Source organism: Streptomyces sp. NPDC002602, from assembly GCF_042889445.1.
Classification (GTDB): Bacteria; Actinomycetota; Actinomycetes; order Streptomycetales; family Streptomycetaceae; genus Streptomyces.
The window spans coordinates 687,106-743,683 of the sequence record NZ_JBIAQX010000001.1 but is presented as its reverse complement, the minus strand read 5'-3'; the positions used below and the strand labels follow the sequence as shown (position 1 = coordinate 743,683).

General features: G+C 72.1%; 49 protein-coding genes (2 of these 49 running past the window's edge). 18 read left to right on the top strand and 31 right to left on the bottom strand.

The annotated features are described in order from the left end of the window. The 13 genes from ACFYW3_RS02955 to ACFYW3_RS02895 all read right to left on the bottom strand — a co-directional run. Nucleotides 1-48, bottom strand: partial view of a 1-hydroxy-2-methyl-2-butenyl 4-diphosphate reductase gene (locus tag ACFYW3_RS02955; RefSeq protein ID WP_389385341.1) — the start only. The gene continues 618 nt to the left of window position 1, outside the view; only the first 48 of its 666 coding nucleotides appear in the window; its start codon is at nt 46-48; its stop codon lies off the left edge, out of view. Then, nucleotides 45-1,952 carry a squalene--hopene cyclase gene (gene shc, locus ACFYW3_RS02950; RefSeq protein ID WP_389385340.1) on the bottom strand — a complete coding sequence of 636 codons (1,908 nt, stop codon included), beginning with the start codon at nt 1,950-1,952 and terminating at the stop codon, nt 45-47. The genes ACFYW3_RS02955 and shc overlap by 4 nt, the downstream gene beginning before the upstream one ends. 409 nt (nt 1,953-2,361) lie before the next feature. Further along, the gene (locus ACFYW3_RS02945; RefSeq protein WP_389385339.1) at nt 2,362-3,456 is read right to left on the bottom strand and encodes a polyprenyl synthetase family protein; all 1,095 of its coding nucleotides are present in this window, start codon (nt 3,454-3,456) and stop codon (nt 2,362-2,364) included. A 65-nt stretch (nt 3,457-3,521) separates the two neighbouring features. Further along, nucleotides 3,522-4,895: a hydroxysqualene dehydroxylase HpnE gene (gene hpnE, locus ACFYW3_RS02940; RefSeq protein WP_389385338.1), complete on the bottom strand. Its 1,374-nt coding sequence runs from the start codon at nt 4,893-4,895 to the stop codon at nt 3,522-3,524. 127 nt (nt 4,896-5,022) lie between these two features. Next, nucleotides 5,023-5,982, bottom strand: coding sequence for a presqualene diphosphate synthase HpnD (gene hpnD, locus ACFYW3_RS02935; RefSeq protein ID WP_389385337.1), 960 nt, complete (start codon nt 5,980-5,982; stop codon nt 5,023-5,025). Further along, the gene (hpnC, locus tag ACFYW3_RS02930) at nt 5,979-6,908 is read right to left on the bottom strand and encodes a squalene synthase HpnC (protein WP_351751460.1); all 930 of its coding nucleotides are present in this window, start codon (nt 6,906-6,908) and stop codon (nt 5,979-5,981) included. The genes hpnD and hpnC overlap by 4 nt, the downstream gene beginning before the upstream one ends. A 371-nt stretch (nt 6,909-7,279) precedes the next feature. Continuing rightward, nucleotides 7,280-8,062, bottom strand: a complete 783-nt coding sequence (locus ACFYW3_RS02925; RefSeq protein WP_351751340.1) for an ABC transporter ATP-binding protein — start codon at nt 8,060-8,062, stop codon at nt 7,280-7,282. After that, a complete protein-coding gene (locus ACFYW3_RS02920; protein ID WP_351751342.1) occupies nt 8,055-8,984 on the bottom strand; it encodes an ABC transporter permease in 930 nt (309 codons plus the stop codon). Before ACFYW3_RS02920 ends, ACFYW3_RS02925 begins: the two co-directional genes overlap by 8 nt. A 98-nt stretch (nt 8,985-9,082) precedes the next feature. Next, nucleotides 9,083-9,955, bottom strand: a complete 873-nt coding sequence (locus tag ACFYW3_RS02915) for a glycosyltransferase family 2 protein (protein ID WP_389385616.1) — start codon at nt 9,953-9,955, stop codon at nt 9,083-9,085. An 8-nt stretch (nt 9,956-9,963) separates the two neighbouring features. Next, the gene (locus tag ACFYW3_RS02910) at nt 9,964-10,743 is read right to left on the bottom strand and encodes a CDP-alcohol phosphatidyltransferase family protein (protein WP_267800279.1); all 780 of its coding nucleotides are present in this window, start codon (nt 10,741-10,743) and stop codon (nt 9,964-9,966) included. Continuing rightward, nucleotides 10,721-11,782: an iron-containing alcohol dehydrogenase family protein gene (locus ACFYW3_RS02905; RefSeq protein WP_053677248.1), complete on the bottom strand. Its 1,062-nt coding sequence runs from the start codon at nt 11,780-11,782 to the stop codon at nt 10,721-10,723. The genes ACFYW3_RS02910 and ACFYW3_RS02905 overlap by 23 nt, the downstream gene beginning before the upstream one ends. Beyond that, the gene (locus tag ACFYW3_RS02900; protein ID WP_053677250.1) at nt 11,770-12,522 is read right to left on the bottom strand and encodes a sugar phosphate nucleotidyltransferase; all 753 of its coding nucleotides are present in this window, start codon (nt 12,520-12,522) and stop codon (nt 11,770-11,772) included. The genes ACFYW3_RS02905 and ACFYW3_RS02900 overlap by 13 nt, the downstream gene beginning before the upstream one ends. Beyond that, entirely contained in the window at nt 12,519-14,300 is a 1,782-nt protein-coding gene (locus tag ACFYW3_RS02895; protein ID WP_351751463.1) for a DUF5941 domain-containing protein, read from the bottom strand. Before ACFYW3_RS02895 ends, ACFYW3_RS02900 begins: the two co-directional genes overlap by 4 nt. A 517-nt stretch (nt 14,301-14,817) precedes the next feature. Between ACFYW3_RS02895 and ACFYW3_RS02890 the strand changes: the two genes are divergently transcribed. Together ACFYW3_RS02890 and idi are read left to right on the top strand one after the other, a co-directional pair. Further along, nucleotides 14,818-16,044, top strand: a complete 1,227-nt coding sequence (locus tag ACFYW3_RS02890; protein WP_389385615.1) for a GNAT family N-acetyltransferase — start codon at nt 14,818-14,820, stop codon at nt 16,042-16,044. Nucleotides 16,045-16,207: 163 nt separating this feature from the next. Continuing rightward, nucleotides 16,208-16,807, top strand: coding sequence for an isopentenyl-diphosphate Delta-isomerase (gene idi, locus ACFYW3_RS02885; protein ID WP_351751346.1), 600 nt, complete (start codon nt 16,208-16,210; stop codon nt 16,805-16,807). Between the two features lie 39 nt (nt 16,808-16,846). Here the strand turns inward: idi and ACFYW3_RS02880 are convergent, their stop codons facing one another. Next, entirely contained in the window at nt 16,847-17,395 is a 549-nt protein-coding gene (locus ACFYW3_RS02880; protein WP_389385336.1) for an ATP-binding protein, read from the bottom strand. A gap of 288 nt (nt 17,396-17,683) precedes the next feature. Between ACFYW3_RS02880 and ACFYW3_RS02875 the strand changes: the two genes are divergently transcribed. Beyond that, nucleotides 17,684-18,433, top strand: coding sequence for an enoyl-CoA hydratase-related protein (locus ACFYW3_RS02875; RefSeq protein WP_351751349.1), 750 nt, complete (start codon nt 17,684-17,686; stop codon nt 18,431-18,433). Here ACFYW3_RS02875 and ACFYW3_RS02870 read toward each other — a convergent pair. Continuing rightward, entirely contained in the window at nt 18,408-19,046 is a 639-nt protein-coding gene (locus tag ACFYW3_RS02870; protein WP_351751351.1) for a DJ-1/PfpI family protein, read from the bottom strand. The genes ACFYW3_RS02875 and ACFYW3_RS02870 overlap by 26 nt on opposite strands. A gap of 161 nt (nt 19,047-19,207) precedes the next feature. Further along, nucleotides 19,208-20,173, bottom strand: coding sequence for a GlxA family transcriptional regulator (locus ACFYW3_RS02865; protein ID WP_351751353.1), 966 nt, complete (start codon nt 20,171-20,173; stop codon nt 19,208-19,210). 208 nt (nt 20,174-20,381) lie between these two features. Here ACFYW3_RS02865 and ACFYW3_RS02860 point away from each other — a divergent pair, with 208 nt between their 5' ends. Beyond that, nucleotides 20,382-21,644 (top strand): ArsB/NhaD family transporter, encoded by a 1,263-nt coding sequence (locus ACFYW3_RS02860; RefSeq protein WP_351751466.1) that lies wholly within the window; start codon nt 20,382-20,384, stop codon nt 21,642-21,644. 57 nt (nt 21,645-21,701) lie between these two features. Further along, entirely contained in the window at nt 21,702-23,339 is a 1,638-nt protein-coding gene (locus ACFYW3_RS02855) for an ABC-F family ATP-binding cassette domain-containing protein (protein ID WP_389385335.1), read from the top strand. A gap of 66 nt (nt 23,340-23,405) precedes the next feature. On the opposite strand, the gene ACFYW3_RS02850 is transcribed toward ACFYW3_RS02855, so the two are convergent. From ACFYW3_RS02850 to ACFYW3_RS02830, 5 genes are all read right to left on the bottom strand, one after another. Continuing rightward, nucleotides 23,406-24,188 (bottom strand): SDR family NAD(P)-dependent oxidoreductase, encoded by a 783-nt coding sequence (locus tag ACFYW3_RS02850; protein WP_389385334.1) that lies wholly within the window; start codon nt 24,186-24,188, stop codon nt 23,406-23,408. 56 nt (nt 24,189-24,244) lie between these two features. Then, the gene (locus ACFYW3_RS02845) at nt 24,245-25,429 is read right to left on the bottom strand and encodes an MAB_1171c family putative transporter (protein ID WP_389385333.1); all 1,185 of its coding nucleotides are present in this window, start codon (nt 25,427-25,429) and stop codon (nt 24,245-24,247) included. Next, nucleotides 25,419-25,922: a hypothetical protein gene (locus tag ACFYW3_RS02840; RefSeq protein ID WP_351751360.1), complete on the bottom strand. Its 504-nt coding sequence runs from the start codon at nt 25,920-25,922 to the stop codon at nt 25,419-25,421. The genes ACFYW3_RS02845 and ACFYW3_RS02840 overlap by 11 nt, the downstream gene beginning before the upstream one ends. Nucleotides 25,923-26,167: 245 nt before the next feature. Beyond that, a complete protein-coding gene (locus ACFYW3_RS02835; RefSeq protein ID WP_389385614.1) occupies nt 26,168-28,651 on the bottom strand; it encodes a Tex family protein in 2,484 nt (827 codons plus the stop codon). A gap of 118 nt (nt 28,652-28,769) precedes the next feature. Continuing rightward, the gene (locus ACFYW3_RS02830; protein WP_389385332.1) at nt 28,770-29,633 is read right to left on the bottom strand and encodes a hypothetical protein; all 864 of its coding nucleotides are present in this window, start codon (nt 29,631-29,633) and stop codon (nt 28,770-28,772) included. Nucleotides 29,634-30,014: 381 nt separating this feature from the next. Between ACFYW3_RS02830 and ACFYW3_RS02825 the strand changes: the two genes are divergently transcribed. Beyond that, a complete protein-coding gene (locus ACFYW3_RS02825; protein WP_389385331.1) occupies nt 30,015-31,520 on the top strand; it encodes a M1 family metallopeptidase in 1,506 nt (501 codons plus the stop codon). Nucleotides 31,521-31,635: 115 nt separating this feature from the next. Here ACFYW3_RS02825 and ACFYW3_RS02820 read toward each other — a convergent pair whose 3' ends face one another. Continuing rightward, nucleotides 31,636-32,532 carry an oxygenase MpaB family protein gene (locus ACFYW3_RS02820; protein WP_389385330.1) on the bottom strand — a complete coding sequence of 299 codons (897 nt, stop codon included), beginning with the start codon at nt 32,530-32,532 and terminating at the stop codon, nt 31,636-31,638. A 141-nt stretch (nt 32,533-32,673) separates the two neighbouring features. Here ACFYW3_RS02820 and sph point away from each other — a divergent pair, with 141 nt between their 5' ends. The 4 genes from sph to ACFYW3_RS02800 all read left to right on the top strand — a co-directional run bounded on the left by sph (nt 32,674) and on the right by ACFYW3_RS02800 (nt 36,901). Next, nucleotides 32,674-33,663 (top strand): sphingomyelin phosphodiesterase, encoded by a 990-nt coding sequence (gene sph / locus ACFYW3_RS02815; RefSeq protein WP_389385329.1) that lies wholly within the window; start codon nt 32,674-32,676, stop codon nt 33,661-33,663. Between the two features lie 188 nt (nt 33,664-33,851). Next, a complete protein-coding gene (locus tag ACFYW3_RS02810) occupies nt 33,852-35,096 on the top strand; it encodes a helix-turn-helix domain-containing protein (protein WP_389385328.1) in 1,245 nt (414 codons plus the stop codon). Nucleotides 35,097-35,184: 88 nt separating this feature from the next. Then, nucleotides 35,185-35,517: a DUF6415 family natural product biosynthesis protein gene (locus tag ACFYW3_RS02805; protein ID WP_389385327.1), complete on the top strand. Its 333-nt coding sequence runs from the start codon at nt 35,185-35,187 to the stop codon at nt 35,515-35,517. Nucleotides 35,518-35,683: 166 nt separating this feature from the next. Further along, a complete protein-coding gene (locus ACFYW3_RS02800) occupies nt 35,684-36,901 on the top strand; it encodes a protein-L-isoaspartate O-methyltransferase (RefSeq protein ID WP_389385326.1) in 1,218 nt (405 codons plus the stop codon). A 195-nt stretch (nt 36,902-37,096) separates the two neighbouring features. On the opposite strand, the gene ACFYW3_RS02795 is transcribed toward ACFYW3_RS02800, so the two are convergent. After that, entirely contained in the window at nt 37,097-38,929 is a 1,833-nt protein-coding gene (locus ACFYW3_RS02795; RefSeq protein ID WP_351751375.1) for an AMP-dependent synthetase/ligase, read from the bottom strand. A gap of 153 nt (nt 38,930-39,082) precedes the next feature. On the opposite strand from ACFYW3_RS02795, the gene ACFYW3_RS02790 reads away from it, so the two are divergent. After that, complete coding sequence (locus ACFYW3_RS02790) at nt 39,083-39,808, top strand: MerR family transcriptional regulator (protein WP_389385325.1); 726 nt, start codon at nt 39,083-39,085, stop codon at nt 39,806-39,808. Between the two features lie 10 nt (nt 39,809-39,818). Then, nucleotides 39,819-40,520, top strand: a complete 702-nt coding sequence (locus tag ACFYW3_RS02785) for a 1,4-alpha-glucan branching protein (protein ID WP_389385324.1) — start codon at nt 39,819-39,821, stop codon at nt 40,518-40,520. A gap of 113 nt (nt 40,521-40,633) precedes the next feature. Here the strand turns inward: ACFYW3_RS02785 and ACFYW3_RS02780 are convergent, their stop codons facing one another. The 6 genes from ACFYW3_RS02780 to ACFYW3_RS02755 all read right to left on the bottom strand — a co-directional run bounded on the left by ACFYW3_RS02780 (nt 40,634) and on the right by ACFYW3_RS02755 (nt 47,978). Beyond that, a complete protein-coding gene (locus ACFYW3_RS02780; RefSeq protein WP_351751378.1) occupies nt 40,634-42,805 on the bottom strand; it encodes a 3-hydroxyacyl-CoA dehydrogenase NAD-binding domain-containing protein in 2,172 nt (723 codons plus the stop codon). 56 nt (nt 42,806-42,861) lie between these two features. Beyond that, nucleotides 42,862-44,076: an acetyl-CoA C-acetyltransferase gene (locus ACFYW3_RS02775; protein ID WP_389385323.1), complete on the bottom strand. Its 1,215-nt coding sequence runs from the start codon at nt 44,074-44,076 to the stop codon at nt 42,862-42,864. A 59-nt stretch (nt 44,077-44,135) separates the two neighbouring features. After that, a complete protein-coding gene (locus tag ACFYW3_RS02770) occupies nt 44,136-45,278 on the bottom strand; it encodes an acyl-CoA dehydrogenase family protein (RefSeq protein ID WP_351751381.1) in 1,143 nt (380 codons plus the stop codon). A gap of 11 nt (nt 45,279-45,289) precedes the next feature. Then, nucleotides 45,290-46,315, bottom strand: a complete 1,026-nt coding sequence (locus ACFYW3_RS02765; RefSeq protein WP_351751382.1) for an LLM class F420-dependent oxidoreductase — start codon at nt 46,313-46,315, stop codon at nt 45,290-45,292. Next, a complete protein-coding gene (locus ACFYW3_RS02760; protein ID WP_389385322.1) occupies nt 46,315-47,487 on the bottom strand; it encodes a CaiB/BaiF CoA transferase family protein in 1,173 nt (390 codons plus the stop codon). Before ACFYW3_RS02760 ends, ACFYW3_RS02765 begins: the two co-directional genes overlap by 1 nt. Nucleotides 47,488-47,579: 92 nt before the next feature. Then, a complete protein-coding gene (locus ACFYW3_RS02755; protein WP_053677298.1) occupies nt 47,580-47,978 on the bottom strand; it encodes an MmcQ/YjbR family DNA-binding protein in 399 nt (132 codons plus the stop codon). A gap of 116 nt (nt 47,979-48,094) precedes the next feature. On the opposite strand from ACFYW3_RS02755, the gene ACFYW3_RS02750 reads away from it, so the two are divergent. Next, a complete protein-coding gene (locus ACFYW3_RS02750; protein WP_389385321.1) occupies nt 48,095-49,294 on the top strand; it encodes a saccharopine dehydrogenase family protein in 1,200 nt (399 codons plus the stop codon). Nucleotides 49,295-49,450: 156 nt separating this feature from the next. On the opposite strand, the gene ACFYW3_RS02745 is transcribed toward ACFYW3_RS02750, so the two are convergent. Continuing rightward, entirely contained in the window at nt 49,451-50,134 is a 684-nt protein-coding gene (locus ACFYW3_RS02745) for an endonuclease V (RefSeq protein ID WP_351751387.1), read from the bottom strand. A 26-nt stretch (nt 50,135-50,160) separates the two neighbouring features. On the opposite strand from ACFYW3_RS02745, the gene ACFYW3_RS02740 reads away from it, so the two are divergent. Together ACFYW3_RS02740 and ACFYW3_RS02735 are read left to right on the top strand one after the other, a co-directional pair. After that, nucleotides 50,161-50,460, top strand: coding sequence for a YciI family protein (locus ACFYW3_RS02740; protein WP_351751389.1), 300 nt, complete (start codon nt 50,161-50,163; stop codon nt 50,458-50,460). A gap of 361 nt (nt 50,461-50,821) precedes the next feature. Further along, complete coding sequence (locus ACFYW3_RS02735; RefSeq protein ID WP_389385320.1) at nt 50,822-51,484, top strand: O-methyltransferase; 663 nt, start codon at nt 50,822-50,824, stop codon at nt 51,482-51,484. A gap of 142 nt (nt 51,485-51,626) precedes the next feature. Here ACFYW3_RS02735 and ACFYW3_RS02730 read toward each other — a convergent pair whose 3' ends face one another. Then, nucleotides 51,627-52,754 (bottom strand): WD40/YVTN/BNR-like repeat-containing protein, encoded by a 1,128-nt coding sequence (locus ACFYW3_RS02730; RefSeq protein ID WP_389385319.1) that lies wholly within the window; start codon nt 52,752-52,754, stop codon nt 51,627-51,629. A 375-nt stretch (nt 52,755-53,129) separates the two neighbouring features. On the opposite strand from ACFYW3_RS02730, the gene ACFYW3_RS02725 reads away from it, so the two are divergent. From ACFYW3_RS02725 to ACFYW3_RS02715, 3 genes are all read left to right on the top strand, one after another. Beyond that, nucleotides 53,130-53,546, top strand: coding sequence for an SsgA family sporulation/cell division regulator (locus tag ACFYW3_RS02725; protein ID WP_351751393.1), 417 nt, complete (start codon nt 53,130-53,132; stop codon nt 53,544-53,546). Nucleotides 53,547-53,874: 328 nt separating this feature from the next. Further along, nucleotides 53,875-55,521 (top strand): ABC-F family ATP-binding cassette domain-containing protein, encoded by a 1,647-nt coding sequence (locus ACFYW3_RS02720; protein ID WP_389385318.1) that lies wholly within the window; start codon nt 53,875-53,877, stop codon nt 55,519-55,521. A gap of 551 nt (nt 55,522-56,072) precedes the next feature. Next, nucleotides 56,073-56,578 carry the 5' portion of an acyl-ACP desaturase gene (locus tag ACFYW3_RS02715; protein ID WP_351751395.1) on the top strand. Its footprint extends 466 nt past the window's final position, so the window shows 506 of its 972 coding nt (coding positions 1-506); it begins with the start codon at nt 56,073-56,075; its stop codon lies off the right edge, out of view.

The following is a 56,578-nucleotide window of genomic DNA, read 5'->3' as shown; positions in this document are numbered from 1 at the left end:
GGCGACCAGCAGCGCGGGGTCGGCCCCGGGCGGCCGGGCCGCGGTCATCGGGCCTCCCGCGCGCGAGCCCCGGTCGGGCCGCCCGACCGGGCGTGGGGGCCGAAGGGTTCGCCGTACAGGTGGCGTCCGAGTGCGGTGAGCGGGAAGACCTGCCGGTACAGGTGGTAGTTGATGGAGAAGTCCCAGGGGAAGCCGGTGCCGGTGAAGTAGGGCTCGTCCCAGGAGCCGTCCTCCTCCTGGGTCCGGACCAGGTACGCGATGCCCCGCTCGACGGCCGCGCCGTCGCGCTCGCCGGCCGACAGCAGCGCCATGAGCGCCCAGGCGGTCTGCGAGGGGGTGGACGCGCCCTTCCCGGCCCATGACGGGTCGTGGTAGGACCGCTGGTCCTCGCCCCAGCCGCCGTCCTCGTTCTGTACGGTCTCCAGCCAGCCCACCGCCCGCCTGATCGCGGGGTGCGAGAGGGGCATCCCGGCGGCCGTCAGGGCGGGGACCACCGATCCGGTGCCGTACACGTAGTTGGTGCCCCAGCGGCCGAACCAGCCGCCCTCCGGCTCCTGTTCGGCCAGCAACCAGGCGATGCCGCGACGGGTCCGCTGCTCGGCGGACTTCCCCTCGACGGCGAGCATCTCCACGACGTGGGCCGTGACGTCGGCCGACGGGGGGTCGATCACCTCGCCGAAGTCGCAGAAGGGCAACTTGTTCGGGTACGGGCTGGTGTTGTCGGCGTCGAAGGCGCCCCAGGCACCGTTGCGGGACTGCATGCCGAGCGTCCAGGCCACCCCCCGGGCGATGGCGGCCTCGACGCGCGCGGGCTCGGGGTGGCGGACCCGGCGCAGGGCCAGGACCACCTCGGCCGTGTCGTCGATGTCGGGGTAGTTGTCGTTGTGGAACTCGAACGCCCAGCCACCGGGGGCGAGTCCGGGGCGCCGCACGGCCCAGTCACCGGTCCGGGTGATCTCCTCGCCGAGCATCCAGTCGGCCGCCTTGACGAGGGCCGGATGGTCGGGTGCGACGCCCGCGTCGGCCAGCGCGATGGCGGCGAGGCAGGTGTCCCAGACGGGTGACTGGCAGGCCTCGATCATCCGGGCGCCGTCCTCGCGCCACACGGCGAACCGGTCGAGGGACTCCAGCCCGGCCCGCATCACCGGGTGCCGGAGGTCGTGACCGAGCAGGTGCAGGGCGATCACGGAGTACACGGCGGGCGGCTGGATGCCGCCCCAGCAGCCGTCGCTCTCCTGACGGTCGAGGATCCACCGGCCGGCGGCGGCCATCGCCGCCTCGCGCAACCGGCGCGGTGCGAAACGCCGGTAGACGTGCAGGGCCTTGTCCATCCGCTGGAACAGCCCGTCCCAACTCGCCAACGGGGCGAGTTTCACCGCGGGGAAGGGCGCCCGCGCGTCGGCGTGCAGTTCGTCCAGCGCGAACGGCGCCGGACGGACCGGCCGCAGTGCGGAGACCACGGTGAGCGGCACGATGGTCTGCCGGGCCCAGCAGCCGAAGTCGTAGATGTTCAGCGGCATCCAGGACGGGAGGAAGACCAGCTCGGGCGGGAGTTCGGGGAGGTGGTCCCAGCTCCACCAGCCGAAGAGCGCGAGCCAGATCCGGGTGAAGACCCGGGCGGCCGCGATTCCGCCGTGGCCCCGGATCCAGGCGGCTGCGCGGGCCATGTGCGGGGCGTCCGGGTCGTCCCCCGCGAGGCGCAGGGCCACGTACGCCTCGATGGTGGCGGAGAGGTCGGACGGGCCCCCGTGGAAGGTGGCCCAGGTGCCGTCGCTCTCCTGTTCGCCGCGGATGAAAAGGGCCGCGGCCTGGGTGGTGGCCTCGTCCCGGATGCCGAGGAACTGCCGCAGCAGCAGGTCCTCCGCGTCCATGGTGACGTTGGTCTCCAGGTCGCCCTTCCACCAACCGGCCGGGTCCTGGCGGCCCAGCAGGTGGTGGACGGCCCGCGCCACGGCCTCCCGGACGTCCTCGGCCCCAACGGGCTGCGGAGACCCGGCCGTTGGTGCTGGTGCGGTCGGTGTCGCGGGTCCGGTCGTTGGCGCGGGTCCGGTCGTTGGCGCGGGTCCGGTCGGTGTCGGGCCGGGGTGTGTCCCGGGGCCCGGCCGGTCCCGGACCCCGGCCGCGGCAGGGCCAGGCGGCCCCGTGGTGGCGGCCGCCGTGTGCGTCGCGGTGCCGTGGTCCGGTTCGGTGCCGCGGGAACCCGCACCACCGTCGGTCGTCGCTGTCATGGCTTCCCCTTACGTTGCAGTGTCCTCTGCTGTGCCGGGGTCTGCCGTCGGCCGGTGCGCGCCCGGACGGGATGCCCGTCAGGTGGCGGCGCCGGCCGGCGACTCGCGATTCATATCCACGTACGGGTGGCGATCACCTCTTGCGCACGACGACGAAGTCGGCGAGGGCGACGAGCTGTTCGCGCACCCGCTGCGGCATGTCGACGTCATCGAGGGCGCGGATGGCGATCGTGTGCTGGCGGCGCGCTTCCTCGGCGGTCCACTCACGGCCCCCGGCGGCGTCGATCAGGGCGGCGCGGGCCGCGAACTCCGCCTCCGAGAAGTTCTCGAAGTCGTTGCTCTTGGCGTCGGCTGCGAGCAGTTCGCCGAGTTCCTCGGCCGCCGGACCACCGGCCGCGAGGGCGGCGACGACCGGCAGGGACTTCTTGCGCTGACGCAGGTCGCTCCACGTCTGCTTGCCGGTGGTCTCCGGGTCGCCCCAGATGCCGAGCAGGTCGTCGACGGCCTGGAAGGCGAGGCCGAGGTGGTAGCCGTACTCCTCCAGCTTGTCGGCGGTGCGGTCGTCCGCGCCTCCGAGCACCGCGCCGATCGAGACCGCGCAGGCGAGCAGGGCGCCGGTCTTGTTGCCCTCCATCTCCAGGCACTCCTCGACGCTGACGCGCTCGCGGTGCTCGTACGAGATGTCCTGGGCCTGGCCGTCGATGAGCTTGCGGCTGGCGGTGGTCAACCGGCGGGTGGCGCGTCCGGCCTCGACGGTGCCCAATTCCAGCAGGACCTCGTTGGCGAGGGCGAAGAGGGCGTCGCCGACCAGGATCGCGAGAGCCGGGCCGTGCACCTTCCACACGGTGTCGCGGTGGCGGCGCTGCTCGTCGCCGTCCATCAGGTCGTCGTGCAGCAGCGAGAAGTTGTGGACGAGTTCGACGGCCACGGCGCCCGGGATGCCGACCTCGGGCGCGGCGCCCGCGGCCTCCGCGGAGAGCAGGGCGAGGGCGGGGCGGATCGCCTTGCCCCCGTCGCCGTCCGCCGGGTTGCCGTGGGCGTCGATCCAGCCGAAGTGGTAGGCGGCGACGGTGTCCATGGGCGATGCGAGCCGTTCCACGGCGGCGCGGAGCACGGGCGTGGACAGTGCGCGGCCACGCTCCAGCAGGGCGACGGTGTCCGCCTTCTCCCCACCGGCCGTGCCCACACTGGCATCCGCGTTCTCGACAGCCGGATTCCCCGGGTTCACTGGCTCTCCTCTGGTTCCTGTACGTGTACGTGCTGCGCGCGCCGCGGCGGTGGTGTCGATGCTCGTCATACCGCCTCCCGCAGCGGGTGTTCGCGCCGACGGTCGAGACCGGCGAGCGCGGCGTGTGCCGCGGCCTGTCCGCTTCGGACGGCGCTCTCCATGGTCGCGGGCCAACCGGTGGCGGTCCACGCACCGGCGAGAAAGAGTCCCGGCGTGTCGGTTCGGGCACCGGGCCGCAGCCGGCCGACTCCGGGGGTGGGGGCGAAGGTGGCGGTCCGCTCCCGGGTGACGAAGAAGTCCCGTACCTTCGCGCCGCGTGCGGCGGGCAGCAGTCGCTCCAACTCGGGCAGGTACTTGGCCCGCAGGACCGAGACGGGTTCGTCGATGTCGTCCTGGGCCACCGACTGGGACAGGGCCAGGTACTGGCCGCCGTCGGTGAGCCCGGAGGCGTCGGTGCGGTCGAAGACCCATTGGACCGGGGTGCCGAGCGCGGCGAAGAAGGGCTGCCTGAGGACCTTGCGGTCGTAAACGACGTGGACGTTGAGGATCGGGGCCGTGGCGATGTCGAGGAGCTTGTCCGGATCGGCGAGGGCCCCGGGCGGCAACAACGCGTGCGCCTCGCGCTGGGGAACGGCCAGGACCACGGTGTCCGCGTCGAGCGATTCGCTCTCGGTGTCGACCCGCCAACTTCCGGACTCCAGCCGCGACAGGCAGGTGACGCGGGTCCGCAACTCGGTGCGCACGCCGGCCGCGTCGAGCGCCTTGCGGGCGAGGCCGTCGTGGAGGTCGCCGAGCGGGACGCGGGCCCAGCCGATGTCGGCGGCGCCGTTCTCGGACAGCAGGCCGGTCTTGAAGACCTTGGCGGCCAGCCCCAACGAGGACTGGTCGGCGGTGGCGTTGAGGGTGGCGATGCCGACGAGGTCCCACAGCGCCTCGATGGTGCGCGGGGATTGGCCGTGGCGGCCCAGCCAGGTCGCGAAGTCCACGCCGTCGAGCGCCGGGTCGGCGGGGTCGAGGCGGCGCAGCGCGAGGGCGGCGCGTCCGACGCTCGCCCGTTCGGCGAGGGTGAGGTGCGGGTAGCGGGCCAGGGAGGAGGCCAGGTGCAGCGGCACGGGCAGGGCGCTGCGGCGCAGTCGGCCCAGGCGCGGCCCCCGGGGGTGCGCGACGTCCAGCACGGGTACGTCGAGCCGGTCCTGGAGGGGTGCGAGGGCGGCGCCGTCGACACGGTCGAGGAACCACCGGTAGGCAGTGCAGCAACGCAGGTACACGTGCTGGCCGTTGTCCACGGTCAGCTCGCCGCGCTTGAAGGAGAAGGCCAGTCCGCCGAGTCGGGGGCGGCTCTCCAGCAGGGTCACCCGCATGCCGGCGTCGCCGAGTTCCAGGGCGGTGGTGACGCCGGCCAGGCCGCCGCCGACGACCACCGCGTGGTTGGCGGTCATGCGTCCTCCTCGTCGACCTTCGGGTCCCCATTGGTCCGGTCCATTACCTCGACAGACGCCCCCGCGGACACCGGGGTTGCCCCGCGCCGGGCCCGGGCGCGGCCGTCACGGTCGAGGGGGCCCGCCGTCAAGGCCGCCTCCTGGTGCTCTGCCGGGAGATGGTCCGGGCGTCGAGGCCGGAGAGGCCGCGTACGGCGACGTACGCCTTCTCGTGCGTGGGCAGCGAGACGCGTCCGCGCAGCACGGCGTCGGGCTCGCGCTCGATGCGGTCGAGGAGCCGGCGGTAGATGCCGGCCATGGCGGCGACGCAGGCACCGCTGCGCCGGTCGAGCATGGGCAGCAGCCGGTAGCCCTCGACGAACAGGGCGCGGGCGCGCCGGACTTCGTGGTGGACGAGGCCGGCGAAGTCGGCGCCGGCCGACATCCGCTCGCCGCGGAAGCCCTCGGTGCAGCCGAACTTGGCGAGGTCCTCGGCCGGGAGGTAGGTGCGTCCGTTGCCGGCGTCCTCGCGAACGTCCCTGAGGATGTTGGTGAGTTGCAGGGCGAGGCCGAGGGTGTCGGCGTACTCGCCGGCCCGGTCGGCTTCGCGCGCGCCGGGGGCGGTTCCGAACACGCCGAGCGAGAGGCGTCCGATGGCGCCCGCGACGCAGCGGCAGTAGACCTTGAGGTCGTCCCAGGTCTCGTAGCTCTCGCCGCGTACGTCCATCAGGACGCCGTCGATGAGTTCGTCGAGTCCGCCCAGGGGGATCGGGAAGCGGCGCGCGGCGTGGGCGAGGGCCACGGCGACGGGGTCGGTGTCGTCCTCGTCGATCTCCTCGGCGCGGATCCGGCCCAGGAGGGCGCGGGTCTCCTCCAACCGGACCAGCTTGGCGTCGGGCGCCAGCGTGCCGTCGCCGATGTCGTCGACGCGGCGGGAGAACGCGTACAACGCTGACATCGCCTGCCGCTTGTCGTTGGGCAGCAGCCTGATGCCGTACGCGAAGTTGCGGGCCTGCGAGCCGGTGACGGCCTCGCAGTAGCCGTAGGCGGCCTGGACCGGTGCGGACGGTGTGGACGCGTGTGTGGGGCCCTCCACGTTGGGGCTCACCCCTTTCTCGGCGCTGTGCGCAGGACGGCGGCCACCTCGCGGAGCAGGCCGCTCCCGGTGGGCTTGGGCGGGCCGGGAAGTACGTCGAAACCGGCGTCGGTGACGGCTCGCAGGGCGGCGCGCCCACCCCCCACGAACCCCGCGAGCAGCAGTCGGAGCCTGCCGTGGACGCTACCCACGAGGGGGGTGCCTTCATTCAGGAGGTCCCGGGCGCGCACGGTTTCGAATGCGATGAGGGAGCGTACGGACGCTCCCGCGGTCGGGGCCTTGAGGTCGACCTCGGACACGTGGAAGCGGCGCATGTCCTCGGCGGGGAGGTAGATCCGGTCGCGGCCGAGGTCCTCGGCGACGTCCTGGAGGTGCTCGGCGATCTGGAGTGCGGTGCAGACGGCGTCGGAGCGTCGGATCCGCTCGGGGGTCGCCGTCCCGGTGAGGGCGAGCACGAGGCGGCCGACGGGGTTCGCGGACAGTTCGCAGTAGGCGAGCAGGTCCCCGTACGTCTCGTAGCGGGCGACCCGCTGGTCCTGACGGTTGGCCTCGATCAGGCCGAGGAAGGGCTCGGGGGTCAGGTCGTGCGCGCGGACCACGGGCCGCAGGGCCCGCAACAGGGGGTGCCGGGGGGAGCCGTCGCCGCCCCCGAAGACGCGCTTCAGGTCGGCCTCGAAGGCGTCAAGCATGGCGAGCCGGTCGTCCGAGGCCTCGGGGTCGAGGCCGAGCAGGACGGCGTCGTGGCCACCGGGGGCGAGGTCGCCGTCGCCGATGTCGTCGACGAGTCGGGCGTAGCCGTACACCGCCGTCAACCCGTCGCGCCAGGCGCGGGGCAGGAAGGCGGGGGCGACGGGGAAGTTCTCCGTACGGGCCTTGTCGAGGGTGAGGCTCGTGTGGGCGTCGGACGTCGCGGGGACCGGGTGCCGCCGACCGCGGATACCGTGCCCGGGGCTCACCGCCCGCCGCCCGGGGCGGGGACGGCCACAGTGTTTGGGGGCCGGAGAATTCCCGTAGCCATTGCCGTCACATCTCCCGTTCTACACTGCCGACCCAAGGCATCCTATTTCGGACACGCCGCCGGACTTTACCCGGGGTACCCCCGGCCATTCGACTGTGGGGAAACGTCCCCTCTTGATGTGATGGAGAACTGCCCCAGCTTACGCTGTACAACGTCGCGAAGGCCTATCGGGTATTCGCTTCGCGAGCGAATGTCGGAGGGCGGCGATAATCGCCGTCACACCAAGGCCCCCGCCGCACGGAGCGGCAGGGGCCTGCGGTATTACAGGGCAATCACAGGCACCTCGTGCCGTCAGTGACTGGTGGCCTTCTCATATGCCGAGACGACTTCCTCGGTGGGCCCGTCCATCAGCAGCTCACCCTTCTCCAACCACAGCACGCGGTCGCAGGTGTCGCGGATGGACTTGTTGTTGTGACTGACCAGGAACACCGTTCCGGCCGTCTCGCGCAGCTCGCGAATACGGGCTTCCGAGCGGACCTGGAACTTGCGGTCACCGGTCGCCAGCGCCTCGTCGATCATCAGGACGTCGTGGTCCTTGGCCGCGGCGATGGAGAAACGCAGGCGCGCCGCCATGCCCGAGGAGTACGTGCGCATCGGCAGGGAGATGAAGTCGCCCTTCTCGTTGATCCCCGAGAAGTCGACGATGTCGTCGTAGCGCTCCCTGATCTGCTCGCGCGTCATGCCCATCGCCAGACCACCGAGGACGACGTTGCGTTCGCCGGTCAGGTCGTTCATGAGTGCGGCGTTGACGCCCAGCAGCGAGGGCTGGCCGTCCGTGTAGACCTTGCCCGACTCGCAGGGCAGCAGCCCCGCGATGGCTCGCAGCAGGGTGGACTTGCCGGAGCCGTTGGAACCGATGACCCCGATGGCCTCGCCCCGGTACGCCGTGAAGGAGACGCCGCGCACGGCGTGGACCCGGCGCACGCCCGGGGAGTCGCCCTTGCCCCGACGGAGGATCTTGCTCAGCGCCGCGGTGGCGCTGCCCTTGCCGGAGCTGCCGGTGTTGACCCGGTAGACGATGTGGACCTCGTCGGCGATGACGGTGGGGACGTGCCCCTTCTTGATCTCAGCCACGGCCGTAACGCTCCTCAGCCTTCCAGAAGTACACGAAGCCGCCGATGCCGGTGAGGACGGCCCAGCCGACCGCGAAGCCCCAGACGTGCGGCGGCAGGTTTTCCGGGCCGTAGCCGTCGATCAGCGCGAAGCGGACGAGGTCCATGTAGATGGCCGCGGGGTTCCACTGGAGGACGTCGGCGATCCAGGCCGGCTTGTCCTTCAGCATCTCGTTGATCGAGAACATGACGCCCGAGGCGTACATCCACGTGCGCGTGAGGAACGGCATCAGTTGCGCGAGGTCGGGGGTCTTGGACCCCATCCGCGCGAAGACCAGCGCCAGCCCGGTGTTGAAGACGAACTGCAGCGCCAGCGCCGGGATGACCAGCAGCCACGACAACTGCGGGTAGTTGCCGAAGGCCACCGCGACGATGACCACCACGATCATCGAGTACATGAGCTGCTGGAGCTGCTGCATCGAGAAGGAGATGGGGAGCGAGGCGCGCGGGAAGTGCAGGGCGCGGACCAGACCGAGGTTGCCGGGGATCGCGCGGACGCCCGCCATCACCGAGTTCTGGGTGAAGGTGAAGACGAAGATGCCCATCACCAGGAAGGGGATGTAGACGCCCTTCTCCATGCCCCGGCCCGCGTTCAGGATCAGGCCGAAGATCAGGTAGTAGACCAGGGCGTTCAGCAGCGGGGTCGCCACCTGCCAGATCTGCCCGAGCTTCGCCTGGCTGTACTGCGCCACCAGCTTGGCCCGGGAGAAGGCCAAGATGAAGTGACGCCGGCCCCAGAGCTGCCGCACGTACTCGCCCAGGCCGGGCCGGGCACCGCTGACGGACAGGCCGTACTTCCTGGCGAGCTCCGCGGGGGCGAGCCCCGCGTCTTCGGACGGCGGCTTGCTCGTGGCGAGGGCGCCGTCGTGGGTTGTGTCACTCACAAGTTGAAACTTTCCGTCTTCAAGATGCGGCAGAAGGGGGGATCGGACCCGGAGTACGGGGCCCTTGATCAGGCCCCATGCTTCCAGACGCGAGCTTGTCAGATGACAGGTGGTCGGCCGAGCCGGGTCAGCCGCCAGACCGTACGCCACTTCATGGGGCGTCTGGGACCACACGGGGTGGTCCAACCCTCCTTGAACCCGCCGAACCAGGCCTTGAGGGCCGGTCCCGACGGCTTGCGCAGGAGCGTCAGGGCCATCCAGACGCCCAGGTAGAGCGGTACCAGGAGGGCGGGCAGGTTCCGGCGGGCCAGCCACACCCGGTTACGAGCCACCATACGGTGGTAGACCGCGTGCCGGGACGGGGCCGTCGTCGGGTGCAGCAGCACCATGTCCGCGCGGTAGTCGATCCGCCACCCGGCGTCGAGTGCCCGCCAGGCGAGGTCGGTCTCCTCGTGGGCGTAGAAGAACTCCCCCGGCAGCCCTCCGACCTGCTCGAACACCCGCGTGCGGACGGCGTTGGCGCCGCCCAGGAAGGTGGTCACGCGGGAGGAACGCATGGGGTCGGAGGCGCGCAGCCGCGGCACGTGGCGCCGCTGGGTCTCGCCGGTGTCCGGATCGGCGATCCGGAAACTGACGATCCCGAGCGAGGGGTCCTCGGCGAAGGCCTGCCGGCACAGTTCGGCGGTGTCGGTGCGCTCCAGCAGCCCGTCGTCGTCCAGGAAGAGCAGGGCGTCCACGTCGGTGCCACCGGGGCCGAAGGCCTCGATGCCGACGTTGCGGCCGCCGGGGATGCCCAGGTTCTCGGGCAGGTCGACCGTACGGACCCCCTCGGGCAGGCCGGTGACCTTGACGCCCTGGCCGACGACGACGACCTCGACGGGGGCGCCGTCCTGGCGCGCCACCGAGTCGAGGAGCGCCTTCAGCTCGTCGGGACGGTTGCCCATGGTGATGATCACGGCGCCCAGCCGCATCGGCGTCGTCACTTGAGCCTGCTGGAGGCCAGGACCGACACCAGGTGCAGCAGGGTCTGCAGCAGGGCGATGCCGGCCAGCACGGCGACGCCGAGCCGGGTGTAGAACAGGTCCCCGCGGACCTGGTCGACGACGGCCAGCAGCAGGATGAGCAGCGAGGCCTCGATGCCCAGGATCAGCCGGTGGAACTTGAGCGCGGCGGCGGCCCGGCGCGCGAGCGCCATGCCGGACGAGCGCGGTTCCGACGCCTCTTCCTTGACGGGCGCCTTGCCGACCTGGTGCCGGGCGACACCGACCAGGTCGGTCTCGGCCTTGATCAGGATCGCGCCGAGCGCCGCCAGGGTGCCCAGGAAGGCCCACAGCCAGTCGATCCGCCCGCTGCCCCACAGGTCCGAGGCGCGCAGGCCGAAGCCGACCAGCACCGCGGCGTCGCACAGGTAGGCGCCGACCCGGTCCAGGTACACCCCGGAGAGCGAGAACTGCTTCTTCCAGCGGGCCACCTCGCCGTCGACGCAGTCGAGCAGCAGGTAGAGCTGGACCATGATCACGCCGAGGACGGCGCCCCAGATGCCCGGGATCAGCAGGGCCGGGGCCGCGAGGACTCCGGCCACGGTCATCACGTAGGTCAGCTGGTTCGGCGTGACCTTGGTGGAGACCAGGACGCGGGTGATGCGCAAGGAGATCTCGCGCATGTAGAGGCGTCCGCCCCAGTGCTCGCCGCTGCGTCGGTCCTTGACGCCCGGCGGGTGAACGACGGGCCGGAGTTCAGCTACGGATGGTCTGGACATAGTCGGCGTAAGCGTCCCTGATCTCGGCTGCGGACAGGTTGAGGTGCTCCAGGATGGTGAAGCGTCCCGGTCGGGTCTGGGGGGCGTACTCGACGGCCGCGACGAACTCGTCCACGCTGAACCCGATCTCCTCGGGCAGCACGGGCAGCTCGTGGCGGCGCAGCACCTCGACGAAGAGCGCGGAGTGCTCCTTGGCTCCCCGCAGGTGCATGGCGAAGGCCGCCCCGATGCCGACCTGCTCGCCGTGGAGCGCGGAACGCCCCGGGTAGAGCAGGTCGAAGGCGTGGCTGATCTCGTGGCAGGCGCCGGACGACGGGCGGGTGTCCCCGCTGATCGACATGGCGATGCCGGAGAGCACGAGTGCCTCCGAGAGCACGGTCAGGAACTCGTCGTCGCCCACCGTGCCGGGGTGGCGCAGCACGGACTCGCCGGCGGTGCGGGCCATGGCGGCGGCCAGGCCGTCGACGGGCTCGCCGTTGAGGCGGTGCGAGAGCTCCCAGTCGGCGACGGCCGAGATGTTGGAGATCGCGTCGCCGATGCCCGCGCGGACGAAGCGGGCCGGGGCGTCCTTGATCACGTCGAGGTCGATGACCATCGCGATCGGCATGGGGACGCCGTAGGAACCGCGGCCGTTGTCGTTGTCCAGGATGGACACCGGCGAGCAGATGCCGTCGTGGGAGAGGTTGGTGGCGACGGCCACCATGGGCAGCCCGACCCGCGCCGCGGCGTACTTCGCCACGTCGATGATCTTGCCGCCGCCCAGTCCGACGACCGCGTCGTAGCGGCGGCCCTTTATGTCGTCGGCGAGCTTGACCGCCGAGTCGATGGTGCCGTCGACGACCGGGTACCAGTCGGCGTGCGGCAGGACCGGCTCCAGCTTGGCGCGCAGTACCTGGCCGGATCCCCCGCTGATCGCGATCGCGAGCTTGCCGGACGCGGAGACGCGCTGGTCGGCCAGCAGGCCGGCCAGGTCGTCCATCGCGCCGCAGCTGATGTCGACGACGACGGGCGAGGGGATCAGCCGCGTCAGTACTGGCATGCGATGGTCCGGCCCTTGGCGAGGTCGTCGTGGTTGTCGATCTCGACCCACTTGACGTCACCGATGGGGGCCACGTCGATGGTGAAACCGTCGTTGACGAGCTGCTGGTAGCCGTCCTCGTAGTAGAGGTCGGGGTCGCGCTCGAAGGTGGTCTGGAGCGCCCGCGCCAGTTCCTCGGCGGCTTCCGGCTCGATCAGGGTGACGCCGATGTACTCGCCGGTCGCCTCCGACGGCTCCATCAGCTTGGTGATCCTGCGCACGCCCTGGCCGTCGGCGGTGATGACCTTCATCTCCTCGTCGGCCAACTGCTTGACCGTGTCGAGGGCGAGGATGATCTTCTGGCCCTGGCCGCGGGCGGCCAGCAGGGTCTTCTCGACGGAGACCGGGTGGACGGTGTCGCCGTTGGCGAGGATCACGCCGCGCTTGAGGACGTCACGCGCGCACCACAGGGAGTAGGCGTTGTTCCACTCCTCGGCCTTGTCGTTGTCGATCAGCGTGATCTTGACGCCGTACTTGGCCTCCAGGGCCTCGCGGCGCTCGTACACGGCTTCCTTGCGGTAGCCGACGACGATCGCGACCTCGGTCAGTCCGACCTCGGCGAAGTTGCCGAGGGTGAGGTCGAGGACGGTCAGGCTCTCCTCGTCCCCCTCGGGACCGACGGGCACGAGGGCCTTGGGCAGGGTGTCGGTGTAGGGACGCAGGCGGCGTCCGGCACCGGCAGCGAGTACAAGGCCGATCATGCTGGTTCTCCTTCGTCATGTACGGCGGGTGCTCCGGAGGAGACCCAGAACCGGATGCTCTCCGAGAGCACCACGAGTGCCACGAACACGGCCGTGACCGTGAGCGCGACGGGGAAGTCCGCGGGGCGCTCGGCCAGGACGGCGGCCAGTGCCGCGGTGAGCAGCACCCGGCCCTCGTGCCCGCCGATCGTCCGCACCAGCCAGTGCGGGGGCGCCCCGGTGCCACCGCGGATGCGGTAGACCGTGTCGTAGTGATGGTAGGCGACCGCCGCGACCAGTCCGAATGCCGCCGGGAGGGCTCCGGGGACGTCCGCCTTGGCCGCGAGGATGAGGACGGTGGTGTACTCGGCGGCCCGGAAGACGGGCGGGACGAGCCAGTCGAGGGCGCCCTTGAGGGGGCGGGCGACGGCGGCGCCGGCGAGGACCGCGTAGAAGACGGCGGCGATGACGACCTGGCGGGCACCGAACTCGTACGCCCAGGCCGCCCACAGCAGCGCGACCGAGCCGACGAGGGCGGCGGCGATGCCGGCGCCGGGCGCCATCCGGCCGACGATCCGGCCGGTGAGGGTCGCGATCGGCCCCGAGTCGGCGAGGTCGGCCAGGGCCTGGGCGGCGCGGTCGGTGCGCTTCGCCTTGCGGGTCAGCGAGCGCAGTACGCGGCCCGCGGTGGTGTACAGCGCGCCGAAGGCGCAGCCGATGAGCAGGGCGTAGAAGACGATCCGGGGGGTGGTGACGGCGGTCAGCACGGCGATCATCGCCCACCGCTCGCCGATCGGCAGGATGATCATTCGGCGGACCCAGACCGTCCAGCCGACGCTGTCGAGCCGGTCGGAGAGGGCGGCGGTGGGGCTCGTGTTCGCCGTGGCGTCGTGGTTCGCCTCGTTGAAGGAGAAGTCGACGATGTGCCGGCAGGTCATGAGGATCATCGCGCCGAGGGCCAGGGCCCAGACGTCGTCGCCGTTCCGGGCCGCGCCGAGCGCGAGGCCCGCGTAGAAGGAGTACTCCTTCGCTCGGTCGAAGGTCGCGTCGAGCCAGGCGCCCAGCGTCGAGTACTGGAGGGAGTAGCGGGCGAGCTGCCCGTCGGCGCAGTCCAGCACGAAGGAGAGGAGGAGCAGCACACCGGCCGCGACGTAGCCCCAGCGGTCGCCGGTGGCCGCGCAGCCGGCCGCGACGAGCGCGGTGAGCAGCGAGGCGGTGGTGACCTGGTTGGGGGTCAGGCCGCGGCGCGCGCACCAGCGGGCGACGTAGCGCGAGTACGGGCTGATGAAGAAGGTGGTGAAGAACCCGTCGCGGGACTTCACGGCGGTCCGCAGTCGCACGGCCTCGTCGTCCACGGCGGCGACGGCGGCGACGGCGCTCTCGCGCTCGGGCCCGGCGGCGGGGACGACGGCGACCAGGGTGCCGAGCTCGGGCCGCTGCACGGGGATCCCGGCCGCCTCGACCGCGGCGGCGAGCCGGTCGGGGTAGGGGCCGGCGCCGTCCTCGGGGAGGGCCGCGGCCAGGTCCAGGGCGGCGCGGGCGGCGGCCTGGACGGCGAAGGCGCCGGTCACGGCGCAGGCGTCGAAGCGCGGGTCCGTGAGCGCGAGCCGCAGGGCGTGCACGTGGCCGACGAACGCGCTGTCGACGACGGCCACCCGCTGCTCGGTCGGTACGTCGGCCAGTGCGGTGGCGGCGTCCTCGGGCCTGGTGACGGAGCGGACGTCGAAGCCCAGCGTGCGCAGCTCCTCGGCGAGCGGCGATCCGGGGACCGGCAGGCCGGTGAGGATGACGGTCGGCAGTCGAACCCACTCCTTGCAGCGAACACGGGACGGCCGCCGCGTGGGGCGGCGGCACGTCGGCAGAGGCTATCGGATGAATGGAAGCGGGGGTTCATCACCCGTTTGCGCTCCGACAAGCCGAATGTTCCCGGGCTGGGAGGCCCTGTGGCGATCATCATCGACGAGAACGTTCGGGGATCACAAACCGCGTGGCTGTTAGCCTTCTCGCAGACGTGTACGACTCACGCGCACACGTCCCGAACCGGAACCGGACGAGAAAGAGGTGGGTTGATGACCGTCGCAGAGGTCGCCGCCAAGGGCAGCGACGCACTCCGACACATCCCCGTCTTCCTCCGGGCGTCCGGCCAGGCCTGATCACCCCGATCGGCCCGTCGGCCGGAGCCCCCGCTTCCGAGGGTTCACGTTGACCGACCACACCGGTTCCATTCCTTCCGACTCCTCTTCCACACCCGACGTCGGCGACCCCGATTTCGGCGACCCCGATTTCCGTGAGGCCTTCCTCACGCTCCACCGCGGTCTGCCCCGGCAGTCCCCCGGTTCCGACGCGACCACCCGGCGTCTGCTGTCCCTGTGCGGGCCGCTGCCCGAACGCCCCCGGGTCCTGGACCTGGGCTGCGGTCCGGGCCGCAGCGCCCTGCTGCTCGCCGCCGAGGCGGGCGCCGAGGTGACCGCGGTCGATCTCCACGAGGGCTTCCTCGACGAACTCCGCGAGGCGGCCGAGGCCCGCGGGCTCGGCGACCGGGTCCGCGCCGTCAACGCGGACATGGGGGCGCTGACCTGCGAGGACGGCTCCTTCGACCTCGTCTGGGCCGAGGGTTCGGCCTATATCGTCGGCTTCGACCGCGCGCTCGCGTCGTGGAAGCGGCTGCTCGCGCCCGGCGGCGCCCTCGTGGTGACCGAGTGCGAGTGGACCGTCGATGAGCCGTCCCCGGGGGCACGCGCCTTCTGGGACCCCCAGTACCCGCTGCGCTCCACCGCCCGCAACCTCGCGGCCGTCCAGGTCGCCGGGTATCGGGTGTCGGGCGTCCACCACCAGCCCGACTCCGACTGGGTCGAGTACTACGGTCCGCTCGGCGAGCGGGTGCGCGCCTGCGAGGACCCGACCGAGGATCCGACCGCCGGCGCCCCGGCCCGTGCCGCGATCGCCGCCGTGCGCGAGGAGCTCGACGTACGGGAACGGCACGGGCAGGAGTACGGGTACACGGGCTACGTCCTGCGCCCGGTGACCGCCGGGGACGGTGGTGCCTGGCCGGCCCGCCCGGAGACCGCCGCCGATGTCGCGGGGGTGCGCGAAGTCAACCTGGCGGCGTTCGAGACCCCCTTGGAGGCGGATCTGGTGGACGCCCTCCGCGCGGACTCCTCCTGGCTGCCGGGGCTGTCGTACGTGGCCGGGCGCCCCGACGGGTCGGTGGCGGCGCACGCCCTGCTGACCCGCTGCGAGGTGTCCGGCACGCCGGCGCTCGCGCTCGCTCCCGTGGCGGCCGACCCCGCGCTCCAACGCTCGGGCGCGGGCAGCGCGGTCGTACGGGCGCTCCTCTCGGACGCCCGGGCACGCGGGGAGTCGCTGGTGCTCGTCCTCGGGCATCCGGCGTACTACGCGCGCTTCGGATTCGTGCCGGCGTCCCGGTTCGGGATCCGGGCTCCCTTCGAGGTGCCCGACGAGGCGATGATGGCGCTCGTACTGGACGACACCGTGCCGATCCCCGCGGGCACGATCGCCTATCCGGCGCCGTTCGGCGTCTGACGCGGCGGCCCGGCCCGGTGCGGCCGGCGCCTGAGTGATCGCCCCCCGTCGCCCGCTGGTCCTAGCATGCGACGGGGGGTGGACATGCGCTGATGTCCGAAGTGGGGACAAGCCGCTTTTGTACGGCAGACTTGAGGGCCGAAGTCCGAAGCGAAGGATGGGTATGCCGACCACACCAGCCACCGCCGCGAACAGCGCGTCCACCGGCACCGGGATTCAAGAAGCGATCATGCTCGAACTGGTCGACGAGTCCGGCAACACCATCGGCACGGCGGAGAAGCTCTCCGCCCACCAGGCCCCCGGTCTGTTGCACCGCGCGTTCTCGGTGTTCCTCTTCGACGAGCAGGGTCGGCTGCTGCTGCAGCAGCGGGCCCTGGGGAAGTACCACTCCCCCGGCGTCTGGTCGAACACCTGCTGCGGTCACCCCTACCCCGGGGAGTCGCCGTTCGCGGCCGCCGCCCGGCGCACCCACGAGGAGCTGGGGCTGTCGCCCTCGCTGCTCGCCGAGGCGGGAACGGTGCGCTACAACCACCCCGACCCCGCGTCGGGTCTGGTGGAGCAGGAGTACAACCACCTGTTCGTGGGACTCGCCCAGGCCGCGCTGCGGCCCGATCCGGAAGAGGTCGGGGAGACGGCGTTCGTCACCGCCGACGAGCTGGTGAAGCGGCATGCCGAGGTGCCGTTCTCGGCGTGGTTCATGACCGTGCTCGACGCGGCCCGGCCCGCGATCCGCGAGCTGACCGGGGACGCCGCGGGCTGGTAGCCCGTGCGCCGGCGTACGGGCGCCTGCCGCGCACGTGGGTCACACGTGCGGGGTGGGGGTCGACGGCCCGGCGGGGACGGTCAGCGGCAGCGCCGCCCAGATCACCTTGCCGCCCGTCGTGGTGTGCTCGACGTCGCAGACCCCGCCGGCCTCCAGCGTGATCTCCCGGACGAGCAGCAGGCCCCGTCCGCCGGTCTGGCCGAAATCGGCCTCGAGGGCCTTGGGGCGGTACGGGTGGTTGTCCTCGACGGCCACCCGTACCCATGCGCGGCCCACCGCGACCTCGACCGCGACCTCGGGTGAGAGCAGGGCCGCGTGCCGGACGGAGTTCGTCACCAGTTCGGAGACGATCAGCAGCAGGGAGTAGACCAGGTCCTGATGGGCCGGCACTCCCTGCCGGCCGAGCAGGTCACGGACCGCCCGGCGAGCCTGAGGAACGGATTCTTCTACCGCGGGAGCGGTGAATCGCCACACTCCCTCGTACGCGAGGGGGTCGGCCGGAGCCTCCGGCTCACCCCCCTCCGCCGGCGGGGTGTTCCCGCTGTCGTCCATCTTCCGACCCCCGTCTTCGCGCTCGATCGTCTCCACGCGTCAAGAGTGGGCACCGGCCTGGTCCGGACCGCGTCGCTGACCATAAGTCAGCGCCAATCGGGCGCTTTCTGACCGATGACGTATGACGGAGTCAGTTGTGCGACCTTTCCTGATCTCCCGATGCGCTCTTCTCGGACGTCTCGCCCGCCCCGCCCGCCGCACCCGGCCCCGCCGACGTCCCGCCGCACCCGGCCCCGCCGACGTCCCGTCCCGCCTGACCAGGCCGGGCGGCCGGGACCGACTCCGCCGATCATCGGATCGACGGTCCGGGATAGCATCCGGCGCATGGACGCAGCCCTCCTTCACAGCGTGGCCGGCGGGGTCGCCACCGTCGTCGTCTCCCATCCCGCGAAGCGCAACGCCATGACGGCCGACATGTGGCGGGCCCTGCCGGGCCTGTTGTCCGGCCTGGCGGCCGACCCGGCCGTACGGGTCCTCGTGCTGACCGGGGCCGGGCCGACCTTCTGCGCGGGCGCCGACATCTCCTCGCTGACGGGGTCCGACGATCCGCAGGCGCTGGCCGTCGCCGCCGAGGAGGCGCTGGCCGCCTTCCCCAAGCCCACGCTCGCCGCCATCCGGGGCTTCTGCGTGGGCGGCGGCAGCCAACTGGCGGCCGCGTGCGACCTGCGGTTCGCCGAGGAGGGCTCCTCGTACGGGGTGACCCCGGCGAAGCTGGGCATCGTCTACCCGGCTTCCTCGACACGGAGGTTGGCCGCTCTCGTGGGGCCCGCCACGGCCAAGTACCTGCTCTTCTCGGCCGAGTTGATCGACGCCGATCGGGCGCTGCGCACCGGCTTCCTCGACGAGCTGCTGCCGGCCGGTGAACTGGACAAGAGGGTCGCCGAGTTCACCAGGATCCTGGTGTCGCGCTCCTCGCTCACCCAGGGCGCCGCGAAGGAGTTCGCGAACGGCCGCGAGGACCGGGACGCCCACTGGTCGGCGCAGGCGGCCGGCAGCGGGGACACCGCGGAGGGTGTGGCCGCGTTCCTGGAACGTCGGGCCCCCGTCTTCACCTGGACGCCTCCGACGCGTTGAGTCCGCGCAGCATCGCGACGATCTCGGCCGGGGCCTTCTCGGGGGACCCGGCGTCGTAGGGCGGCTGCGGATCGTACTCGGTCATCAGTTGCACCATCTGCGCGAACTCGTCGCCCGCGATCCGGCCGAGCAGCGTGAGTCCCATGTCGATGCCGGAGGACACCCCGGCGGCCGTCACGTACTTGCCGTCGAAGACGACCCGCTCCCCGGTCGGTTCGGCGCCGAACGCCGGCAGTCGGTCCAGGTACAGCCAGTGGCCGGCGGCCCGCCGCCCGTCGAGCAGGCCGGCGGCCGCCAGCAGGAGCGAGCCCGTGCACACGGAGGTGGTCCACGTGGTGCCGGCGTCGACCGCGCGCAGCCAGTCGAGCACGGCGGGGTTGCCCATCTGCTTCTCGGGGTGCGGGCCGCCGGGCACGAGGACGATGTCCGGGCGGGTCACCTCGCCCAGCGACTTGTCGGCGACCAGCGCGAGGCTCCCGTTGTCGGTGCGCACGGGCCCCGGACGCTCGGAGACGAAGACGGTCTCGGCGCCTTGGAGGCGACCGAGGGTGTCGAAGGGCCCGATGGCGTCGAGGGCGGTGAACCCGTCGTAGAGCAGTACGGCGATCTGCATGGCTCCTCCTGAGCGGTGATCGTCCGGGTGCGGAATCCCGCACCCGCCAAACTCTTGGTCACGCCGGGCCGCGTGGTCACGCCATTGCCGCGTGGTCACCCCGACGGCGCATGGTCACGCCCGTGCCGCCCGTGCCTCGTGGTCACGCCATTGCCGCGTGGTCACGCCGGGGCTCCGCCGAAGCGGCGGCGGTACTCGGCCGGGGACTGGCCCAGGGTCTTCACGAAGGCTCTGCGCAGCGCCTCCGGCGTGCCGTACCCGCAGGCCCGCGAGATCTGCGCCACGCCCTCCGCGCCCTCCTCCAGCAAACGCCGCGCGTGCTCCACCCGCACCCGCTCGACGTACCGTCCGGGCGTCACCCCGGTCTCGGCCCGGAAGGCCCGTGCGAAGTGCCGCGGCGAGAGGGCCGCCCGGGCCGCGAGCGCCTCCACGCCGAGGTCCTCGCCCGGATGCTCGGCGATCCACTGCTGCACGTCCCGCAGCGGCTCCCGTCGCGCGGTCTGCGCCGCGAGTTGGGCGCTGAACTGGGCCTGGTTGCCGGGGCGGCGCAGGAACACCACCAGGTGGCGGGCGATCACGAGCGCCGTGTCCCGCCCGTGGTCCTCCTCGACCAGCGCGAGCGCGAGGTCGATCCCGGCCGTGACCCCGGCCGAGGTGGTGACCCGCCCGTCCCGCACGTAGATGGGGTCCGGCTCGACCGTGACGGCCGGATGGTCCCGGGCCATCTGTTCGCACACCATCCAGTGCGTGGTCGCGCGGCGCCCGTCGAGCAGACCCGCCTCGGCCAGCAGCAGTCCCCCCGTGCACACCGACACCAGGCGCCCCGCGTGACCCCCGTACACGCGCAGCCACTCGGTGATGCGTGGTTCGAAGTCACCCGTGTACCGCCCTCCGGGCACCAGCAGCGTGGTGTCCCCGTCGGGCCGGGCACTCTCCAGGTCCCCGTCCGGAACGAGCGTGAGGCCGCTGCTCGTGCGGACCGCCGCCCCGCCCGGGGAGACGGTACGGATGGCGTACCCGCGGCGGCCCGGGAAGCGGGCGACGGCGGCGAACACCTCCACGGGACCGGTCACGTCCAGGCTCTGCACGCCGTCGTAGAGGACGACCAGCACGTTTCGCGACGACATGGCTCCATGGTGTGACCCGGGGAGTGATGGCCGCAATGACGGGCATCCCACCTATCCGGACACCGCCGGCGATGATGCGATCCTGTCCGGGTTGTCATGGCCGGCCCGCGCCGACTCGCCCCGCCCGTCCGAACCGTCCGAACCGTCCGAAGCACCATCCCGCCCAAACCGTCCCGCCCCAAGCGCCCGAACCGCCCGGAGCAGTCTCCTGAACACCGTCCTCGCCGAATCCCTCTCGATCGCGCTGCTGCTCGCCGTGCTGGCCTTCGCCGTGGTCCGCCCCCGCGGACTGCCCGAGGCCACGGCCGCCGTGCCTGCGGCCGGCCTGCTGATCGCCCTCGGGGTGGTGTCGCCGGCCGACGCGTGGACCCAGGTCCGGGAACTGTTGCCCGTGGTCGGATTCCTCGCCGTGATCCTGGCCCTCGCGCAGTTGTGCGCCGACGAGGGGCTCTTCCGGGCCGCCGGGGCGGCCGTGGCCCGCAGGTCGGCCGGGCGCGGGCCGGTGACCCTGCTGGGCGGGGTCTTCGTCATCGCCTCCGTGGTCACGGCCTCACTGAGCCTGGACGCGACGGTGGTACTGCTGACCCCCGTGGTGCTGGCGACGGCGGCCCGGCTCGGCGCACGGCCCCGGCCCCACGTCTTCGCCACCGCGCACCTCGCGAACACCGCCTCCCTGCTGCTGCCCGTGTCGAACCTGACCAATCTGCTCGCCTTCGCGGCGAGCGGGCTCAGCTTCACCCGGTTCGCCGCGCTGATGACCCTGCCGTGGCTGGTGGCCATCGGCGTGGAGTACGCGGTGTTCCGGCGCTACTTCCGCGCCGACCTGAGCGCCCCGCCGGAGCACGTGCCGGAGGCTGCCGAGGAGGCGCCGATGCCCCGCTTCGCCCTGGTGGTGCTCGCGCTGACCCTGGCCGGCTTCGCCGTGGCCTCGTTCGCGGGGGCGAGCCCGGTCTGGGCGGCGCTGGCCGGCACGCTGGTCCTGGCCGTACGGGCGCTGTGGCGCCGGGAGACCACCCCGCGGCGGGTCGTGGTCTCCGCGGCGCCCGCGTTCTGCCTGTTCGTCCTCGCGCTGGGGGTGGTGGTCGTGGGGGTGGTGGACCACGGGCTCGGCGACGGCCTGGCCGCGGTGCTGCCGGCCGGCGACTCCCTGCCGGCGCTGCTCGCGGTCGCGGCCGTGGCCGCGGTGCTGGCGAACCTGATCAACAACCTGCCCGCGGTCCTGGCCCTGCTCCCGCTGGCGGCGCCGGGCGGGGCGGGCCCGGTGCTGGCGGTCCTGATCGGCGTCAACATCGGCCCGAACCTGACCTACGCGGGCTCGCTGGCGACCCTGCTGTGGCGGCGCCTGCTGCACGTGCACGGGGATCGGGTGGCCCTGGGCGACTTCACCCGCCTGGGCCTGCTGACCACCCCGACGGCGATCGTGGCGGCGGTCACCGCACTGTGGGCGGGCCTGCGGGTCCTGGGTACCTGACCCGGCGGGCCACCAAGCGGCCGGCCGGGGTACGGGCGCCGATAGGATCGGCAGATCATGACTGCAACCCTCGTCGCCAAGAAGCTCACCGCCGCGCACGGTGAGCGCACGCTGTTCGCCGATCTCGACCTCGTCGTCGCCCCCGGGGACGTCATCGGCCTCGTCGGCGTCAACGGCGCCGGAAAGTCCACCCTGCTGCGCCTGCTCGCCGGTCTGGACACCCCCGAGACGGGCGAGCTGCGGCTGTCGCCGCCCGCCGCCGCCGTGGGGCACCTCCCGCAGGAGCCCGAGCGTCGCGAGGGCGAGTCGATCCGGGAGTTCCTCGCCCGCCGTACCGGTGTCGCCGACGCGCAGACCGAGCTGGACGCGGCCACGCAGGGGCTCGTGGACAGCACGCCCGGCGCGGACGACGCGTACGCGGAGGCCCTCGACCGGTGGCTGAACCTCGGCGGCGCCGACCTGGACGAGCGGGCCCAGGAGGTCGCCGACGACCTGGGGCTCGCCGTCGGCCTGGACCTTCCGATGACGGCGTTGTCCGGCGGGCAGGCGGCCCGCGCCGGTCTGGCGTCCCTGCTCCTGTCCCGCTACGACCTGTTCCTGCTGGACGAGCCCACCAACGACCTGGACCTCGACGGCCTGGAGCGGCTGGAGCGGTTCGTGAAGGGCCTGCGCGCGGGCACCGTCGTCATCAGCCACGACCGCGAGTTCCTCACCCGCACCGTCACCAAGGTGCTGGAGCTCGACCTGGCGCAGCAGCAGGTCAACCTGTACGGCGGCGGCTACGACGCGTACCTGGAGGAGCGCGAGCGGGCCCGCAGCCACGCCCGCGAGGAGTTCGACGAGTACGCCGACAAGCGCTCCGCGCTGGAGGGCCGGGCCGCGATGCAGCGCGGCTGGATGGACAAGGGCGTCAAGAACGCCCGCCGCAAGGCCACGGACAACGACAAGATCGGCAAGAAGTTCCGCAGCGAGGCCAGCGAGAAGCAGGCCTCCAAGGCCCGCCAGACGCAGCGCGCGATCGAGCGGCTGGAGGTGGTGGACGAGCCCCGCAAGGAGTGGGAACTGCGGATGGAGATCGCCGCGGCGCCGCGCTCCGGCTCGGTGGTCGCCACCCTGCGCGAGGCGAGCGTCCGGCGGGGGGACTTCGCCTTCGGCCCGGCGCACCTGCAGATCGACTGGGCGGACCGGGTCGCGATCACGGGGGCGAACGGCGCCGGGAAGTCCACCCTGCTCGCCCTGCTCCTGGGCCGGCTCACCCCCGACTCCGGTTCGGCCACGCTCGGTTCGGGCGTCCTGGTCGGCGAGGTCGATCAGGCCCGCGGACTGTTCCTGGGCGACGAGCCGCTGTTGGAGGCCTTCTGCGCGGCGGTCCCGGAGACCGAGCCCGCCGAAGTCCGCACCCTGCTCGCCAAGTTCGGGCTGAAGGCGGTGCACGTGCTGCGTCCGGCCGCCACCCTCTCCCCCGGTGAGCGGACCCGGGCGGCCCTGGCGCTGCTCCAGGGCCGCGGGGTGAACCTGCTGGTGCTCGACGAGCCCACCAACCACCTCGACCTCGCCGCCATCGAGCAGTTGGAGGCCGCGTTGGAGTCGTACGAGGGGACGCTGCTGCTGGTCACCCACGACCGGCGGATGCTGGAGGCGGTCCAGGTGACCCGCCGCCTGGAGGTCGCGGACGGCAAGGTCACCGAGCTGTAGTGCGCCGGGCCGGCCCGCCGGCGGGGCCGGGCGCCCGAACGCGGCCCGGATCCCCGTTCGCGGGCCTCAGCGCGCGGCGCCCTGCCCGGGGGCGCGCCGTTCGCGGGCCATCTTCCGCGCGACGAACCCGCGCGGGAGGTGGCGTACGGCGAGGGCGTACGCCTGGTAGCGGCGGCCCGTGATGCTGAGCGGCCGGCGGCGGGCCAGGTCCCTCAGGGCCTTGGCGACCACCGCGTCCGGCTCCAGCCACACGGCCTCGCGCAGGGCGCTGACGTCCATCCCGGCGCGCTGTTGGAACTCGGTGCGGGTGAAGCCCGGGACCACCGCCAGCACCCGGACCCCGTACGGCTCCATGTCGACGCGCAGGGACTCGCTGAACGCGGTGACCCAGGCCTTGGCCGCCCCGTACGTCCCGGTCGGCAACAGTCCGGCGACGGAGGAGACGTTGAGCACCGCGCCCCGGCGGCGCTCGCGCAGCCCGGGCAGGAGGGCGTGGGTGAGGCGCAGCGGAACCTTGACGAGGAGGTCCAGCATCCGCTCCTCGTCCGCGATCGGGCTGTACGGGAAGGGTGCGGGCAGCCCGAAGCCGGCGTTGTTGACCAGGATGTCGACGGGGTGGTCCCGGTCCGCGAGGCGGTCCTCGACCGTCGCGCGTTCCTCCGCGTCGAGCAGGTCGGCGGGCAGCACCTCGCAGGTCACGCCGAACTCCCGGCCGAGTTCCGCGGCGACGGCGTCGAGCCTGCCCTTGTCGCGGGCCACGAGCACCAGGTCGCAGCCCTTGGCGGCGAATCCGCGCGCGAAGGCCGCGCCGAGGCCGGCGTTGGCCCCGGTGATCAGAACGGTGGTCAAGAGAGCGTCACTTCCGTGTCGTCGAACGGTCGGTCGGTGGGGCGGGTCGGGCCGGGTCAGGGGGTGAAGCCGGTGGTCGACGGTGAGGCGTAGGCCTCCGCGACGTCCACGAGGAAGCGGGCCTCCTCCTCCAGGTCGCCGTCCTCGGCGGAGGTCTGGATCGCGGGCGGCAGTTCCAGCACCGCCGTGTCCCCCGGTTGCCGGCCGGGCAGTCCCGCGAGTTTGGTCTGTCGTGCTTCCTTGAGTACGCACGCCAACGCGGCCGCGGTGCGCCGCTGTTCGGGGATCCCGCTCCCGGCCACGTGGTCGCGGGCGAGCTCCGGTATGCCCGGGGCCACGTACTCCCCCAGGATCAGGATGGCGTCGCGCGTCTCGATGACCTTCCGGTACACGAGCAGGTGGCGCGGCATGGGCGGCCACAGCAGTTCCATGACCCGCCCGGCCCGCGAGGCGGAGAGCACCACGTGCGGCACGGCCTGGACCAGGTCCCGCCACAGGGGCCACAGTCGCCACGCGGTGGCGATGTCGGTGGTGGTGCGGCGCAGCACGAAGAGGGTGGGCACCAGGATCGCGGCGGCGCGCAGCAGTCCGTGCAGGTTCATCATGAGCGGCAGGGCGGGCATGGCCCAGGTGTTGGCGAACAGGGCCTTGAGGAGGTACGCGAACCAGAACAGGCCTGCCAGTGCGGTACCCAGGCCGAACAGGCGCAGCCCCAGGGCGAGTCCTCGGCTCTCGGTCCGGCGGCTGTAGCGCCGGCAGACGTACACGCAGACGGTGTTGGCCACGAGGTGGGCGGAGATCAGCACCAGCCAGTAGGCGAGGGACGGTACTGGATCCCCGACCGGCGGCATGGCGTGGGTGCCGTGTCCGGGCGCGGCGACGTCGAGTGCGACCAGGGTGGTGAGCCAGGCCGACGTGCCGATCCAGGCGGCGAGTTGGAGCCTGCGGCCGCGGGTGGCGGCGGCCACGAAGTAGAGCACGGCGCCCGCGGAGAGGACGCCGATGAGGTTGCGCACCAGGCCGATGGTGTGGGCGTAGCCGGTATCGCGGCTCGTCGCGTAGGTGACGACCGCGGGGAGGTTCAGGGTCATCGCCGCGGCGGCGGTGGCGACGGCGAGCCACAGGCCGCGCTGTTGCGGGGAGCGCAGGGCGCCGGGGGCCCGCAGCAGGACGGCCAGCCACAGGATCACCACGCTGGGGACGGCGAGCCAGTCGCCGATGGCGGTCAGTTCAGCCGCCATCGCGCACGCCCCGTTCGTAGCCCATGGCGGACTCCAGCCGGGCGAGGGCGCCGCGGTGGGCCGTGTCGGGCCGCGGGCCGGGGCCGACGGCGCGCATGCGGATCATGCTCGCGAGCATCTCGGCCTCCCGCTCCTGGCGGGTGGTGTAGTTGGTGCGGCCCAGGACCACGGGGGCGTGCCCGTCGCTCTCCTCGCCTTCCAGCGAGTGGTGTCCGAAGAGGATGTGCCCCAGTTCGTGGAGCACGATGTGCTCGCGGTGCAGAGGGGTGGTCTGGGCCTCGTAGAAGACGTAGTCGACGCGGGCGGTGCCCACCCACAGTCCGCAGACCCCGGACTCGGCGGCTTCCTTGGGCAGCGGGTGCAGTCGGATCGGGCGGCCGCGCTGCTCCTCCATCCGGGCGCACAGGCTGTCGAGTGAAAAAGGATGCGTCAGGTCCAGATGGCCGAGAATGTTCTCGCACCGTTTGCGCAGGCTGAGATTCCGATAGGGCATGTCTTCCCTCTTCGGATCCTTTCTCGGGCAGCGTTCATAGGTGTGCGTGGGCATGGGCATTACATCCTGTGCCTTGGGACGGCCCCGAGGAGTTCGGCCCCTGAGGGGAGAAGCGGAAGCCCGTCCGCGCGTCACGAACGGGCGTTCCACCATCCCTACAGATCACTTGAGGTGCTTGGCAAGGTATGTCCCCGTGTGGAGAACCTATTCGGCCATCCTCGGCGTGATCTCACGCACTGCCCCCGTCAGCGGCCCCGGCGCTCCTCCTTGCCGGTGAGGCCGGCCCGACGCAGGGCGTCGGCCATCGCGCTGTTGGCGGGCGCCGGGGCACCGGATCCCTGACCGCCGCCCTGGCGCTGACCGCCCCGGCCTTGGCCCTGGCCGCCGCCTTGGCGCTGACCACCCTGGCCCGCCTGACCGCTCTGACCACCCTGGCCCCTTCGGCCCTGGCCGCCCTGGCCGCCCTGCGGGGCCGCGCCCCGCTGCTGCGGGGGCCGGCCGCCGCCCCGGCGCTCCTCGCGTTCCCGGGGCGCCCCGGCGGAACGGTCCGCCCCTGCCTCGTCCTCCAGTCGCAGCGTCAGCGAGATCCGCTTGCGCGGGATGTCCACGTCCATGACCTTCACGCGGACGATGTCGCCCGGCTTCACCACGTCCCGCGGGTCCTTGACGAAGGTCTTCGACAGGGCGGAGACGTGCGCCAACCCGTCCTGGTGGACGCCGATGTCGATGAACGCCCCGAAGGCGGCCACGTTGGTGACGACGCCCTCCAGGATCATCCCGGGTGCCAGGTCGCCGATCTTCTCGACGCCCTCCTTGAAGGTCGCCGTCTTGAAGGCGGGCCGGGGGTCGCGACCGGGCTTCTCCAGCTCGCGCAGGATGTCCGTGACGGTCGGCAGGCCGAAGGTCTCGGTGACGAACTGCTCGGGCCGCAGAGACCGCAGGACCGCGCCGTTGCCGATGAGGGACGCCACCTCGCCGCCCGCCGTCCGGCCCATCGCCCGGACCACCGGGTACGCCTCGGGGTGCACGCTGGAGGAGTCCAGCGGGTCGTCCCCGCCGCGGATCCGCAGGAAGCCCGCGCACTGCTCGTAGGCCTTCGGGCCCAGCCGGGCCACGTCCTTGAGGCCCTTGCGGTTGCGGAAGGGCCCGTTGGCGTCGCGGTGGGCCACGATGTTCTCGGCGAGGCCGCCGCTGATGCCCGAGACGCGTGAGAGCAGCGGCGCGGAGGCGGTGTTGACGTCGACGCCGACGCCGTTCACGCAGTCCTCGACCACCGCGTCGAGGGACCGGGAGAGCTTCATCTCGGACAGGTCGTGCTGGTACTGGCCGACGCCGATCGACTTCGGGTCGATCTTGACGAGTTCGGCCAGCGGGTCCTGGAGGCGGCGGGCGATGGAGACCGCGCCGCGCAACGACACGTCCATGTCCGGGAGTTCCTGCGAGGCGAACGCGGAGGCGGAGTACACGGACGCGCCGGCCTCCGACACCATCACCTTGGTCAGACCCAGCTCGGGGTGGCGGGTGATGAGGTCGCCGGCCAGCTTGTCGGTCTCGCGGGAGGCGGTGCCGTTGCCGATGGCGATCAGGTCGACCGCGTGCTCCTCGGCCAGCCGGGCCAGCTTCGCCAGCGACTCGTCCCACTTGTTGGCGGGGACGTGCGGGTGGATCACGTCGGTGGCCACGACCTTGCCGGTCGCGTCCACGACGGCCACCTTGACGCCGGTGCGGAAGCCCGGGTCCAGGCCGAGCGTCGCGCGGGTGCCGGCAGGCGCGGCGAGCAGCAGGTCGCGCAGGTTGGCCGCGAAGACCCGTACGGCCTCGTCCTCGGCGGCGGCCCGAAGGCGCGTCCGCAGGTCGATGCCCAGGTGCACCTGGATCTTCGTGCGCCAGGCCCAGCGGACGGTGTCGGCGAGCCACTTGTCGCCCGGGCGGCCCCGGTCGTTCACGCCGAAGCGGCGCGCGACCATGCCCTCGTACGTGGAGGGGCCGGGCGTGTCGCTCGGCTCCTCCGGCTCCAGGTCGAGGCTGAGGACGTCCTCCTTCTCGCCGCGGAGCATGGCCAGGACCCGGTGCGAGGGCAGCGCGGTGAGAGGCTCGGCGAAGTCGAAGTAGTCGGCGAACTTGGAGCCCGCCTCCTCCTTGCCCTCTCGGACCCTCGAGGCGAGCCGGCCGCGCCCCCACATGCGTTCGCGCAGCTCGCCGATGAGGTCGGCGTCCTCGGCGAACGTCTCGGTGAGGATGGCGCGGGCGCCCTCCAGGGCGGCGGCCGGGTCGGCGACGCCCTTGTCGGCGTCCACGAACGCGGCGGCGGCGACGGCCGGTTCGACGGAGGGGTCGGCCAGCAGCCCCTCGGCGAGCGGAGCCAGGCCGGCCTCGCGGGCGATCTGCGCCTTGGTGCGCCGCTTGGGCTTGAAGGGCAGGTAGATGTCCTCCAGCCGGGCCTTGGTGTCGGCCGCGTTGATCCGGGCCTCCAGCTCGGCGTCGAGCTTGCCCTGTTCCCGCACGGATTCGAGGATGGCCGCGCGGCGGTCCTCCAGCTCGCGCAGGTACCGCAGTCGCTCCTCCAGGGTGCGCAACTGGGCGTCGTCGAGCATCTCGGTCGCCTCCTTGCGGTAGCGAGCGATGAACGGCACGGTGGAGCCGCCGTCGAGCAGCTCGACGGCGGCCTTGACCTGCCGCTCCCGTACGCCGAGCTCCTCGGCGATCCTGCCTTCGATGGACATCGTCACGGTGCGGTCCTGCCTGCCTTCGTACGTCTGCATGGGATGCGTGGAAGGCTGCCAATTGTGGCAGGTGCCGGTGACGGACGCCGGGAGCCGCCTCCCGCGCCGGTCGCCGCCTCTCCTCTCAGGCCTTGCCGATGAGGTCCGGGGGGAAGGCGCCGGCCGCGAAGGCCTTCGCGGCGAGGGCTCCGCCGAGCTCGCCCAGGCGGGCCAGGCCGCTCGCGCCGAGGTGTTCGTACGGGGCGGCGTCGAGTCGGTCGGTGTCGGCCTCCAGTGCCTCCCGTACGGCCTTGCCGTGTGCGGTGAGTTCGTTGTCCGCGTCGAGGATGTCGCGGGCCCGCAGCCGGTCGGCCGCCGCCTCCAGGTCGGCGGGTTCCCAGCCGCGCGTGGCCCTGAGCCATTTCGGGGTCATGCCGCGGCCGGTCGCGGTGTGGCTGATCAGGGCCTCGACGGGGTCGAGGCCGGCGAGCAGCAGGGCGGCGAGGTGGCCGTCGCCGCGGTGTTCGCGCAGCAGGGTCGCCGCGTGCCACAGGCGCAGGTGCGGCTCCTCGGGGACGGGGAGGTCCGCGTGGGCGGAGTACAGGACGCGCGCGTGTCGGGTACAGCCCTCGGCGGCGTACAGGGCGAGGTCGGCGGTCTCCGCGAGTTCCGCGGACTCGATGGTCTCGGTGCCGAGGAGGCGGCGCAGGGTGGAGTCGGCGGCGCGGAGCCGGGCGGCGAGGGCCTGCTCGGGGGTGAGGGTGTCCCAGACGGCGGGCAGGTGCCGGGCGACGAGGTCGTGCCGGTAGTTGTAGAAGGTCGCGGTCACGCTGCCGGCGCCGACGGCGCCCATGGCGGCCGACCGGGAGGCGAGGTTGACGGCGACGCGGTCGGTGACCCCGAGGGCGGCGAACTCCTTCGCGAGGTCCGGGGAGAAGTAGATGAGGGCGTGCAGCGGATTGACCACCGCATGCCAGCAGTGTCGGGCGGCGCGTGGGGGAAGAGTCATACCCGGCAGGTTACCGACTGCTTAGTATGGTGGAAAGCGGTCGGTGGCGAGCCCGGTGTCGAATCCCTCCCACCCGCCTCACCCTGATCCCCCGCCCCGTGGCACCCCGACCCTTTCCGGACTTTCTCGCACGGGGGCCGGCGGGGCCGCGTGCCGCCGGGCGCGCGCCGCCCCGGCGGGGTGGCCGCGCCGAGCTGGGGCGGTCGCCGCCGGGCGGGCCGGGCCCGACACGCCGGAGGCCGCACTCGACGACCTGTGACGGCCGAATGGCGATCATGTGACAGCAGAGGCCATGGACATGACGTGGGGCACCGCGCGTGAATACGGTCGAACGACGAGACCCCTGAACGGAACTGTCTCCCCTACCCCTTGGAGCTCTTCGTGCATCGGAAAGTCATCGCCCCGAGCGTGCTCGCCGCGTCCCTCCTGCTGGTGATCCCGGCGTCCGCGGCGAGTTCCGTCCCGGGCGCCGCGGGTATCGGCGACACCTACTACCCGGCGAGCGGCAACGGCGGGTACGACATCTCGCACTACGACCTGCGCCTTCAGTACCAGCCGAAGACGGACCTCCTGGAGGGCACCGCCACCCTCCTGGCGACGGCCCGCCAGGACCTGTCCCGCTTCAACCTCGACTTCGGCCTCAAGGTGAGCGAGATCCGGGTCAACGGGGTGAAGGCGAAGTTCGCCACCTCCGGCACCCAGGAGCTGGAAGTGACGCCGGCGCAGCCGCTCCAGCGGAACAAGCCGGCCAGCGTCGTCGTCAAGTACGCCGGAAAGCCCTCGGAGTTCAAGGTCGACGGCTGGTCGGCATGGCAGCGCACCCCGGACGGCGGCGTGGCGGCGCAGGAGCCCGACTCGGCGATCTGGTGGTTCCCGAGCAACGACCACCCGCTCGACAAGGCCACCTTCGACGTGTCCGTCAACGTCCCGGACGGCACCCAGGCCATCAGCAACGGCGTGCTCCAGTCGCAGACGTCGAAGCTCGGCTGGACCCGCTACAACTGGCGCTCGAACAAGCCGCAGGCCACCTACCTCGCCACGCTCGCCATCGGCAAGTTCGACATCACCACCGACAAGACGTCGAGCGGCCTGCCGATCCTGAACGCGTACAGCAAGGACCTCGGCGACAACGACGGCGCGGCGCGCGCCAGCGTGGAGCGGACCGGCGAGGTCGCGGAGTGGCTGGAGGGGGTCTTCGGCCCGTACCCCTTCAACGCGCTGGGCGGCTACGTCCCGAACGTGCCCAGCTCGTTCGCGCTGGAGACCCAGACCCGGCCGTTCTACAGCCCGAGGCAGTTCGCCAACGGCTCGAACGTCTCCGTGGTCGTCCACGAGCTGGCGCACCAGTGGTACGGCGACAGCGTGTCCGTGGACAACTGGAAGGACATCTGGGTCAACGAGGGCTTCGCCCGGTACAGCCAGTGGCTGTGGTCGGAGAAGGAGGGCGAGGGCACGGCGCAGGAGCTGGCCGAGTGGACGTACGCCTCCCGCGCCGCCGAGGACCCGTTCTGGCAGGTCAAGCCGGGTGACCCGGGTGCGGAGAACCAGTTCCACGGCGCCGTCTACGACCGTGGCGCGATCGCCATCCAGGCGCTGCGCAACGAGATCGGCGACGAGAAGTTCTTCCAGATCCTCAAGGGGTGGCCGACCGAGCGCGCCTACGGCAACGCGAAGGTCGGGGACTTCGTCCGCTACGCGGAGAAGATCTCCAAGAAGCCCCTCGCCCAGCTCTTCGAGACCTGGCTGTACACCCCCGGCAAGCCGGCCTTCGCGCCGCCGGCCGCCGCCTCCCCGTCGGCCCGCTCGCTCAGGGCGCCGGCCGCCGAGCCGGTGGAGCCCAAGTCCTGGAAGAAGATCGCCGCGACGAACTCGATCCACGACCACTGATCACCATCCGCTGATCGCGGGATCGGGCCCGGCTGTCCCCGGGTCCTGCTCGACCGAGCCCCCGGTCCGGCCCGACCGGCCCCGGGGCTCGTCCCACCGCTCGCGCCGGCGTCCCTCAGTGGGCGCCGGCGCGTCGGCGCGCCCGGGCCTCCCGGGCGATGGGCAGGTAACGCAGCCGCTCCGGGAGCAGCGGTACGAGGAGCCGTACGGCCGTGCTGAACCGCCGCAGCCGGCGCTCCTGGGCCGGGGTCCACTCCAGGCCGACGGCCGCGCGGGCCTCGGGCGGCATGTAGCCGGCGGTGACGAAGGCGCGGAAGCGCAGGAACACCGCCCGCAGGAGCGGCCAGGTCAGGCGCAGCAGGAGCCGGACCGCCGGCGAGCCGCCGGCGGGGCGGGGCAGGGGCACGTCGGTGGCGACCAGCTCGCGGGCGACCGGGGTGGACTCGATCTCCTCGGCCAGCATCCGACGGTAGTAGACCCAGTACTCCTCGATGGTCTGCGGCATGTCCCGGTCGTGGATGCCGAGGATCCGGCCGACCTGGAGCCACTCGCGGTAGAGCTGCCGTTCCTGGGCGGGGGTGAAGCGGCGCAGCAGGTACCGCCCGGCGTACAGGTAGACCGGGAAGCCGCTGGCGTGGACCCAGGAGTAGCAGGCCGGGTCGAGCGAGTGGTAGCGCCGGCCCCGGGTGTCGATGCCCTGGATCTCCTTGTGGAGGCGGCGCACCCGACGGCCCTCGACGGCGGCCTCGTCACCCCCGTACACCCAGAGCTGGACCGAGCGCAGCGAGCGTTCGCCCCGTCCCCAGGGGTCGGTGCGGAAGACCGAGTACTGGTCGACGCCGGCGCCGATGGCGGGGTGGGCGACCTGCATCGTGAAGGCGGCGGGGAGCATGAGCAGCGCGCGGACGTCTCCGGCGATGGTCCACAGCACTCCGCCGGGCGCGGGTGGCTCGGGGTCGGGGCGCCGTGCGGCCGTCGGTCCGGTGGGGGGTGCGGGGTCCGTCTGCTTCATGACACAAGTATGCGAGCACCGGACGGCCGTCCCCCGGACAGAAAGTCTCTGCATGGGTGTTACCCAGAGGTAACTGGTGCTGCTTGTATGACGGCGTCGATCTTCCCCCGCAGGAATGACGCAGGAATGATGGAGACCTCCATGCTGCAGATCTCGCCCCGCTCTCGTCGCGCCGTCGCCACGGCCGTCGCCGCGGTCGCCGCCGGCGCGCTGGCCGTCACCACCGCGCCGGCCGCCACGGCCGCGGAGAGCGCCGCGACCCCCCGGCTCAGCGTTCTGACGTACAACGTGTTCCTGATGAGCAAGAACCTGTACCCGAACTGGGGCCAGGACCACCGGGCGGCGGAGATCCCCAAGACGTCCTTCTACCAGGGCCACGACGTGGTCGTGCTCCAGGAGGCCTTCGACAACGGCGCCTCGGACGCGCTGAAGGCCAACTCGGCCGCGCGGTACCCGTACCAGACCCCGGTCGTGGGCCGGAGCAAGAGCGGCTGGGACGCCACGGGCGGCGCCTACTCCGCCACCACCCCGGAGGACGGGGGCGTCACGATCCTGAGCAAGTGGCCGATCGTCCGCAAGGAGCAGGTCGTCTACAAGGACGCCTGCGGCGCCGACTGGTGGTCCAACAAGGGCTTCGCGTACGCCGTGCTGAACGTGAACGGCGCGAAGGTGCACGTGATAGGCACCCACGCCCAGTCCACCGACCCGGGGTGCGGCGCGGGCGAGGCGGCGCAGATGCGCAGCCGCCAGTTCAAGAACATCGACGCGTTCCTCGACGGCAAGAACATCCCGGCGAACGAACAGGTCATCGTCGCGGGCGACATGAACGTCGACTCCCACACCCCCGAGTACAACTCGATGCTCGCGGACGCCGACCTGGCAGGCGCCGACTCGCGCACGGGCCACCCGTACTCCTTCGACACGGCGCAGAACTCGATCGCGAACTACCGCTACCCGACGGACCCCCGCGAGGACCTGGACTACGTGCTCTACCGCAAGGGCAACGCCCGCCCGGCGGCCTGGGAGAACAACGTGGTGAAGGAGCAGTCGGCGCCCTGGACCGTCTCCAGTTGGGGCACGTCGTACACGTACACCAACCTGTCGGACCACTACCCGACGATCGGCCGCTAGGGCGCGGTAGCCCAAAGCGCCGGTCCGGCGGTGTGGGCTCCGGCTCACGGCAACCGAGCATTCAGGAGCCGGCGATGCGCCCTCTCGCCTTCGGGCGGGCGGGGCGCTTTCGCGCATTCCGGATCACACGAGAGCTGCCCTGCCCCCTACCCTGTCAGTGTCGAGCTGCAAGGAGAGGGGCAAGGCCCATGTCCACCGATGCTACTCCGGACCCGTACCGCGAACAGTTGGCCTTCGGCCAGAGACTGCAGATCCTCCGCAACCGCCGTGGGCTCACCCGCGATCAACTCGGCGGCCTCGTCGGCCGGTCCGGATCGTGGGTCAAGGCCCTTGAGACCGGCCGACTGAAGACGCCGGCTCTGCCGATCATCCTTCGCATCGCCGAAGTACTCCGTGTCGGAAACCTCTCCGATCTCACGGGGGATCAGTCCATGCACATCGCACTGTTCACCGGGCCCGGACACCCGCGGTTCGCCGCCGTCCGCGAGGCCCTCAACACACTGCAGCTCGGCGGCACTCGCGAGGCTCCGTCTGCCGAGCACCTGTCCGCGCGCCTGTCCCGAGCGTGGCAGGCCCGGCACTCCGCATCGAACCACCGCGACGTCATCGGGTCGCTGCTGCCGGACCTGATCCAGGACGCGCAGGCCACGGTCCGAGCAGCGGAGACGGTCGCCGACAGGAAGGCCGCTCAGGCTTCGCTGGCGCAGGTCTACTTCCTCGCGCAGTTCTTCTGCGCCTACCAGCCCGACGCCCCTCTCGTCTGGCGTGTGGCCGAGCGCGGCATGATGGCCGCCCAGGACTCCGAGGACCCGCACGCCATCGGTCTCGCCGCGTGGCTGACCACGCAGGCCCACCGCGAGAGCACGCACCTGGACGCTGCGGACGCCGTCACCCTGGAAACGCTTCGCTACCTGACGCCCCTTCTTCCCGACGCCGGCGCGGACGTGCGGGCCGTGGCGGGGGCGCTGACCGTCGAGGCCGGACTCACTGCCGCGCGTCGCGGCGAGACAGGCACGGCCTGGAGGTACTGGGACAACGCGCGCGCTCTCGCCGAATCCCTGCCCATCGACTACTTCCACCCCGTGACGAGCTTCTCCCGTTCGGTCATCGGCGCTCACGCGGTCACCGTGGCCGTCGAACTGCACGCGGGCGGGGAGTCGGCACGGCAGGCTGCTCGCGCGGAGGCCGAGGCCATCCCGTCCCGACCGCGCCGGGCCCGGCACCGGATCGAGCAGGCACGCGCCTACCACCTCGACGGCCAGCCTGATGTGGCTCTGGCCACGCTGGCGCAGGCCCACGAGGCCGCGCCCGAGACCATTCAGTACAACGGGCATGCTCGCCGCATCATCCTGGAAGAGGCCGAGGCGAAGTCTCCGCAGCGCCGTCGGCGGGCCTCCGAACTCGCTGTCCGGTTGGGCGTGTTGACTGCGTAATCAAGGGGGCACAATCTGTGTCCCTGCCCTCTCGGTGCCGGCCCTACCGTCGTCCTACCACCCGATGGCGACGGCAGGGAGCACCCGTATGACACCCGACGACATGCAGCACTTCGAAGAACTCGCCGCGCGGGCCCTGACCTCCTACGAGGATCGACCCGACGCCGTGAGCGTGGCGCGTCTCATCGATGACCTGATCACCGCGGGGCAGACCCTGCATGTCGCGGTGACGGCGCTGCCCGCCGATCAGCGAGCGGAGCGGGTGGGAGCGGCCCTGGTCGAGTGGACGTACTTCATCGACGTCGGCCCGCTTGGCGCCGGCGGCGACCACGCGAACTGGAACCACGCCCGGAACCTGGCCCGCATCGCACGCGTCCTCGCCGCGACCCTCGCCGTGCGACGGTCGAGCGGGGTCCGTTGACGGAGCGGTTGCGACAGGTCGTGTCCGTCGCGATCGTCGCCGGTCTCCTCGCCGTCATCCTTCTCGGCATCCGTTGAACCCCGCCCCCTGGGCGGGGCATCGCACCGTTCACCCCACGATGGGAGAAGACCATGGGCAAGCACAACGGTCCGCCGGCGGACAAGCCGTGGACACCCCCGCCCACTCCGGCGAGCCCGGACGGTGGCCGCCCCTCGCCTCAGCCCTCCTCTCCGCCGCCCCCGGACAAGAAGTGAACCGCGCGACCTGCCGCGAGGCCCTCGCGACCGGCGGGTTCTTGCGCGAGCCCTGGCTGGCCCAGGCCTTCGACACCGTGGACCGGGAGGCGTTCGTCCCCTCGGCCGTGTGGGTTCCCGTTCGGGATGCCGAGGGGCTCTGGCAGTTCGTCGACCGCGACGAGGACCCGGGGGCCTGGCATCGCGCGGTCTGGGACCCGTACCGGTCCGTGGTCACGCAGTTGGACGACGGCGCATGGCCGCCGGGTCCTTCCTCCGGCGATTTCACCTCTTCCGTGTCGGCCCTCGACATCGTCATGCGCAAGCTCGGCCACCTCGAACTGACATCGCAATCACGAGTGATGGAGATCGGCTACGGCTCCGGCTATCACACGGCCCTGCTGTGCGAGCGGGTCGGATCGGACCGGGTGGTCGCCATCGAGGTCGACGAGGCACTCGCCCGCACGGGTGCCTCCAACCTGAAGGCGGCCGGGTACCACCCGAAGCTGATCGTCGGAGACGGCCTGAAGGGCGCCCCGGGCGGGGATCCCTTCGATCGGGTCGTCAACACGGCGGCCGTACGACGGGTGCCGTACGCCTGGATCGAGCAGGCGAGACCCGACGGGGTGATCCTCACGCCGTTCGGCACGGCGTACAGCAACGCGGGGCTTCTGCGGCTCCGCGTGGACGGTACGGGCACGAGGGCGCAGGGCGCGTTCGTCGGCGAGGCCGCGTACATGTGGATCCGCTCCGAGCGGCCCGCGGTCGTCCTCCGCGTCCCTGACGAGTCGACGAGGCGGCGGTCCCCGATCGACCCCGCTCAGGCCTTGACGGGCGGGTACCTCCAGGACTTCGCCATGGGTCTCCTCGTCCCGGACGTCTCCTCCTCGCACCGCGGCGACGGCGACGAGCGGCGGGTCCAGTTCGTCGACGAGGCCGGCACGTCCGCCACCATCGTTCGGTACGGCGACTGGTGGGAGGACGACGCCGTCACCTCGTGGGGGCCGCGCGATCTGTGGGCCGAGGTGACGGCGGCGTACACCTGGTACGAGGTCAGCGGCCGGCCGCACATCACTCGCTTCGGCGTGACCGTGGACGGCGACGGCCAACGTGCGTGGCTGGACGAACCGCGGCGGTTGGTCCGCCGCTGATCAGGACTCCGGCCGGCGCTTCCCGCCGGTCGGGGCTCCGCTGCCGGCCCGCTCGGTCGTCGCTTCGCCCGCTCCGGTCGGCTGCACTCGCCCCTTCGGCTCGAACGGGCCGAGCCGGTTCCTCACCCAATCCGGTGGGCGCGGGTCGCCCACCGGACAGGGCCGGGCCGTACGGGTCAGGGCGTGTCGTACGGGTCAGGGCGTGTCGTACGGGGCCTCGTACAGTCCCTCGATCAGCTCTCCGTACTTCTCGCGGATCACCCGGCGGCGCAGTTTCAGGGAGGGGGTGAGCTCCCCGGTCTCGGGGCCCCACTCCCCGGTCAGCAGCCGGTAGCGCTTGATCTGCTCGGTGCGGTTGAGCCGGGCGTTGGCCGCCGTCACCGCGCGGGCGATCTCCTCCACGACGGCGGGATGCTCGGCGAGCGCGCCGGGCGTGGGGGCCTCGATGCCGCGGGCCGCCGCCCAGACGGGTGCCAGCTCGGGGTCCAGGACCAGCAGGGCGACCAGGTAGGAGCGGCCGTCGCCGTGGACCAGGGCCTGGCCGATCAGCGGGTGCTCCTTGACGGTGTTCTCCACCAGGGCGGGCGAGACGTTCTTGCCGTTCGAGGTGATGATCAGTTCCTTCTTGCGGTCGGTCAGCCAGAGGAACCCGTCCTCGTCGAGCCGGCCGATGTCCCCCGTCGGGAACCAGCCCTCGGGGTCGGCGGCGCTCTCCACCGTCCCGTCGGGCCGCAGGTAGCCGTCGAAGACCGTGGCGCCTCGGGTGAGGATCTCGCCGTCCTCGGCGAGCCTGAGTTCCAGGCCGTCGATCGGGCGGCCCACGGAGCCGAGCCGGAAGTGGTCCGGGCGGTTGACGGTGCACACGCCGGCGGTCTCGGTGAGTCCCCAGGCATCCATGATCGTGATGCCCCAGCCGGCCCAGAAGCGGACGACGTCGATCGGCATCGGCGCGGTGGCGCTGGCCGTCCAGACGAGCCGGTCCATCCCCGCCATGCCCAACAGCGGGTCCAGGACCCGTTCCTTGGCGGCGGCGTACGAGGCTTCGAGCGCCGCCGGGACCTCCTCGCCGCGCTCGCGGTGGCCGGCGCGCTCCCGGGCCAGGTCGTTGGCGGCCTCTATGGCGCGGCGCTGCTCCTCGGGGAGCTGTGCGAGGACGGCCCGTACGGAGGCCGCGAGCTTCTCCCACACCCGGGGCACTCCGAAGAACTGCACGGGCCGCAGCTCGCGCACGGCCGCCGCGACGGCGGTGGGGTCGGCGCAGAGCCGCACGTGCGCGGCGCGCAGGAGCGGGAGGTAGATGCCGAGGACCCGTTCGGCGATGTGCGCGAAGGGCAGGTAGCAGATGTGCTCGGCGTGTTCGGGCAGGTCCACGTTGCCGTCCAGGCGCACGGCCTGGAGCACGATGTTGCGGTGGGTGAGCCGGACGCCCTTGGGGTCGCCGGTGGTGCCCGAGGTGTAGACGACGGTCAGCGGGTCCTCGGGGCGGGTCTCCTGCCAGGCCTTCTCGAAGGCGTCGGCGCGGTGCAGTCGGGCGCCGCCCGCGTACAGGGAGGCGTAGGTGTGGTGGGGGCCGGCGTCCGCGGCCTCGGCGACGACGAGCCGCTCCAGGGGGACGGTGTCGTCGGCGAGGAGGGGTTCCCAGCGGGCGAGTTCGCGGGCGCCCTCGACCACGGCGACTCGCGCCCGACTGTGGCGGGCCATGTAGGTGATCTGCTCGGGCGCGGAGGTGCCGTACACGGTGACGGGGACCGCGCCGAGGTGGACGAGCGCGAGGTCGGTGAGCCAGTGCTCGGGGCGGTTGCCCATCATGAGCAGGACGTGTTCGCCGCGCTGGACGCCGAGGGCGGCGTAGCCGGCGGCGAGGACGGCGACCTCGCGGCGGACCTCGCTCCAGTCGAGGGTCTTCCAGCCGGGTCCCTCACGCCACGAGAGGGCGGGCAGGTCACCGAGCTCGGCCGCGTTGCGGGCCAGCAGGGCGGGGAGGGTGAGTTCCTCGGGTCGTCCGGGCAGTCGCAGGTTCGTGGTCATGGGCAGCTCCTGGCCGTTTCACATCGTTGGTGCGACAGCAATACTGTTGAACCTCGGTACCGAAAGGGCTGTGCCGGGCTGTGCCGAAAGCAGGCTGTGCATGAACGGGTCGTGCCGAACAGGCCGTGCTGATCAGAGAGCGAGGCGGCGACCATGACCACCCAGGCACCGGAACCCACGCTCACCGTCGACGAGCTGGCCGCCCGGGCGGGTGTGACCGTCCGCACCGTACGTTTCTACAGCACGCGCGGACTTTTGCCCCCTCCCGTGATCGGCCCTCGTCGGGTGGGCCACTACGGGCCGGAGCACCTGTCCCGGTTGGCCCTGATCGAGGAGTTGCAGCACCAGGGCATGACCCTGTCGGCCATCGAGCGGTACCTGGACGCGCTGCCGGACGATCTCAGCGCCCACGACCTGGCGATCCACCGGGCGTTGGTGGCCACCTGGGCGCCCGACGCGCCGCTGGAGTCCTCGCGGGAGGAGTTGGAGAAGCGGGCCGGAAGGCCGCTGACCGACACCGACCTGCGCCGGTTGACCGCCATGAACGTGCTGGCGCCGACCGCGGCGGGCTTCCGGGTGGACGTGGGGCTGTTGCGGCTCGGGGTGGCCCTGCTGGACGTGCCGATCGCGTACGAGACGATCCTGGCCGCCCGCACCGTGTTGCTGGAGCACGCGCGGACCGCGGCCCACGAGTTGACGGCGCTGTTCCGGGACGAGGTGTGGGGTCCGTTCACCGAGGGCGAGAGCGATCCGGAGCGGGTGGAGTCCATGAAGGCGCTGTCCGCGCACATGCAACCCATGATGGTCCAGGCACTGGTGACGGCCTTCCAACGCTCACTGAAGCAAGAACTTCGGGCGGCGTTCGTACCGGAGGGGTAGGTTCGGGCGCATGGCGATCATCCACAAGACCACGATGAGCCCCGGCAAGCTGGAGCTCCTGGGTGCCTGGCTGCCGGACCGACCGTGGTACCTCCCCACCGGCGCCGCACCCGACCTGGCACGGGCCGGCGGTTTCCGACTCGACGATCCCGCGGGCGAGGTGGGGATCGAGTTCATGGTGGTCACCGACGACTCGGGCGAGCGCCCGATCGCGTACCACGTGCCCCTCACCTACCGGGGAGCGCCGCTCGACGGTGCCGACGCGGCCCTGATCGGCACCTCCGAGCACGGTGTGCTCGGGACCCGTTGGGTGTACGACGGTGCTCATGACCCGGTGCTCGTCGGCGAGTTGCTGGCCCTGTTCCAGGGCCGCGCGGTACCGCAGCGACAGAGCGAGTCCGATACTCCCGACCCGTCCGTCACCGCCCGGTTCGACGGCCCGGGACTCCCGGCGCTGCTCCCGGCGGAGCGCCCCGAGGTGTCCGACTCGGCGCGGGGCACACGAGTACGGGTGGCGGGTCCGGGGCCGACCCGGCTCGCCGTCGCGCGGGTCCTGACGCCGCTGGCGCCGGACGCCGGACCGGCCGAGGCCGCCGGCGGGGTCACCGCGGGGTGGACCGCGCCGGACGGCGACGCGCACCGGGGCGTGTTCGCCTCCCTGCACTCCCCCGCACCCGAGGACGCGCGCGAGGACACGCACGAGGACGCCTGACGCGAGCGGCGCGCCTGACGCGAGCGGCGCCCGGAGCGGATGCCCGACGCGCCGCCGGGGACGTCCGCGCCGCGCGGCCCCGGGGTGTCGCCCCGGGGCCGCGCGGCGACCGATCAGTCGGCGTACGTCTCGCCGCGCTCGGCCTTCGCCACCAGCGACGCCGGCGGGGTGAAGCGCTCGCCGTACTTCTCGGCGAGTTCCCGCGCGCGGGCGACGAAGCCCGGCAGCCCGCCCTCGTAGCCGTTGACGTACTGGATCACGCCGCCGGTCCAGGCCGGGAAACCGATGCCCATGATGGAGCCGATGTTGGCGTCGGCGATCGAGGTCAGCACGCCCTCGTCGAGGCAGCGGACGGTGTCCAGCGCCTCGGAGAAGAGCATCCGCTCCTTCATGTCCTCGAAGGGGATCTCGGCGCCGGGCTTGGTGAAGTGCTCGCGCAGGCCGGGCCAGACGCGGGTCCGCTTGCCCGCCTCGTCGTACTCGTAGAAACCGCCGCCACCGCTGCGCCCGGGGCGGTCGAACTCGTCGACCATCCGGTCGATGACCGTGTCCGCCGGGTGCTCGGCCCAGGCGCGACCCTCGGCCTCGAAGGCCTTGCGGGTCTCGTTGCGGATCTTGCGGGGCAGGGTCAGGGTCAGCTCGTCCATGAGGGACAGCACCTTGGCCGGGTAACCGGCCTGGGCGGCGGCCTGTTCGACGGAGGCGGGCTCGATGCCCTCGCCGACCATCGCCACGCCCTCGTTGATGAACTGGCCGATGACGCGCGAGGTGAAGAAGCCGCGCGAGTCGTTGACCACGATCGGGGTCTTGTTGATCTGGCGGACCAGGTCGAAGGCGCGGGCGATGGCCTCGTCTCCGGTCTGCTCGCCCTTGATGATCTCGACCAGCGGCATCTTGTCGACGGGCGAGAAGAAGTGCAGGCCGATGAAGTCGACGGGGCGCGAAACCCCTTCCGCCAGGCCCGTGATGGGCAGGGTGGAGGTGTTGGAGCAGAGCAGCGCGTCGGGCTCCACGACGTCCTGGATCTCCTGGAACACCTTGTGCTTGAGGGAGGTGTCCTCGAAGACGGCCTCGATCACGGCGTCACAGCCGGCGAGGTCGGCGGCGTCGCCGGTCGGGGTGATCCGGGCCAGCAGCTCGGCGCGCTGGTCCTCGGTGGTCCGGCCTCGGGAGACCGCCTTGTCCAGCAGCTTGCGCGAGTACTCCTTGCCCTTGGCGGCGGCCTCGACGGTGACGTCCTTGAGGACCACGTCGATGCCCGCGCGGGCGCAGGAGTAGGCGATGCCCGCTCCCATCATCCCGGCTCCGAGGACGGCGACCTTGCGGACCGTGCGCGGGCCGACGCCCTGCGGGCGGCTGCGGCCCGCGTTGACGGCCTGGAGGTCGAAGAAGAACGCCTGGATCATGTTCTTGGCGGTCTGTCCGGTGACCAGCTCGGTGAAGTAGCGGGCCTCGATGGTCAGCGCGGTGTCGAAGTCGACCTGGGAGCCCTCGACGGCGCAGGCCAGGATGTTGCGCGGCGCCGGGTAGGGGGCGCCGCCCAGTTGCTTCTTGAGGTTCGCGGGGAACGCCGGGAGGTTGGCGGCGAAGCGCGGGTTGGACGGCGTGCCGCCCGGGATCTTGTAGCCGGGTACGTCCCAGGGCTGCTTCGACTCGGGGTTCGCGTCGATGAAGGCGCGCGCCTTGGCCAGCATCTCCTCGCGGGTGGCGGCCAGTTCGTGGACGAGGCCGTTCTCCAGGGCGCGCCGCGGGTTGTACTGGGTGCCCTGGAGCAGCACCTTGAGGAGCGCGTCGGCGATGCCCATCAGCCGCACGGTGCGGGTGACGCCGCCGCCGGCGGGGAGCAGGCCGAGGGTGACCTCGGGCAGGCCGATCTTGGAGCCGGGTGCGTCGAGGGCGATGCGGTGGTGGGAGGCCAGACAGATCTCGTAACCGCCGCCCAGGGCGGCGCCGTTGATGGCGGCGACGACGGGCTTGCCGAGGGTCTCGATGCGGCGCAGCGAGCGCTTGATCTCGGTGCCGGTGTCGAAGGCCAGGCCGGCGTCCTCGGGGCGGAGCCGGATCATGTCCTTGAGGTCGCCGCCGGCGAAGAAGGTCTTCTTGGCGGAGGTGAAGACGATGCCGCGGATGGAGTCCTTCTCGGCCTCGGCGCGGTCGGCGATGGCCGCGATGGAGTCCTTGAAGGCCTGGTTCATCGTGTTGGCGGACTGGTCCGGGTCGTCGAGGACGAGGGTGACGACGCCGGTCTCGTCCTGTTCCCAGCGGATCGTGGTGGACTCGCTCATGTTCGCTACTTCCGTGTCGGCCGTGTCGGGGGCGGGGTCTGGGATACAGGGACGGTTCAGAGACGTTCGACGATGGTGGCGACGCCCATGCCGCCGCCCACGCAGAGGGTCACGAGGCCGTAGCGCTTGTCCTGGCGCTCCAGCTCGTCGACGATCGTGCCGAGGATCATCGCGCCGGTGGCGCCCAGCGGGTGGCCGAGCGCGATGGCGCCGCCGTTGACGTTGACCTTGTCGAGGGAGACGCCCATGTCCTTGACGAAGCGCAGCACGACGCCGGCGAAGGCCTCGTTGATCTCGATGAGGTCGATGTCGTCGATGCTCAGACCGGCCTTCGCGAGGGCCTTGCGGGTGGCGGGGGCGGGGCCCGTGAGCATGATGGTGGGCTCGGAGCCGGACACCGCCGCGGAGACGATGCGGGCGCGGGGGGCGAGTCCGTTGCGCTCGCCGGCCTCGCGGGAGCCGATGGCGACGAGGGAGGCGCCGTCGACGATGCCGGAGGAGTTGCCGGCGTGGTGGACGTGGTCGATCTTCTCGATCCAGTGGTACTTCTGCAGGGCCACGGCGTCGAAGCCGCCGAGGTCGCCGATGTCCGCGAAGGACGGCTTCAGCCTGGCGAGGGAGTCGGCCGTGGTGCCGGGGCGGACGAACTCGTCGTGGTCCAGGACGACCAGGCCGTTGCGGTCGGTGACGGGCACGACCGACTTGGCGAAGCGGCCGTCCTTGATGGCGGCGGCGGCGCGCTCCTGGGACAGGGCCGCGTACTCGTCGACGTCGCGGCGGGAGAAGCCCTCGATGGTGGCGATCAGGTCGGCGCCGATGCCCTGCGGGACGAAGCCGGTGTCCCAGTTGGTCATCGGGTCGGCGAACCAGGCGCCGCCGTCGGAGGCCATCGGAACGCGGGACATGGACTCCACGCCGCCGGCGAGGACCAGGTCCTCCCAGCCGGAACGGACCTTGGCGGCGGCCATGTTGACGGCTTCGAGGCCGGAGGCGCAGAAGCGGTTCTCCTGGACGCCCGCGACGGTGTCCGGCAGCCCGGCGGCGATGGCCGCGATGCGGGCGATGTCGGACCCCTGGTCGCCGACCGGGCCGACGACACCGAGGACGATGTCGTCGATGGTGCCCGGGTCCAGGCCGGGGTTGCGCTCGCGCAGGGCGTGGATGAGGCCGACGACCAGGTCGATCGGCTTGGTGCCGTGCAGGGAGCCATTGGCCTTGCCGCGGCCGCGCGGCGTGCGGATCGCGTCGTATACGTACGCTTCGGTGCTCACTGGTCAAGCCTTTCGAGGGTCTGGAGCGGTGGGTCGGGGAGGTCGTTCGGAAGGGAGCGTCAGCCCAGCAGGGAGCGGCCGATGATCTCCTTCATGATCTCGGTCGTGCCGCCGTAGATGGTCTGGATGCGGCCGTCGACGAAGGCCCGCGCCACCCGGTACTCGGTCATGTATCCGTAGCCGCCGTGCAGTTGCAGGCAGCGGTCGGCGACCCGCTTCTGCAGTTCGGTGGCCCACCACTTGGCCATCGAGGCGTGGACGTGGTCCAGTTCCCCGTTGGAGTGGTCGGTGATGCAGCGGTCGAGGAAGGTACGGGTGACCGCGCACTCGGTGGCCATCTCGGCGATCTCGAACCGGATGTGCTGGAGCTTGGACAGCGGCCGGCCGAAGGCCTCGCGTTCCTTGACGTACGCGGTGGTGATCTCCAGCAGGTACTCGGCGGCGGCTATCCCGGCCATCGCGATGCCCATCCGCTCCTGCGCGAGGTTGGTCATCAGGTGGACGAACGCGCCGTCGAGTTCCCCGAGGAGGTTCTCCTTCGGGACCCGGACGTCGTGGAAGAACAGTTCGGCGGTGTCCTGGGCCTTCTGGCCGATCTTGTCGAGGTTGCGGCCGCGTTCGAAGCCCTCCGCGCCCCGTTCGACGACCAGCAGCGACATGCCGTGCGCCCCGCCCTCGGGGGTGGTCTTGGCGACCACGATCACCAGGTCGGCGAGGATCCCGTTGGAGATGAACGTCTTGGAGCCGTTGAGCACCCAGTGGTCGCCGGCGTCCTCGGCCGTGGTCCGGATCCCCTGGAGGTCGGAGCCCGCGCCCGGTTCGGTCATCGCGATGGCGGTGATGATCTCGCCGCTGCAGAAGCCCGGCAGCCACCGGCGCTTCTGCTCCTCGGTGGCCAGCGAGGTCAGGTACGGGCCGATGATGTCGTTGTGCAGGCCGATCGCGAGCCCGGCGGCGCCCGCCCGGGTGAACTCCTCGGCGATCACGGCGGCGTAGCGGAAGTCGGTGTTCCCGCCGCCGCCGTACTCCTCCGGGACGGCGAGGCCCAGCAGGCCCTGCCGGCCGGCCGCGAGCCAGGCTTCCCGGCTGACGATGCCGTCGTTCTCCCATGCGTCGTAGTGCGGCAGCACCTCCTTGTTCAGGAAGGTGCGCACGGTGTCGCGGAACGCCTCGTGGTCGGCGTCGAAGATCCGGCGCTTCATGGATGGGCTCCTCACAGCCAGTTCTTGACGGTCTCGATGAGCCGGGCCGGCTCGGGTCCGACGGGCGTCACGTTGAGCATGGTGACGCCGGCGGCGCGGAAGGCCTCGACGCGCTCGCGCACGTACCCCTCGGGGCCGCACAGGGTCATCAGCTCGCAGAACTCGTCGGGCACGGCCGCCGCGGCGTCGCGCTTGCGCCCGGAGAGGTACAGCTCCTGGATCTTCCGGGCCTCCTCCTCGTACCCGTAGGCGACGGCCAGGTCGTTGTAGAAGTTCTTCCCCGGCGCGCCCATCCCCCCGACGTACAGGGCGATCTGCGGGCGCGCCAGGTCGCGTACGGCGGCGGCGTCCTCGCCGATGGCGAGCAGGCCGCCCGCGACGGTCTCCAGCGGGCCGAGGTCCGGGGAACGCTTGGCCGCGCCCCGGGCGAGGGCGCCGCCCCACACGTCCGCGGCCTTCTCGGGGAGGAAGAGCGTGGGGAGCCAGCCGTCGGCGATCTCGGCGGTCATCGCCACGTTGGCGGGGCCGAGGGAGGCCACGTAGACGGGGACGGCGTCGCGGACCGGTCGGGTGAGGATCTTCAGTGGTTTGCCGTGTCGGCCGCCCTTCTCGGGCGGCAGCGGCATGTCGGTGATCCCGTGGTGGTCGATCGTCTCGCGGCGCCAGATGCGGCGGCACAGTTCGACGGTCTCGCGGGTCCTGCCGATCGGCTTGTCGTACGGCTGCCCGTGCCACCCCTCGATCACCTGCGGGCCGGAGGCGCCGAGGCCCAGCAGGGCCCGGCCGCCGGAGAGCGCGTCGAGACCGGCCGCGGTCTGGGCGATGAGGGCGGGGGTGCGGGAGTAGACGTTGAGGATCGCCGAGCCGATCTTCATCCGCTCGGTGCGGGCGGCCAGGTACCCCATGATCGTGGGCGAATCGAAGCCCCAGGCCTCCGCGACCCAGACGGCGTCGAGTCCGGCCGCCTCCAGCGCGGCCGCCTCGTCGGCGGCCCGGCGCGGGTCGCCCGCGTAGTCGAGCATCATGGACAGTTCCATCAGGCGTCCTTCCCGAGCAGGGCCGGCAGGTCCCAGTCCGCCGCCACGGACTCGGTGTGCGCGCCCGGCAGGGCGGGCCCGCCGGTGACGGCCGTGGCGGTCGCGGAGAAGCGGGGTGCGGGCGCGGGCTGGGTGATCCCGCCGACGTCGGTGAAGGTGCCGCGGGCGGCGAGGTGCGGGTGCGCGGGCGCCTCGCCCAGGGACAGGACCGGCGCCACGCAGGCGTCGCTGCCCTCGAAGACGACCGTCCACTCCTGCCGGGTACGGGACTTGAAGCGGGCGGCGACCGTCTCGCGGAGTTCGCCCCAGCGGGCCAGGTCCTTGCGGGCCGGGGCCCGGTCCTCGATGCCGAGCAGTTCGACGAAGGTGTCGTAGAACTGCTGCTCCAGCGCGCCGACGGCCATGTACTGCCCGTCGGAGGTCTCGTAGGTGCCGTAGAAGGGGCAGCCGCCGTCGAGCAGGTTGGCCCCGCGCCGGTCCTGCCAGCCGCCGGCGGCCATCATCCCGTGGATCATCGAGGTGAGGTGGGCGGTGCCGTCCACGATGGCCGCGTCGACGACCTGTCCGGTGCCGTCGGGGGTGCCCGCGTGGCGGAGGGCGGCGAGGATCCCGATGACCAGGTACAGGGAGCCGCCGGCGTAGTCCCCCACGAGGTTGGCGGGGACGGCCGGGGGCTCGCCCGGGTTCCCGATCATGCCGAGCGCGCCGGTGACGGCGATGTACGCGATGTCGTGCCCGGCCGTGTGCGCGAGCGGCCCGTCCTGGCCCCAGCCGGTCATCCGGCCGTAGACCAGTCTCGGGTTGCGGGCGAGGCACGCGTCGGGGCCGACGCCGAGGCGCTCGGCGACCCCGGGACGGAACCCCTCGATGAGCACGTCGGCCCGCTCGACCAGGTCCAGGACACGGGCCGGGCCCTCGGCGGACTTCAGGTCGAGCAGGACGGAGCGCTTGTTGCGGTTGGTGATGTCGTACGCCGGGTCGACGGCGAGTCCGCCGCCTCCGGGCCGGTCCACCCGGACGACGTCCGCCCCGAGGTCCGCGAGGACCATCGCGGCGAACGGCCCCGGACCGATGCCGGCGAGCTCGACGACGCGCACGCCCGCGAGCGGGCCGTTCCGGCCACCGTCGCCGGTCCCCTCGGCGCTCCCGTGCCCGGTACCTGTCGCTGCCATCGAGCCCCCAGCATCCTGGTGCGTGGTGTGACACAACTGATGTAACACCAGCGATGCTAGGAACGCGTTCCACTCAGCACAAGAGCAAGCGCTTAGCCATCTGCCTCGATTCGCGCGTCCAGCTCCTTCACGTGCCGCTTGAGGGCGACGGTGCGGTAGCTCTCCTCCACCCATTCGCACAGCACCTCGACCGAGGGCGCGCCCTTCTCCCCCAGCGGCACGGAGACCCACCCCGACCGGCCCAGGCCGTACCCGGTGGGCTCCGCCCCGGGAGCGGTCATCGCGTGCCCGTGGAGCGCCTCGTCCTTCAGTTTCACGGAGATGCCCGGCGGGCCGTCCGTGTTGCCCATGAAGACGAAGATCTTCTTGTTGACCTTCAGCACGGCGTCCTCGGGCCCCCAGGGAAACTCCTCGACGGCCTCCGGCAACCCGAGGGCGAACCCTCGCACCGCCTCCCACTTGCGCACCGCAGCCTTCACCGACACCTCCACTCACCGCAGGCGGCCCCGGGTACCCGCTCGATGCGCGCCCGGCGCGTACCTGCCCGTACGGACAGCCGTCCCTCACGCTAGCCTCAGCCACCGACACCAGCTGGGAGGAGCGGTCCATGGACGAGCGGGTTCGGCACCACGATCCGGAACGGGCTTACGACGTCGTGCTTTTCGGGGCCACCGGGTTCGTCGGGGCACTCACCGCCGAGTACCTGGCGGCGAACGCCCCGGCCGACTGCCGGTGGGCCCTTGCGGGGCGGGACCTCGGCAAACTGGAGCGGCTGCGCGAACGGCTCGCCGCCCTCGACCCGGCCCGCGCGGCCCTGCCGCTGATCCGCGCCGACTCGGGCGACCCCGACACGCTGCGGGAGTTGGCGTCCTCCACGCGGGTCCTGGCCAGCACCGTCGGGCCGTACGTCTGGTACGGGGCGGAACTGGTCGCGGCGTGCGCCGAGGCGGGCACCGACTACGTCGACCTCACGGGCGAGCCGGAGTTCGTCGACCGGATGTACGTCGAGCACGACGCGCGGGCCCGGGAGACGGGCGCCCGGCTGGTGCACGCGTGCGGCTTCGACTCGATCCCGGCCGACCTCGGCGCGTACTTCACGGTGGGCCGGCTGCCGGCCGGGGTGCCGCTGCGCGTGGACGGGTTCATGCGCTCCAACGCGATGCTGTCCGGCGGCACCCTGGCCTCCGCGCTCACCGCCATGAGCCGGGGCCCGCAGACCCTGGCCGCGGCCCGCGAGCGGCGCCTGCACGAACCGCGGCGGCCCGAGCGCCGGGTACGGGGCACGGGCGGCCACCCGCACTACAGCCGCGAGACCGGCACCTGGGCGCTGCCCCTGCCGACCCTGGACGTGGCGATCGTGGCCCGGTCGGCGGCCGCGCTGGAACGGTACGGGCCGGACTTCCGCTACCGCCACCACGCCTCGGTCAAGCACCTGCCCGTCGCGGTGGGCGGATCGGTGGCGGTGGGCGCGACGGCGGCCCTGGCCCAGGTGCCGGCGGCCCGACGCCGGCTGATGAGCCTGTGGGAACCGGGTCGCGGCCCCGACGCCGAACGACGCGCCCGCAGTTGGTTCACGGTGCGCTTCGTCGGTACGGGCGGTGGCCGGCGGGTGTTCACGGAGGTCTCGGGCGGCGACCCCGGCTACGGGGAGACGGCGAAGATGCTCGCGGAGTCCGCGCTCTGCCTGGCCCACGACGCCCTGCCGGACACCTCGGGCCAACTCACCACGGCGGTGGCCATGGGCGACGCCCTGCTGGACCGACTCCAGAAGGCGGGCATCCGCTTCCGGGTCGCGGCGGAGGACTGAGAGGCCGGGACTTCGGGGAGTGGCCGCGGCGTCGGGCGCGGGGCGGGGCGGGCGTCGGGCTCGGGGCAGCCCGGGCGTCGGGCTCGGGTCTTGGCGTCGGGCGCGGGGCGGCCCGGGCGTCGGGCTCGGGTCCGGGCGGTCCTCCGGCCGGGCCGCCTACTCCGCCACGGCTTCGCGCAGGGCGCGCCGACACAGGGAGTCGGCGCGCCGGGTCGTCTCCGGAATCCGGTAGCGGGGGCCCAGCGCGAGCGTGTGCGCGCAGGCGTTGTCCAACGAGACCCGGTGCCCCACCGACACGTACACCGGCTTGATCCCGTCCTGCGTACGCAGCGCCCGGCCGACGACGGCCCCGTCGGGCGCGAGCAGCGGGGAGCTGTCGCCGCGGCGGGCGCCCGGTTCCTCGTACGTGAAGGTGAACGGGTTCTTCGCGACTCCGATGCTGGGCAGCCCGGTGACCACCCCGAGGTGGCAGGCGAGGCCGAAGCCGCGCGGGTGGGCCAGCCCGTAGCCGTCGCAGACGACCAGCCCCGGGGTGACGGTCAGGGAATCCAACGCGGCCAGCACGGTCGGCAGTTCGCGGAAGGCCAGCAGTCCGGGCACATAGGGGAAGCTGACGTGCCCCACGGCCGTGGCCTCCTCGACCACGTCCAGGGTGGCGGCGTCCAGGACCACGGCGGCGGCCGCCACGAGGTCGCGCTCGTCGTCGTAGGCGACGTCCACGCCCGCGATGAGCCCGGTCCCGACCGGCGGTCCCATCTCGTCCAGCACCACGCTCTGGCGCAGTTCGTCCTGTATCGCCCGGGCCTCGGCCTCGTCGGCGGGGGTCTTCGCACTCGTCATGATGGTCCGAGAGTAGCCTGGCGATCATGTTCGTCATGGAGCTCACCTACATCGCGCCCGTCGAATCCGTCGAAGAGGAAATGGACGCGCACATCGCCTGGCTGGACGGCCACTACGCCTCCGGCGTCTTCCTCGCCTCGGGCCGCAAGGTCCCGCGCGACGGCGGGATCATCCTGGCCGGCGGGGTCTCCCGCGCGGAGATCGAGAAGATCGCCGGCGAGGACCCCTTCACGGTGGCGGGCGTGTGCGAGTACCGGATCACCGAGTTCATCGCCACCAAGACCTCGGCGGACCTCGCGACGGTCCGCGAGAACCCGGCGGCATAACGGGCCCCACCACCATGGCGGGCCCCGCATGCGTGCGGGGCCTCGCACGCATGGCGGGCCCCGGCGGCGCACCGGCCCGACCGGACGGTCCCGGCCGGACGGCACTCCCGACCGGAGGGGCAGTCCGGACCGGGCGCGAGCCCGACGGACGCGAGCCCGACCGGCGCGAGCCCGACCGGCGCGAGCCCGAGCGGCGGCACGTCGAGCGGCGCGAGCCCGAGCAGCGGCACGTCGAGCGGCGCACGCTGACCGGCGGCGCACGCTTGACCGGATGGCGAGACCGCGCGGGGCGAACACTGCCGCAGACGACCACCCTGAGGTAAGTTCCCTTAAGGAACTCACTACACCGGGGGGAAGTCACATGCCTCAACAGACGTGGACCGCCGTCGACCACTACTTCGACGGACTCCTGGTCGAGGAGGACGCGGCGCTCACCGCCGCCACCGCCGACACACTGGCGGCCGGCCTGCCCGCACACCAGGTGGCTCCCAACCAGGGCAAGCTGCTCCACCTCCTCGCCCGGATCCGAGGCGCCCGCACCATCCTGGAGATCGGCACGCTCGGCGGCTACAGCACCATCTGGCTCGCCCGGGCCCTCCCGGTGGGCGGCCGACTGGTCACCCTGGAGGCCGACGAGCGCTGCGCGGACGTCTCCGCCGCCAACATCGCCCGCGCGGGCCTGACCGACGTCGTCGACATCCGCCGCGGCAAGGCCGCCGACCTGCTCCCCGGGCTCGCCGACGGCGATCCCTTCGACCTGGTGTTCATCGACGCCGACAAGCCGTCCAACCCCGTGTACCTGGAGTGGGCGCTCAAGCTGACCCGGCCCGGCAGCGTCATCATCGGCGACAACGTCGTCCGAGACGGCGCCGTCGTCGACGGCGACAGCACCGACCCCCGGGTCCAGGGCGTCCGACGGTTCACCGAGCTCATCGCCGACCACCCGAGGCTGAGCGCCACCGCCCTCCAGACGGTGGGCTCCAAGGGCTACGACGGTTTCGTCATGGCTCTCGTCACGTCCTGATCACCGCGACCTCGGAGCCACGCGTCGCGGGACCCAAGGCCCCGGCCGAGCACCCCGGGCGCGAAGCACCCGGAGTCGGGGCCTACGCCGGATGCCGAGCGCCGGCGCCGGGTCCCGAGCGCCGTGCGCACCGCGAAGGGCGTCACCGCCGCTCCAGCCGCGCCACCCGCCCCTTCTCGCCCGACGCCCAGCAGCCGCCGTCCGCCGCGCAGTCGACCGTGTCGTACGAGCCCTCCTCCAGCGCCCGCCAGGTGCGGCCCCCGTCGAGCGTCACGTCCGTACCCGTCGGCCCCACCGCCAGCGCCGCCGTGCGGAGGTACGGGTGCCAGGTCACGCCCGACCGGTACGCGGGCGGCGGGGTGGTCGACGGACGCCAGGTGCGGCCACCGTCGGCGGACACCGCCGCGGCCCTCGGCGAGGCCTCGCCCGTACGGTAGTCGCCGCCGACCGCGAGTCCCGTCGTACGGTCGCGGAAGGCCAGGGCGAAGACCCCGCGGGCCGGATCGCCGGCCGGTACGGGGGATTGCGTGACCCGCCAGGTGCGCCCGCGGTCCGCGGAGTGCAGGACGCGGGCGACCGTGCTCCCGCCCGTGGCCAGCCAGACGTCGCGCGACCCGGCGGCGACCAGGCATTGGCCGCTCGCCGCGAAGCCCGCCTCGCCGGGCAGCGCCGCCGGCATCCCGGCGTCCGGCAGCACACGCCAATTCCGCCCGCCGTCATCCGTGGACAGGACGCGGAACTTCCCGTCCACCGGGTCGCTCACGGCCAATCCGTGCCGGGAGTCGAAGAAGGTGAGGCAGTCATAGAAGGCGCGCGGGTCGGGGTTGCGGAAGGTCTCGGTCCAGGTCGCCCCGCCGTCCTCGGTCCGCAGCACCCGGGACGCCTCCCCCTCGCCGATGGACAGGGCCACCGCCCGACGCGCGTCGAAGGCCTCGATGTCCCGCAGTTCCAACGCCTCGGCGACCGCCCCCGGCGGGGAGACGTCCCGCCAGGCGCGCCCGCCGTCCACGGTGCGCAGGACGGTTCCCTTGGACCCGGCCAACCAGGCCGTGGAGCGATTGACGGCCGCCAGCCCGCGGAAGCGGACCGTGTCCTTGCCGGTCGCCTTCAACGCCCAGCCCACTCCGTGCGGATCCCGTAAGTCCGCGGCCGAGGCCACGCCCGACGACGCCGACGACCCCACCTCCTCGACCGGCGCCGCCGGCGCCGGTGCGGCCGCGACCCCCACCAGAAGAACTGCCGCGCACATGCCAATTCCCACAAGTCTCATGGCGCCGGAAGCTAACGCACCCCCGATTCTCCGTCCAGGGCGCGTCCGACCGGGCGCCCCTGATTCCGGCCGGACAGCGGGCGAACGGACGGACGGACCTTCCTCTCCCGCGACGGCCCGGGGCCGTGCCTTGCGCCTGCGGAGTGAGCGGGAACCGGACTTACTGCGACCACCTCGGCGACCTCGCGGCGGACCGAGTTCCTTGCCCCACACGCGCCATCCGGTCACCCTGTGCGATCACACAGGTGCCATCAAGCCAATCGGTGACGCAGCTCACGCAATCCGGCGTGCACGGAACCGCCGTTTCAGGCGTCTACCCCGTTGCCGGGAGCCACCGCACGACCCGGCGACAGATCCGCCGCAAGGGAGCGAGCCTTGATCACTGTCATCGAGCAGGCCGTGCAGGCCCGACTGGTCGCCACCTCACCGAAGGTCGAGACCGTACCCGTCACGCTCTGCTACGACCGGTCGGATCCCTTCGCCGTCCGGATGGCCTTCCCCGCCCCGGCCACCCTGGAAGGCATCGAGATCTCCTGGGCGTTCGCGCGCGAGCTGCTGGAGTGCGGTCTGCAGCGCCCGTCCGGCCACGGCGACGTGCGCGTGCGCCCGTACGACGCCGAGCGCACCACGGTCGAGTTCCACGCCCCCGAGGGGGTGGCGATCGTCCTGATGACCACGGCCGACCTCCAGCGTTTCCTGGAGCGGGCCTCCACAATCGTCCCGCCGGGCCTGGAGCACCTCTACCTCGACGTGGACCACAGCCTGGCCGAGCTCATGCGCGGCTCCCGCTGAGGCGCCGAACCCCGCTCACGCCCCGCCCGCACCCCCCGCTCGCACTCCGACCCCGATCGGCCGGGAGCGCGTAAATCGTTTGCGGACGGCTCCGGCCGTCCGTAGCTTCGTGTTCGCCCCATCGCCGTCGAAACGGAGCAGGACGTTGCTCTTCTGAGGTCCGAGACACCGACCACCGTCACCCCTGGTCACCGCCGGGGTCGCCGTCACCGTTCTCCTCGACGAGACCGCGTGACCGCCCGACCCCGTGCCCCTGTGATCGACCGTCCCGACCTGTCGGCTGTCTCCCCCGCGTTGCACTCGATCACCACGCAACCTGGAGGCCTCCATGAGCCATACCCCTGCCTTTCTCACCTGCACCGACCTGTCCTTCGCCTGGCCCGACGGGACCCCGGTCCTCGATGACTTCCACCTCACCGTCGGCCCCGGCCGAACCGGTCTGATCGGAGTCAACGGCTGTGGCAAGTCCACCCTGTTGAAACTCCTCGCGGGCGAACTCCGCCCCACGGACGGCCGGTTGTCGGTCGCCGGAACCATCGGCCACCTCCCGCAGGACGTCACGCTGGACACCGCCCTGCGCGTGGACGAGGTACTCGGCATCCGCGAGACCCGCACCGCGCTCCACGCCATCGAGGCGGGCGAGGTCACCGAGGAGAACTTCACCTCCGTCGGCGACGACTGGGACGTGGAGGAGCGGGCCCTCGCCACCCTCGACCAGCTCGGCCTCGCCCGGATCGGACTCGACCGGACCGTGGGCGAGCTGTCGGGAGGCGAGTGCGTCCTGCTGCGACTGGCGGCCCTGCTGCTGGCGCGCCCGGACGTCCTGCTGCTCGACGAACCCACCAACAACCTGGACCTGCGCGCCCGCCGCCGCCTCTACGCGGCGGTGGAATCCTGGTCCGGGGTGATGGTCCTGGTCAGCCACGACCGGGAACTGCTGGAACGGGTCGACCAGATCGCCGACCTGCGCGACGGGGAAGTCCGTTGGTACGGAGGGAACTTCACCGAATACGAGGAACTCCTCGCCGCCGAGCAGGAGGCGGCCGAGCGGATGGTCCGGGTCGCCGAGGCCGACGTCCAACGACAGAAGCGCGAACTGTCCGAGGCCCGGATCAAGTTGGCCCGGCGCAAGCGCTACGGCCAGAAGATGTACGACACCAAGCGCGAGCCGAAGATCGTCATGAACGCGCGCAAGCGCGCCGCCCAGGAATCCGCGGGCAAGCACCACCTCATGCACGCCGAGAAACTGGCGGGCGCCCGCGAACGGTTGGACCAGGCCGCGGAGGCGGTCCGGGACGACGACGAGATCCGGATCAAGCTGCCCGCGACACAGGTGCCGCCGGGCCGGCGCGTGCTGACCCTGAGCGATCTGAGGCTCGCCCACGGGGCATCGGTCACGGGCGAGTGGGAGCTGCGCGGACCGGAACGGATCGCGCTCGTCGGCGGCAACGGGTCCGGCAAGACCACCCTGCTGCGGACGATCGTCGGACAGGTGGCGCCGGTGTCGGGGGAAGCGTTGACGCACGTGCCGACGCGCTTCCTGCCACAGCGGCTGGACGCGGCGGTACTGGACGACGAGCGCTCGGTGGTGGAGAACGTGGCGCGGTTCGCCCCGCACGCCACGAACAACCTGATCCGGGCACGACTCGCGCACTTCCTGTTCCGGGGCACGCGGGCGGACCGGGCGGCCGGAACCCTGTCGGGCGGCGAACGGTTCCGTGCGGCCCTGGCGGCCCTGCTGCTGGCCGAGCCGGCACCGCAGTTGCTGATGCTGGACGAGCCGACCAACAACCTGGACCTGGCGAGCGTGCGGCAACTCACGGACGCCCTGGCGTCCTACGAGGGCGCGCTGTTGGTGGCCTCGCACGACGTGCCGTTCCTGGAGTCCATCGGCATCACACGCTGGCTGCTGCTCGACGGCGAGTTGCGGCCGACGACGGCCGAGGAGGTCAGGGAGTCCCTGTGGCACACCTGACCGGCGATCTCGGGGCCGGCACGATCTCGGGGCCGGCGACTTCGGAGCCGGCGACTTCGGCTGCCCGGACGACCTGAGGACCACGCCGACGCGGCCTTCAGGCCGCGGGCCCCGAGGTCATCGGCCGCTCCCCCGGGGCCGGCCAGCGCCGCGCGCAGGCGATGGCGGGGGCGGGGGCGGGAGCCGCGTCGGCCGTAGGGCCACCGAGGGGGCGCACCGCCCGTACCCACACCCACCGAAGCACCGAAGCACCGAAGGGTGCCCACCCAGCGCACTCGGCGGCGCCGGAAACCGCCTCCCTCAAGGCCAGGGCGTGCGCCGCGCACGCACCTTCGACGTCAATCCGAAGGAGCCGAACCACCGAGTGGCGTGATTTGCCTCCACCATTTCGCCCCTCCGAGGCCCCCTGACACCCCCCGGAACTGCATAGATAACTGGACGCAACCGGACATATAACCGCCTGGGGCTTGGCTGGCCTTGATGGCGCGCTTAACCTACGACTCCGTAGGCTACGGAACCGTAGGTAATTCGCTGTCCCCCCAGGAGCACCCGTGACAATCACCTCTCCCCACCTCGGCAGCTCGGAGGCGTGGACGGACGCCAAGCTGCTGTTCGCGCTGGAAGAGGTGGTCGAAAAGGAACTCAACCGCCACCTGAAGGTCACCAAGGACTGGATGCCCCACGACTACGTTCCGTGGAGCGACGGCCGGAACTTCCCCGCCCTCTTCGAGGACGGCGAAGCCTGGGCCCCCGAGCAGTCCAAGGTCACCGACATCGGCAAGATCGCCCTTGTCGTCAACCTGCTGACCGAGGACAACCTCCCCAGCTACCACCACGAGATCGCGTCGCTTTTCGGCCGCAACGGCGCCTGGGGCACCTGGGTACACCGCTGGACCGCCGAGGAGGGTCGCCACGGCATCGTGATGCGCGACTACCTGCTGGCCTCGCGCGCCGTGGACCCGGACAAGCTCGAGGCATTCCGGATGCAGCACATGTCCGAGGGCTTCGAGTCCGACAACCGGCACTCAATGCTGCACTCCGTGGCGTACGTCGCCTT

What these genes read in the sequence shown, in the direction of transcription:
- ACFYW3_RS02830 (WP_389385332.1), bottom strand. Translation starts at nt 29,633, where the DNA reads ATGACTCTTCCCCCACGCGCCGCCCGACACTGCTGGCATGCGGTGGTC.
- ACFYW3_RS02855 (WP_389385335.1), top strand. Translation starts at nt 21,702, where the DNA reads ATGACTGCAACCCTCGTCGCCAAGAAGCTCACCGCCGCGCACGGTGAG.
- ACFYW3_RS02810 (WP_389385328.1), top strand. Translation starts at nt 33,852, where the DNA reads ATGTCCACCGATGCTACTCCGGACCCGTACCGCGAACAGTTGGCCTTC.
- ACFYW3_RS02750 (WP_389385321.1), top strand. Translation starts at nt 48,095, where the DNA reads ATGGACGAGCGGGTTCGGCACCACGATCCGGAACGGGCTTACGACGTC.
- ACFYW3_RS02795 (WP_351751375.1), bottom strand. Translation starts at nt 38,929, where the DNA reads ATGACCACGAACCTGCGACTGCCCGGACGACCCGAGGAACTCACCCTC.
- ACFYW3_RS02870 (WP_351751351.1), bottom strand. Translation starts at nt 19,046, where the DNA reads ATGCAGATCGCCGTACTGCTCTACGACGGGTTCACCGCCCTCGACGCC.
- idi (WP_351751346.1), top strand. Translation starts at nt 16,208, where the DNA reads ATGCCGACCACACCAGCCACCGCCGCGAACAGCGCGTCCACCGGCACC.
- ACFYW3_RS02735 (WP_389385320.1), top strand. Translation starts at nt 50,822, where the DNA reads ATGCCTCAACAGACGTGGACCGCCGTCGACCACTACTTCGACGGACTC.
- ACFYW3_RS02720 (WP_389385318.1), top strand. Translation starts at nt 53,875, where the DNA reads ATGAGCCATACCCCTGCCTTTCTCACCTGCACCGACCTGTCCTTCGCC.
- ACFYW3_RS02840 (WP_351751360.1), bottom strand. Translation starts at nt 25,922, where the DNA reads ATGCCCTATCGGAATCTCAGCCTGCGCAAACGGTGCGAGAACATTCTC.
- ACFYW3_RS02760 (WP_389385322.1), bottom strand. Translation starts at nt 47,487, where the DNA reads ATGGCAGCGACAGGTACCGGGCACGGGAGCGCCGAGGGGACCGGCGAC.
- ACFYW3_RS02770 (WP_351751381.1), bottom strand. Translation starts at nt 45,278, where the DNA reads ATGAAGCGCCGGATCTTCGACGCCGACCACGAGGCGTTCCGCGACACC.
- ACFYW3_RS02910 (WP_267800279.1), bottom strand. Translation starts at nt 10,743, where the DNA reads ATGTCCAGACCATCCGTAGCTGAACTCCGGCCCGTCGTTCACCCGCCG.
- ACFYW3_RS02845 (WP_389385333.1), bottom strand. Translation starts at nt 25,429, where the DNA reads ATGGCGGCTGAACTGACCGCCATCGGCGACTGGCTCGCCGTCCCCAGC.
- ACFYW3_RS02865 (WP_351751353.1), bottom strand. Translation starts at nt 20,173, where the DNA reads ATGTCGTCGCGAAACGTGCTGGTCGTCCTCTACGACGGCGTGCAGAGC.
- ACFYW3_RS02785 (WP_389385324.1), top strand. Translation starts at nt 39,819, where the DNA reads ATGGCGATCATCCACAAGACCACGATGAGCCCCGGCAAGCTGGAGCTC.
- ACFYW3_RS02740 (WP_351751389.1), top strand. Translation starts at nt 50,161, where the DNA reads ATGTTCGTCATGGAGCTCACCTACATCGCGCCCGTCGAATCCGTCGAA.
- ACFYW3_RS02905 (WP_053677248.1), bottom strand. Translation starts at nt 11,782, where the DNA reads ATGCCAGTACTGACGCGGCTGATCCCCTCGCCCGTCGTCGTCGACATC.
- ACFYW3_RS02900 (WP_053677250.1), bottom strand. Translation starts at nt 12,522, where the DNA reads ATGATCGGCCTTGTACTCGCTGCCGGTGCCGGACGCCGCCTGCGTCCC.
- ACFYW3_RS02790 (WP_389385325.1), top strand. Translation starts at nt 39,083, where the DNA reads ATGACCACCCAGGCACCGGAACCCACGCTCACCGTCGACGAGCTGGCC.
- ACFYW3_RS02805 (WP_389385327.1), top strand. Translation starts at nt 35,185, where the DNA reads ATGACACCCGACGACATGCAGCACTTCGAAGAACTCGCCGCGCGGGCC.
- ACFYW3_RS02820 (WP_389385330.1), bottom strand. Translation starts at nt 32,532, where the DNA reads ATGAAGCAGACGGACCCCGCACCCCCCACCGGACCGACGGCCGCACGG.
- ACFYW3_RS02765 (WP_351751382.1), bottom strand. Translation starts at nt 46,315, where the DNA reads ATGGAACTGTCCATGATGCTCGACTACGCGGGCGACCCGCGCCGGGCC.
- ACFYW3_RS02780 (WP_351751378.1), bottom strand. Translation starts at nt 42,805, where the DNA reads ATGAGCGAGTCCACCACGATCCGCTGGGAACAGGACGAGACCGGCGTC.
- ACFYW3_RS02875 (WP_351751349.1), top strand. Translation starts at nt 17,684, where the DNA reads ATGGACGCAGCCCTCCTTCACAGCGTGGCCGGCGGGGTCGCCACCGTC.
- sph (WP_389385329.1), top strand. Translation starts at nt 32,674, where the DNA reads ATGCTGCAGATCTCGCCCCGCTCTCGTCGCGCCGTCGCCACGGCCGTC.
- hpnE (WP_389385338.1), bottom strand. Translation starts at nt 4,895, where the DNA reads ATGACCGCCAACCACGCGGTGGTCGTCGGCGGCGGCCTGGCCGGCGTC.
- ACFYW3_RS02745 (WP_351751387.1), bottom strand. Translation starts at nt 50,134, where the DNA reads ATGACGAGTGCGAAGACCCCCGCCGACGAGGCCGAGGCCCGGGCGATA.
- ACFYW3_RS02915 (WP_389385616.1), bottom strand. Translation starts at nt 9,955, where the DNA reads ATGCGGCTGGGCGCCGTGATCATCACCATGGGCAACCGTCCCGACGAG.
- ACFYW3_RS02730 (WP_389385319.1), bottom strand. Translation starts at nt 52,754, where the DNA reads ATGAGACTTGTGGGAATTGGCATGTGCGCGGCAGTTCTTCTGGTGGGG.